The organism is Pseudomonas sp. SR18 (genome assembly GCF_023701505.1).
GTDB classification, from domain to species: domain Bacteria; phylum Pseudomonadota; class Gammaproteobacteria; order Pseudomonadales; family Pseudomonadaceae; genus Aquipseudomonas; species Aquipseudomonas cyclaminis.
In genome coordinates this window covers 228492-285216 of record NZ_JAMQAU010000004.1, presented here as the reverse complement: position 1 = coordinate 285216, position 56725 = coordinate 228492, and the positions used below count along the sequence as shown (strand labels likewise).

Genomic DNA, 56725 nt, shown 5'->3' with positions numbered 1-56725 from the left:
ACGTTGAATCGTTTGCAGGCCAAGCAACAACAGCGTGCCGCTGAACTGCAAGCCCAGGATGAGTTGGTTGAGGCGTCCACGGGGACCGACCTGGAGCGCAAGCTGCGCGACGCAGGCATCACGCCGAACGAAGGCAGCGCCAATGCGATTCTGGAGCGTCTGAAGCAAAAGTCGACCGAGTAGGCGAAGGGCTAGCACGGTACCTGAGGCGAGGGAGCAGTGATCTTCCTTAACGAACGGGCATTTATTCTCAACCCTTCTTTATTTACGTCGAGGTCAGGATGGATGCCCTGAAGGGGTTCAAGACAATCGCAGGCGTGGCCCTTTTGATGGTCGCGCTGCAGTTGTTCAATGTGGTGACCGGATACAGCCTCATGGCGTTCGGCCTGGTCCCGAGAACGCTGCAGGGGCTGTTCGGCATCCTCGCCTCACCGTTTTTGCACGGCTCGTTTGCCCACCTGAGCGCCAACCTGATTGCCTTTTTGGTATTGGGCACCCTGGTGATTCTCGAAGGGCTCAGTCGGTTCGTAACCGTCAGTATGATCATCATTGTGCTGGGCGGCTCGCTGGTCTGGCTGTTCGGTTTTGCGGGTATCCACGTAGGGGCCAGCGGTTGGGTATTTGGGTTGTGGGCGTACCTGTTGTCTCGCGCCTGGTTTCACAGGAGCTGGAGCAACCTGATAACGGCCAGTGTCGTGGCGCTACTGTACGGCGGCCTGATCCTTGGATTTCTTCCTCGTCAGGGTGTTTCCTTTGAAGGGCATCTCTTTGGTGCATTTGCCGGATTTATTGCAGCCAGGGTACTTCTCTCCAAACCGCGCAGCAGGTTTAATGCCGCCTGACCGCACTTGAGCATCCAGACGTCGAGGCGATGGCGTCATCAGGAATCAAGTACCCAGGGAGCCAGGGACTAAATGTCGATTTTTCTTTTGTTGCGCATGTACGCCTCCTCTCTCTTTCACCGCTTCGGCTGGGCGGGTCTGGTGGTTGCCTTGGGTTTACACCTGAGCACGGCTTATCTGGGCCTGGTGTACCTGGGCGAACAGCACCTCACGGCGCCCGCCACCTTTGTTTACTTCTATCTCACCACCACGCTGACCGTCGGCTACGGCGATCTCGCACCGCAGACCTCGGCGGGGCGCGTGTTCGTGGCCACCTGGGTGATGCTCGGCGGCATTGCGCTGCTGACGGCAGCCATCGGCAAAACCACCAGCAGTGTTATCGATGCATGGAGAAAAGGCATGAAGGGCAAAGGCGATTTCACCGGAAAGGTCGGCCATACCGTGCTGATTGGCTGGGAGGGCGCGTCCAGCGAGCGCGTCATTGAGCTGTTGCTGCAAGACGAAACCTCAAACGACAACCTGATCGTCATTTGCGACTGCACCCTCGAAGAAAACCCGATGCCGGGCAAAGCCGCGTTCATCCGCGGTGAAAGCCTGTCCTCCACCGCGTTATTGCAGCGTGCCGGCGTGCCCGGTGCCGAGCGTGTGCTGGTACGAACCCCGTCTGACGATCTGACCCTGGCCACGGTGCTGGCGGTGAATCAACTCAGTCCTGTCGGGCATGTCGTCGCCCATTTCAATGAAAGTGAAATTGCCGCGCTGGCCAGCTCCTATGCGCCGAGCCTGGAATGCACATCCAGCATGGCCATCGAAATGTTGGTGCGTGCGTCTCAGGACCCAGGCTCCTCGGTGGTCATCAATGAGTTGCTGTGTGTAGGGCAGGGAGCCACCCAATACCTGATGAAGTTGCCCGACGCGTTTGAAGCCACCTTCGGCGATCTGTATAGCCAACTGAAAGAGCAGCACAACGCTACCCTCATCGGCTATCGCGCCAAAGGCGCCCAGCAACCGTCGATCAACCCGCCCAACGCCACACGCGTTGAAGGCGGTGAACTCTTCTACATCGCCTCCACCCGCCTCAAGGAAATCTCCAATGGGATGGTTTAAACAGTTGATGGGGCTTGAGGCCCCGCAAGCGACGACACAATCGAAAGGCGCCGCCGCCGAACCCCTGCCGACCACCGGGCCGCTAGGCCTGGCACCGGGCAAAGGCGTGATATTCGACACAACCCTGAAGTTGTTGCTCGACGGGAAAACCACGGTGGTTATCCCTGGCTCCCAGGAAATCTGGAGTAACGGCACCGTTGACCTTGGGCAGTCGACCTGGCTGTCGCGTTATTACATGAATGACGAAGATTACTGGCTGCAGGTGCACACCACGGGCGAGATCGCCGGGCAGGTCGAGTCCGTGATCCTGTTCAACTACCGGAGTTACGTCACGCTCAGCAGCGAAGCTGAATTGCGTCGGCTGGCGGGGTCCCAGAGCCTGATCGGGTTGCCGACCTACACCCACAACGGCGTCGAATACGCACGCGTGTGGGGCAGCGAGGATGGCCAGACGGAATTGGTGGCCATGAGCGAGCACGTAATAAACCCCGAGGACTCCTACAGCGTCGAGCACCGCTCGATGCTATACGCCCGTGACACCGGCCTGACCGATCGACGTGAGTTCCTGCTGTTTTCCGTCGAAGAAGACGCCGAAGGCACCGTCAGCCTGAGCATCTCGCTAGGCATTTCGCTGTACACAACCGACTTGAATGCGCTCTAAAAAAGGAAGAAGTCCATGTTAGAAGCTCTCTCCATCTCCCTGAACAAAGCCGCCGTGCTTGGTTTTGTCACCTACCTTCTGGGCGCGGCGGTGCTGTTCGCGCTGTTCCAGTTCATCTACACCCGCATCACGCCGCACAAGGAGTTTGAACTGATCCGGGCGGGCAACGTGTCTGCGGCGGTCGCCCTGGGCGGTGCCATCGTCGGTTTTGCCATTCCGGCCAGCAACGTGATTGCCTACTCGATCAGCATCCTCGACTTCGTCGTCTGGGCAGTGATCGCTGCTGTCGTCCAACTGTTGGCGTTCCTGCTGACCAGCCTGGTGCTCAAGGGCACCTCCGAGCGCATCAAGAGAGGTGAACTCGCAGCGGGTATCTACGTCGCCGCCGTGGCCATCAGCGTCGGCATGTTGAACGCCGCGTGCATGACGCCTACCCAGAACTGATTGCCCACGGAGCTCCCGATGAAACGAAGCAAGTACGTCCAGCTTTCGCTGGCAGCGTCGGTCGCGATGGCGATATCCGGCTGCGGGCCGACCGAAAAAACCTACGATTTGCAGAAGAAGTACAACTTCCAGTCGGTTCAGCAGTGCGCCGATGAAAAACTCCCGGTGGACGTCTGCTCGGACGCCTACATGACGGCCATGGCTGAGCATCGCCGCATTGCGCCGGTGTACGCCAGCCAGGCCGATTGCGATGCCGATTTTGTCGCCGGCTGGTGCCAACTGGACTCCAATGGCCAGTTCATTCCCAAGCTGGGCGGTTTCGAACTGACCGCCGAAGGCCAGGTGACCCAGTCCCAGGTCGATGCCGCCAATGCCCAAGCGGGCGGCTCCCAGGCGAACAGCGGCGGCTCCGGCTTCTCCACCAGCAGCCTGCTGACCGGACTGCTGATCGGCAACATGCTGAGCAACAACCGCAACAGCTACCGCTCCGAGCCGGTGTACCGCTATCGCGATGATCGCGGCGAATACGGCAACTCGACGCTTAATCAGCGTGCGTCCAATGGCGCGACGTTTGGCCGCTCCAACCAGGTCCGCTACGGCAGCAGCAACTACACCAACACGCTGCGCAGTTCCAGCAAGTCCAGCTCCGTTGCGTCGGCCACCTCCCGTGGCGGCTTCGGCAGCAAGGCCAGCGCACGCAGCGGCTGGGGCGGCGGCGGGTCGAGCAGTTAAGGAAGGCGGGCCATGAAGAAGATCCATTGTGCAGAACGTCATGACTGGAAACAGACCGCCGACAGCCTCGGCTTCCTGTTCCACACCATTGACGACGAACCCTACTGGGACGAAAGCGCGTACTACCAGTTCACGCTCAAGCAAATCGAGCACGACCTCGAAGACCCGACCACCGAGATCCACGACATGTGCATGGACCTCGTCGCCCGCGTGGTCCAGAGCGAAGAACTGCTCGAACGCCTGAGCATTCCCGCGCCCTTCTTCGACATGATCAAAACCTCATGGCTCGAAGGCCACCCGCACCTGTACGGGCGCATGGACTTCTCCTACAACGGCACCGGACCTGCCAAGCTGCTGGAACTCAACTACGACACACCGACCAGCCTCTACGAGGCCGCCGCGTTCCAGTGGGGCTGGCTCGAGCAATGCATCGAACGCGGCCTGCTGCCCAAGCATGCCGACCAGTTCAACAGCATCGACACCAAACTGCACCAGGCTTTCGCCCAACTGCAGGTCAACCAGCCGTTCTACTTCGCCTCGATGAAAGGTTCGACCGAAGACAAAGGCACCACCGACTACCTGCGCCTCGTCGCGGAAAAAGTCGGCATCGAATCACGCCATATCGACATCGAAGACATCGGCCTGACCAGCGAAGGCCGCTTCGTCGACCTGGAGGATCGCTGGATTCCGCACCTGTTCAAGCTGCACGCCTGGGAGTTCATTTTCCACGAACCTTTCGGCGCCGCCATTGCCGAGAGTGACACGCAGTTTTTCGAGCCAGCGTGGAAATCGATCCTCTCCAACAAAGGCATCCTGCCGCTGCTGTGGGAGTTCAACAAAGGCCACCCGAATTTGCTCGCGGCCCACCTGGATACCGACCCAGGTAAAGCCGTGCCGAAGGGCTGGGTGCGCAAGCCGTTCTTCTCGCGGGAAGGGGCAAATATCGAACTGCAAACGGCTGATGGGCTGATCGTGAAAGAGGATGGGCCCTACACGGATGCGCCGTTTATCCTTCAAGAGTTCGCACCGCTGCCGCGGTTTGGGGACAGCTATACGCTGATTGGGTCTTGGGTGATTGGTGATCAGGCGGCGGGGATCGGGGTGCGGGAGGACAATAGTTTGATTACCAAGGATTCGAGTCGGTTTTTGCCGCATTTGATATTGGATTGAGGTTGGAGCTTAAAGGGCCAGCAGGGCTGATCCCTTTCATTTGAAGGACGTTTCCGAGAGAATCCCAACCGCATTGCGTCAGCGGGAATGCGTGACTAGGCTGCGATCCGTCACTGCAAATTCAGTGATCGGGTTTAGTCGCCCGGATTCGATTGGCGCATAGGCAATTCATGAGTCAGGCATCTTCGCCTGCATCTTATGGTGGCTGTGCGCAGGGCACCTCCGGGTGCGCCGGGTTTCCAATCGACCGGTCGACTAACCTGCGTACAGCTGCCACCTTTCGTTTAGTCGCGCTTAGTGGCAGCTCCAAATTATCGATTGGAGGTTTGCTATGGATAACGTTGTTTCGGATTCGCCCTCACCGCCTGAGACTAACCCCTTTATTGTCAATGAAGAGCTGAGCTTTGAAGATGCTTGGGTGCGCGTGGCTGAATTGCTGCAGTGTGCGGTAGCGACTTCGCAAGTGCTCGGTGAGCCAATGGCTGCGCCGCAAAGGGCGGTGATGCATTTGGTGGAGATGGCGAAGATGGTGGCGTACCGTGCGGTGGAGTGTATGCAGACTAGCTAACGTTTAGGATTTTCGAGCATTAAAAAGCCGGCTTGTGGTTAGCTTTTAATCGATCTATGTTTTTGAAAAACAATGATTTAGGTGTTTTGGAAAGCGCTCTGATCCCCCCATTTGTTCCCCCACTTTTTTGTGGTTTTTGCACGGCATTTGACCGGCTTTTTTGTCACAAAACCCGTAGCGTCCTCGTTGGGCGTTTGTGCTGGCTACGTTTATCGTAACCGTCCGGCCAACACACCTTCCTGACGCCGTCGCATGAGGCGATGGTGTCCACCTAAATTTAAGTGGACACCATTTTTAGCCTTTTAAGCGGACGCCCATGCCACAAGAACGCCGTTCCTATTCCAAGTCCTTCAAGGCCCAGGTCATTGCCGAGTGCGCACAGGCTGACACCTCGATTGCCAATGTCGCCTTGACCCATAACCTCAACGCCAACCTTGTCCATAAATGGATTCGGGTGCATGCGCAGAAAAACCTGGCACTGCAAACCGCCTTTGTTCCGGTCAAGGCATTGTCGTCGACAGCGGTACCTCAAGTTCTTCCTGCCACGATTCGAATCGAAGTGCCTCATTCAAAAGGCGTAGTCGTGGTGAGCTGGCCGGCAGAAAATGCAGCGGCATGCTCCGCTTTCTTGCGAGACCTGCTGCGATGATTCGCATCGACTCCATCTGGCTCGCCACCGAGCCCATGGACATGCGGGCCGGCACTGAAACCGCGCTGGCGCGGGTCGTAGCGGTGTTCGGTGCGGCGAAGCCGCACTGTGCTTATCTGTTCGCCAACCGCCGCGCCAATCGTATAAAAGTGTTGGTGCATGACGGTGTAGGAATTTGGCTTGCCGCCCGGCGTTTGAATCAAGGACGCTTCTTCTGGCCTGGTGTGCGACACGGCTCCGAAGTTGAGTTGGATGCCGAGCAACTTCAGGCCCTGGTACTCGGCTTACCTTGGCAGCGCGTCGGTGCAGGCGGAATCATTTCAATGCTTTAACACCTGCCATGGCGTGCATACCAGCGCAATTGGCCCATCAGTCTATCGCCGCCATGAACCCTCTCTGGCAAAATCTGCGGCATGACTTCGCATCCGAATCTCGATCAATTAAACCCGGAAGAACTGCGTGCCTTGGCGACGCAGTTGATCCAGCGCGTCGAGACGATGGACAAGCAAATCACCCATCACAAGTCGGTCAACGAGAAGCTGGCCCACGAGATCGCGTTGCTCAAACGCTTCAAATTTTCCAAGCGCAGCGAACAGCTAAGTCCGGATCAAGCCAGCTTGCTCGACGACTTGATCGACACCGATATCGCCGCCATCGAAGCTGAGCTTGAAGCGCTGCAACCCGTGCCTCTCGAAGCCAAAATGCGCCAACAGCCCAAGCGCGCTGCGCTGCCACCGCAGTTTCCTCGCACGCTGATCCATCACGAACCGGAAAACAGCCACTGCCAATGCGGCTGCGCCCTCAAGCGTATCGGCGAAGATGCCAGCGAAAAGCTCGACTACACACCAGGCGTCTTCACTGTCGAGCGCCACATCCGTGGGAAATGGGCCTGTGAACAGTGCGAAACGCTGATCCAGGCGCCGGTACCGGCGCACGTCATCGACAAAGGCATACCGACGGCGGGCCTGCTGGCCCACGTCATGGTGGCCAAGTTTGCCGACCATCTGCCGCTGTATCGGCAGGAGAAAATCTTCGGCCGCGCCGGACTGCCTATCGCTCGCTCGACCTTGGCGCAATGGGTGGGCAACTGCGGCGTGCAATTACAGCCGCTGGTTGATGCGCTGCGCGAAGCCGTGCTGACGCACGGCGTCGTCCACGCCGACGAGACCCCGGTACAGATGCTGACGCCTGGCGCGAAGAAAACTCATCGCGCTTACGTCTGGGCCTATGCCACCAGCCAGTTCTCCGAACTGGCGGCGGTCGTTTACGACTTCAGCCCGAGCCGCGCTGGCGAACATGCCCGAGCCTTCCTTGGCCACTGGAACGGAAAGCTGGTCTGCGACGACTTCGCTGGCTACAAGGCAGGCTTTGAACTGGGCGTCACGGAGATCGGCTGCATGGCCCATGCACGCCGAAAGTTCTTCGACTTGCACGCGACCAACAAGAGCCAGATCGCCGAAAAAGCGCTGCACTACATCGCGGCCTTGTACGAAGTTGAGCGAGAGGTTCGCGAGCTGGAACCAGGTGCCCGGCAGGGAATACGGCAGGAAAAATCGGCACCGATCACCGATGCGCTTCATACATGGATGATTGCCCAGAGGCAGCTTGTGCCTGAGGGATCGGCCATCGCCAAAGCCTTAGATTACAGCCTCAAACGCTGGATAGCGCTGACGCGCTATCTCGATGACGGGGCCGTACCCATTGACAATAATTGGTGCGAGAACCAAATCCGGCCGTGGGCTCTTGGCCGCTCGAACTGGCTGTTCGCGGGCTCGTTACGCAGCGGTAAACGTGCGGCGGCGATCATGAGTTTGATCCAGTCGGCGCGGCTCAACGGGCATGATCCGTATGCTTACTTGAAGGATGTTCTTACACGCCTGCCGACGCAGCGTGCGAGTGAGATTACCGAACTGCTGCCGCACAGGTGGGCGCCCGCTTAATCACGCAAGGTGTGTTGGGCAGACGCTTACCGTTTATCAATTATGGGTGCAGGTTGATTATCTGTGCACCAGTATTTGGCTGGGAGATCATCATCCGTTTAGGTGAAGGAAATGCCGAATTGAAGGGGTTAAGGTGCAACAGGGACCTTATTGGAGCTGGAGGTCGGCTTTTTGGCCTTGATCGTAGGCCGTTTTGACTTGGCCTTTTTCATCGGAGACTTGGGCGTCAATTTCTCGATGATTTCCTTACGGACGTTCATTCCAGTGCGTCTAAGCCTATCGCAGGCGGCCATCAAACTGACCTTACTGAAAAACGGAATGCCGATAGTACCGTCAACATACCTGTGACGCATGATCCCATAAACAACGGTGTACTCGCCCCGATCCACCTCTCGCTTGCGCCCGTCCGGCAGGGTTCCGACGAAGGCAGATCCGCCTTTCGTCGCCGCGACCGTATCCTTTAGCTTTCGGCGAAACTCGCTGTCGGCAACAAAAGCCTCGGCGCTGACGACACCCTGCATCCACAAGTGACTGATCGGCCCAGATGACTCCCCATCTTTAAGATGAATGAAGTGTTTATCGTTTGAATAGAAGTCGCAGGGCTCCAGGTTGGCGGCGACAACGCCTTCCGGATTGATTTTTGTACGATCAAGCTTGATCAGATCTGACCGATTTTTTAACAGGTCTTCGATTAGCTCTTCTTCGTTCAGGCAGTGGGTCGGCCCGATGACTACGATGTCCTCAATACTGTCAAAGTGCTCATCGACCCTGTCCTTGAATTTTTTTGAAATTTTGTACCATTTGCCTGCGAACAATACGTAGTTTGTAGGCGTTGGTGTTGGCAGGGTTGCCTCCCAATTGAGGCAATCATAAACCTTCCATCCGGGCTCAATAGCTCCGGTCTTCAGGTTTTCAGTGCGGATTTTGTGAGAAGTTTTTATCTCCTGAATCGTGTGTGTGCAACCCAGTCGATTAAGCTCGGCGGCGTAATCCTCGATCGAAAGCTTAGTGAATTCAGGCTTGCGGCTGTTGAAGCCCGAATATTGGAGGGCGGCCCCCTCAACGTAGTTTTGGATCTCCGGAGGGGACATATGCAGTAGGCTGATTGAGCCGCTCCGGATGGCTTGAATTTCCTGGAAGAGAAGTCTGTCCAAGCGTCTAAGGCGAGATGGGTTAGTCTCAACTTTGACGTTGTCAAACCAAGCATAGTCTTTCTTATATGCCTTCGATTTGAAGGCATTCAGGATCTCGACGCACTTGCTGTGGAACTGCGACGGCGTGAGGGGAGTGTCCAGGCTGAGGGCATCTTTTCCTGCAACGAATTTGGCGAAAGCGTCGTCTTCGGGCTTGCCTCCTGCAACCCTTGCGAGATCTCGCAGGGTGTCTACCCCGAATTGGCTAAAGTCGGAAAGTTTACTGGCTTGAACCCGCCGCTGAAACGTGACCGCATCCGGAGTCGCGAGGTCGAGACTCAGAAGACTCCCTCGTCTTACAGTATTTAAGGCAACCTTCAGCCCGAATTGATGCACGAAAGCATCCTCGTTCAGCGCGATATGTGCATATCCAAAGCACAGCGCCATCCACCTCTGATTAACGCTCAAGAACAAAATCGCCGCTGAACCACTCGAATGCAGCGCGTCGAAAGGATCGCTGACAAAGCCCTGAAGGAGGCTCAGCCACTCAGGTACAGTGTCGTAGACCTGGCCATAGTAGACGATGCCTTCACCGTCGCCATCCCAGTCCTGATCTTTCAGCGCTCGCGCGCCACCTGGCCCATAGGTGGCGCTGATTGCATCTGCCGGTATTTTTGTAGGCTTGAGTAGCCTGACGGTGATCGAGTTAACAGCGTTCCGTGCCATCTTGGATCTCTACTGAAGCGTCAATGCCAATATCTTGCGGTGGATCAGATTCTGATGGCCGTGATGGCGAATTGCAATTCAGTTTCATGTGTGTCACGTGATCACTGAGACCGACAAATCTTGATTTCCCATCGGTAGATGCCCACGTCGCAAAACCGTGGCGCATTAGCATCCCTTTGTCGATGACGTGCGCCTTCAAAGGGCTCAATCCGTAAGCGTCCGTCCAACATATTTGCGTGGTTAAACAGGCGCCACCTCTGGGGGAGCTGAACGATCAGTTTTTTAGAGGGTAGAAGACGACCTGAAACCAAGCTTTCTAATAAGTGTAGGGGGATTTACTGACCAATCGTCGAGGAAATGGGGATTTGTTCGGCGTCAAGGCACTTTGCCTTTACCTTGCTCCGAGTGCTGGATATTGTGACATCCATCAAACTCCAGGCAGACCGCTGTTTCCCAAGGATGGCATCTCGAGCGCACCGAAAAATCGGCAGCGCCCCTACAAAGCCTCTCTTGTTATCGCGGCCAGCCGAAGCTGAGCATCGGTTTACCGTGCCCAGAAAAACTCATTAGGCAGTTGCCCCAAAAAATTAGCGGTGATCGACGTGAACTCAGGCCCTGAAGCATTGGCTATCCAGCGGTATGAACTTGTTCTGCAATGGATACTGGAACTGGTCCCCGCAGACGGGACGGCCGTTGGCAACAAGTCACTCAGGGACCGGATCGATCGGCGAGCTGAGCTTCAGAATTTTGCCGTCTCTGAGGAAGAGTACTGGAGCCTGCGCGACGAGCTCATTACCCAGGGACTGCTCAATAAAGGCGGCGGCCGGGGAGGGTCGGTTTATCGGTTCGATACCGAGTCCAAGGGACGTTCAAAGTCCATTGATCCAGCGCCTCTTACCGATTGGGATGACCTTGATACCCCCCCAAGCGAGATACCGGAAAGTCTAGAGAAGCTGAGAAGCAGGCTTCTCGACCTCAGCGCCCGCAATCGGCTGCTGAACTTTTCACATGCGCGCTCCAAACGTTTCGTACGGATTATTGATGAGTTGCCGGATCACCTGTTCGATACCTTGGCAGATGAAAAATCCATGCGATTTGCTGCTGTTCCTGAACCAACGGAAAGGCAGCTACTTACCCACGGCTTTTTGAAGCTGGACGAAAAGACAGGCGCAGTTGTTGAGTTAAAGAAACAGCCTACGGCAGAAGTCTGGGCGCAGATCCTTGGTATAGCGACCAGCTATGAGCTACCACTGCCCCCTGAAAGCGGGCAAACAGGTAAGCATTCTGACGACGCGATTCAGACGCTCTATTACCCCGTGGAGATGGAGTCGCGGCTACAGATTCTGTATACCCAGTCGCGATCGGCTCTCGAGGAAACGGGTGCGAACATTCTTTATCTTGCGCTCGGGTTCCTGGAGTGGGATGACTCAGTCGCAGGTAAAGACAGCACCCGCCTAGCGCCGCTGATGCTGGTGCCAGTGAATCTGGAGAAAGGCAAGCTCAATCCTCAAACCGCGACGTTCGAATACCGCGTACATCCTACTGGCGAAGACATTCTTACCAACCTTTCATTACGGGAAAAGCTTCGCGTCGATTTTGGTATCGCGTTACCGCGGATAACCGACGACAGCACGCCCGAGGAATACTTCGAGCGCATTGTTGAAACGGTGCTGAAGGTTAAACCTGACTGGAAGGTTCATCGTTACGCATCGCTTGGCTTGTTCGAGTTTGGCAAGTTGATGATGTATCTCGACCTTGATCCAGGCCGTTGGAAAGACCAATCATTGCTGGATCATGGTCTGGTTAAACGGCTTACGGGAATGGACGGTTTGCCGGCCGATTCGTCAGGAAAACAAGGCGCATTTTGTGTCGAGCATTCAATCGACGACATTGATCAGGTTCACCTGCAGTTTCCTCTAATAGATGACGCTGACAGTTCTCAGCACAGCGCATTGATAGACGTGATTCGCGGGGATGACCTTGTGATCGAGGGGCCGCCCGGTACCGGTAAGTCTCAGACCATCACCAACATGATTGCTGCGGCGCTGGCCCAAGGCAAAAAAGTGTTGTTCGTTGCGGAGAAGCGCGCAGCGCTTGAGGTGGTCAAGACTCGACTGACAAGAGCAGGTTTGGGCGATTTTTGTCTGGAGTTGCATAGCCATAAGAGTCAAAAGAGCGCTGTTATCGACAGCATCCGGCAGCGGATTCAGAACAGCGGTGGCTTTCGCTCGCCCAAGCAGCTGACGGATCTGATTGCCAACTATGAGCGATTGAAGCAGCAACTCAACAAGCACGTGCATCACTTGCATGCCCAGTTCGAAGAGTCGGGGATGAGTGTTCACGAGGTGCTAATGCAAGCAACCCGTTTGCGTGAGGCATTGTCGATTAAACCTGCCGATCTGCATCCGCAGTCGGAGGCGCGAATCGATAAAACGCATTTGCAGGAGCAGGCCGGCTTTTATGCACACATCTATCGCAAGACGGCTGAGGAAGCTGGTCACACTGGCAAACTTGAAACGCATCCGTGGTTTGGTAGCACAAAAACTCGCGTGACTGGTGCTGAGCGCTCCGCACTTCTAGAAAATCTCTCTCTGGCTCAGCAGGCGCTGAATCGTCTCGCTGCTCTTCGTCCTCAATTAGCAGAACAGCTGCAGGTATCTGTTCTGGAAACCTACAGCCCAGATCAGCTGCGAGGCTTAGCAGCTTCAATTCCGGTACTTGCATTACCTAAAGGTGATGAGGACTGGGATCTGTTGGGACGACTGGATATCGAGTCCTGTGAGGCACTGAAACTGTGGCTGCAAGGTATGGACTCCTTGTTGGACGAGCAAGGCGTACTAGCTCGATCGTTGCGCGCGGATGTTATTGGCTCTGGGCAAGCGATAGCCTCTATCAAAAAAGCCTGTGCGGCCATACGTCTGCATAACGGCGATGAGGCCCTATCCCTCAATGCCTTGCTGGATGTGATCGAAGAGGCTGAGGAGTTACTGGAACTGGCCCCACGCGTTCAAATGCTAATTCGGCTGTTAGCGGAAGGGGCTGCGGTTCAAGGCTTGCGAAGCGATTTTATCGGTATTGAGCAAGTGGTGCTCTTTCTGCAAATGCTCGCGGCGATGCCTGAGGATTTGGCATTTCTTCGCCATAAACGCTTCGAAGACGAGACCTTGGACGGATTGCTCGTAGAGTTGGACAACGACATTCCGGTCATCAGGCAGTTGCAGGAGCAGGCTGCGCACCATTTCACTCTAGATCGATTGCCTGGTCATACACGACTCGAAGACTTGAATCGGGTTCTGGCAGATAAATCACTATTTCGCTGGTTCAAGGGGCAATGGCGTTCTGCTAAAGCCGAGATCTTGGCTATGGCGCGACCAGGGCTCAAGTTGAACCAGCTTCTGGTGGTCTTGCCAGATGTCATCGCTTATCTGAAAAAACACAGTCAACTCAATGAAAGCAAAGTGCTCACCGAAAAGCTGGGTGAGCACTTCCAAGGGCTTGATACTCCGATCGACGCACTCAAGCGCTTGCGGGGTTGGTACAAGTTCCTGCGTACAGAATGCGGACGTGGATTCGGTGCAAAAGTATGGGTTGCGGAGTACCTGCTTAAGGTAGATGGGGCGCTACTGGCCGGCATTTCGAGCGATAGCGCAGAGCTCGAGCCCTATCTGTTGGATGTTCTGGAGCATCGACTGGACCTGGAAGAACTGTTGCCTTTTGACAGTCATGATTTGCGTTCGGAAGATTTGCTCGCCCCAGAGGGCCTGTATGCTCGCCTTATCAACGACATCGGAACCGCGCTACGTTCTTTGTTACCCGTAATCAGCGAAGAGAAGCCCACGATGGGGCAATTGCTGCAGCTGATTCAGGCGGTGGAAAGTTGGCAGGCCCGCTCGGCAGCACTGCAAAGCGACTCGGTGCTACAAACCTGTTTGCTGGGTGAAGAGCTTCCTCGGATAGACAATCTTTCAGCTGCCCGACCTCGCTTGACGACTTGGCGGCATACCGTTGCCTTCGTTCAGCCCATTTTGGCGTTGCCGATTCGGGATATTCTCATTCCGCAGTTGACCGCGTGCACGCCCAAAGAAGCCGAGGCACTAATTCTTCATTGGCATCAAGAAGGTGCGTCGCTCGCGCTTGCTGTAAAGGCCTGGGAGCAGTCATTGGAAGCGTTTTTCCAAGGTGCTGCGGTTATTACCGGTCAGTGGTGGCAGTCAATTGAGAAAGCAGATTTTGAGCCCATGGCCAGTCGTCTGGCCTGGGCCGCTCAGAACCCCGATCTGCTCGACCATTGGTTCGAGTACCGCCGTTTGCGTTCGCACTTGGTTGAGCTGGGGTTCGAGACTGTCGTCGAAGCAATCGAAACGCAGAACCTGGTTTCTGAGCGCTGCATCGATGCCTGTCTGCTCGGGCTTCTTGACAGCTGGGCCGTGCAAATCCTTGAGTTTGATCCTGCGCTGGGGCAGTTTTCGGGCAAAGAGCAGGAGGCCATTCGCGCTCGGTTCGCTGATATCGATGAGCAGCTCAAGCATCTTCAACGTGAACAAGTTTCGTCACGTATCAGTCAGAACAAAATTCCTGTCGGAAATAGTCAAGGTGCGGTCAGAGACTTTACGCAATTGGCCTTGCTGCAGCGCGAGGCTGAGAAAAAGACACGGCATGTCCCGATCCGTAGCCTGATGAACCGTGCAGCTGAAGCGCTGCAAGGCCTCAAACCCTGCTTCATGATGTCGCCAATGGCTGTCGCTCAATACTTGCCGGCAGGGCACGTCGAGTTCGATTTGGTCGTAATGGATGAAGCATCCCAAATGCGCCCGGAAGAAGCATTGGGTAGCATCGCACGGGGTAAACAGCTAGTGGTCGTGGGTGACCCGAAACAGCTGCCGCCGACGAACTTCTTTTCCCGCAATGGTGGCGATTCGGATACCGATGAAGCTGATGTTTCATTGGCCGAGGACTCGGAAAGCATTTTGGAAGCCGCCATGCCGCTGTTCAAACTGCGACGTCTGCGTTGGCACTACCGTTCCCGTCACGAGAGCCTGATTGCCTTCTCCAACAAAGCGTTCTATGAAAGCAATCTGGTGGTGTACCCATCACCGCACCGTGAGTCCGCAGAGTTCGGCGTCAAGTTTGTCAGAGTGCCCCGCGGGCGTTTTGTCGAACAACGCAACATTGAAGAGGCCGAGGTTGTCGCCAAGGCCATTGAGCACCACGTAATTCACCGCCCTGATGAGTCGCTGGGCGTGGTGGCTATGAACGTCAAACAGGCTGATCAGATCGAGCGGATGCTTGAACAGCTGGCCAAACAAAGCCCGCAACTGCAAGTCGCATTGGACCGTAATCAAAGTCAGGATGAGCCACTGTTCATCAAGAACCTGGAAAACGTCCAGGGCGATGAGCGAGATGTTATTTACATCTCCGGTACCTACGGCCCTATGGAGGTAGGCGGTACCGTCCCTCAGCGTTTTGGCCCGATTAACGGTGCCAGCGGATGGCGACGTTTGAACGTGCTGTATACCCGCTCCAAGAAGCGCATGCAGGTGTTCTCCTCGTTTAGCTCGACCGACGTAGTGGTGACCGGTACTTCCAGCAGAGGCGTGCAGGCACTGCGTGACTTTCTGCATTTCGCTGAGTCCGGTCGCATGCCGCACATCAAAGAGTCTGAACGTGCTCCCGACAGTGATTTCGAGGTGGCTGTCATTGAGATGCTGTCTCGTCATGGCTATCAATGCGAGCCCCAGGTTGGTGTTGCTGGTTTCTTCATTGATCTGGCGGTACGTGATCCAGGGCAGCCCGGTCGCTACCTGATGGGGATTGAATGCGACGGTGCGGCATATCATTCGGCCAAGTCAGCGCGTGACCGTGATCGTCTGCGTCAAAGCGTGTTGGAGCAATTGGGCTGGAATATTCGCCGCATTTGGTCGGTGGACTGGTTCCGTAATGCCCGTGTGCAAATCGAACCCATCCTTCAGGAGCTTGCGCGGTTGCGAACCGAGCCAGCTGTAGAGGTCGAGGGGATGAGTACGGAATCTGAAGAGGTTTCGATCCAGCAAGTGGCAGATGAGCAGAGCGAGCACGCTGAGCGTATTACCCTTGAGGGTAACTACAGCCTGCGAGAGAAGTTGGTCTGGCTTGAAGAGAATGTGATCCGGCCGAATTTGCCAGAGATTCCTGTTAACCAGCGGCTATTGAGGCCAGCGATGTTGGAAGCATTGCTTGAGTTTCTTCCTGCAGACCGTATCGAATTTCAGCAGATGATTCCTGGGTATTTGCGTAATGGTACCCATGGTGCGGAAGGGCGGTATATCGACGATGTATTGCTTGTGATTGGCGAGCAGTGAGTCAGCGCCTAACAGTGGATGTTCAAGCTGTATCAAGGAATGTTAATGGGATTCTATATTCGTAAGAGCGTCAGAGTAGGGCTGTTTCGTTTCAATCTGTCCCAGCAGGGTGTGGGCGTTTCGGTGGGATTGAAAGGCCTACGCATCGGGACCGGACCTCGAGGCAATTACGTTCATATGGGGCGGGGAGGCCTGTACTACCGGGCTACCGTACCAAGGACCAACGATAAGCCGCCTTTTTTGCCTCACGTTGAAACTACGGTAATACCTGAGGGCACTCACGCCCCTTTAGTCGAGATCGAGTCCGCGGATGCTTCGCAAATCGTGGATTCATCCTCACGTGATTTGCTCGATGAAATGAATGCGAAGCAGGCAAGATGGCGGCTTTGGCCATGGGTTGGTGTCCTAGGAATCCTCGTAGTATTTCTTGGCCTGCGTAATGGTTGGTCCATTGGGACTATGTGGGGTGCGCTTATCCTCGGTTCAGTCCTAACAATTGCCTCTGCAGTACGCGATACGATGGCTAAGACGGTTGTACTGTTTTACGATTTTGACGCCGAGATGGAAGAAGCTTACGAAGCACTGCACAGCAGTGGCCAGCAGGTTTCGGCAGCAGATGCGGCCTGGCATATTGAGGCCGAAGGCGCCGTTCATGATCGTAAGTATCACGCTGGTGCGAGCAATCTTGTACGTCGGAAAAAAACGACTATTGCTCGGTCTTCACCACCTTATGTAAAAACCAATATAGAAACTATCTCCATGGTTGTTGGGCGCCAAACGCTGCATTTCTTCCCTGATCGTGTATTGATTTATGACGAGAAAAGTGTGGGCGCGGTTAGCTATCGAGAGCTGCAGTTGCAGGTCAATGCGAAGCGGTTTATTGAAAGTGCTTCGCTTCCCAGGGATGCCACGGTAGTCGACAGGACGTGGCAATTTGTTAACAAGAAGGGCGGCCCTGATCGTAGATTCAAAAACAATCGTGAACTCCCTGTTTGTCTTTACGATGAATTGAAGTTGTCTAGCACCACGGGTCTGAATGAGGTCGTACAAATCTCGCGAAATGGTGTGGGAGAGGCTTTTGCCAAGGCGATTCTCGACCTTGCACGGGTTATGCCTTCTGAGCGAGTAAGCTGAGGCAACCTAGTTCCTCGTATTCGTACCCGAGTTTCACGCATGTATGGAATGTTGATTTGGTCAGTAGCTCGCTAACTAATTCAGCATCTACCTGTGACGATCACCACCCTAAAAATAGCCGTGGCGCATCCAAATGTGGGTAAGCCTGTGAGAACACCGCAGTCCGCTCCTCCATGCGGGTCCATCCAAGCGGGGCTGCAAAGCCGCCCTGCTTGGATGGACCTCACTTAAAAAATCTAAAGCCCACGCAACTGTCTGTGGAAAACCACTGATTTCCACCGGTGGATAATTTCATCCACAGCCGCAGAGCTCTCGAAAATTCGAGCCTTGACCCGAATTATCCACAGGCGTAGAAAAGATCGGGCAAAGCGCTGTCGTTGACAGCAACCCAGGTAGCCCGAACCTTCAAGGCTACGCCACACCGTGGTGGTTCACCCCAAGTGCGATTAGCGTCCGGCGGCTCGCACGGTCACAGCGATGTGATGGATGCCTACTTCCACCCGAGTGCCCACTGCGGCAACTCATACCCTTTTATAGCTGCCCTGCAGCAATCTATTCGCTTGGCCATTTCCTTGCGCCAACCTGCGCCCGTCTCTTTCTTCCGGAAAGAGACGGGCGCTCGTACCGCTGCTGCAGCCCAACTCTTACACGGCTTTGCGGCATTCCCCCTCGTGACAATCGGCGTGACAAACACCGAAGTCGCCAGCAACAGCGATGCAGATGATGGTACCGCAGCCCACGGAATGGACTGCACCTGACTGACAGTCAGGCATGCCCCGGTCATCGCTTCACTGCCTTCACCCGACTCAGGATCTCGCGGCGCAGGTCTCGTCACCCAGCGCAGCCTCCACCCGCCCACGTCTTCGGAAGTGTTCAGGAGGCCAGATCATGAGATGCCCAAGCTCCCGGTCGTAAAGAGCCGTCAGTCCCGCGTTAGTGGACAACCCCCACAGGTCGCAGGGGCCTTGATCCCTGATAACACTCAACATTTTTTGGCGGGGTGACGTGGGGAAAATTTTAAAAGTTTTGGCTTCGAGAAGAGTTTGATCATGACATTGGTAGGTAGGCGGGATGGGCGCAATTTTGGCTATGGTCGGCAACTGAGCTATGCCGGGCCGCAGGCATTGCGCGATCTATTTGGCGGCGGGCATTACGGCACGGTCAAAGCACACAGTAATCGCTGGCAGGCGTTTGTACGCTGGTGTCGGTCGGAGGAAGGGCCGGGGTTTAACGATGCTCGGTTAATTGATCGGCAGGCGTTACTGGATTACGCCGGCCATCTCCGAAACCAAGTTGAACAAGGTTCCTTGGCCATCGCGACCGCACAAAACCGGCTGTCCAGCGTAAACCGAACCCTCGCCGTGCTTCGCGGTGATCAGTCTGTGAAGGTGTCGAGTCTGAGCAAGGCTTTAGGACTGCAGCGCACAATCGTCCGCACAGCATCCCCGCAAGGCCAGGATCGTGAACAGGTTAAGCGGATCGTCGAGGTGCTCTGCGGCTTACGCTGTTTTTCGGAGTCACGCTGAAGCGTTGGTCCATACCATCTAAATCCCCCAGATCAAAAAATGAACTGAGGGAATTCAGCATGTTGGTATTAACGGGGATAGTCCTTCGACAAGGCTGCGTAATTAGCATGAATCCAAGCTTGAACTTTAGCGCGTCCCTGCGTTGTACCCGGAAGCTTTTCATGAATCATCCATTCCACGATTAGGAGGCTTTTGAGCGTGTTGTTGTTATCTTTCCAGCCAATTGAGTTGATCATGTCGACCACCTCATATTTTTCTTTTCTGCTGAAACGGTCAGCATCTTCGACAGTCTTTTTTGGATCGTCCCCTTTCACAGCCGTTTCGCTATAGTCGGTGTAGTAGAGATTGCTGGGTTTGATCTTGATTAGCATGTTTGAGGTGGTCATTTGCAATGCGCCGAGGTATGCCCGCGAATTGGGGCAGTATTGAACTGATGGCACTGGATCCAATTTTCAAGTGGGCTGACGCTTGGGCTTGTTACAAAATGCTTCGGTGACTGCATTGTTTATCGCGCGCAACGTGCATTTACGATTGCCGTCACGCACTGTCACCCTCTTCCAATCTACGTTATGCAGCAGTCCACAATCCTGCTCACTCTGAGCCTTCTGGCCTGTATTAAGTCTTCTCGGAGGTGGCGTACCGCGCCCACAGCTCCATCAGCTCACGACGCTTATCGAAGAAGTCAGAACGGGAATACGCGCTTTCGGTCTCCCCGCGCTCATCATGAGCCAGCGCTAGTTCACAAATTTCTCTGGGAATGCTGGTCTGCTCGCCTGCCCAGTCGCGGAAGGTCGAACGAAACCCGTGGCGAGTGATGCTTTCATAGCCGAGCCCATGCAGGAGGTTACGAATCCCGTTGGCATGCATCACGCCGCTGCGGCCGCGCCCCGGAAACACGTAAGGGCTCTCGCGGGCGAGCTTGGGAAGACCCTTCAACATTGAGATGACCTCGGGTGCGAGCGGGATCGCGAAAGCCTGGCGTGTTTTCATTCGTTCGTCGGGTAAAGACCAGCGACCAGTCTCAAGGTCGAATTCGTCCCAGCGTGCGAATCGGACCATATGCGAACGGGCGCCAGTTAGGATCAACAATTGAGCCGCGACTGAAACGTGGCTGGGATCCTTGTGCAATATATCCATAAGCTTCGGTAGGTCCTGCCATTTCAATGCAGGATGGTGCTGGCGTTTGCGAGCTTTTTTCTTCTCGTGACGACTGAGCAGATTTTCCAGATGACCGCGCCAGCGAGCCGGATTCTCGCCTGTCCGAAGTCCTTGCGCTCTAGCAGCATCGAGGATCTGTTCGATTTGCCCACGAACCTCGTCAGCCGTCCGCGTTTTGGTTGACCATAGTGGCTGCAGGGTCTTGATCAGATGTTTGGTCTCGATCTGATCAGCTGACAGCTTCCCTATTGTAGGGAAAGCATAGAGCTCGAGTTTTCTCAACCAGCCCTTGCGCCATTTCTTCGACCAGCTCGATCCATGGGCATCTCGGTAGTCGGTTGCCAATTTCTCGAAGGTAATCAGCTGCGCCAGTTCCCGGCGTGTGGCTTCCCGCTGAGCGGCTTGTTCAGCCTGTCGTTTCGCGAGTGGATCAGTGCCGTTGAGGATATGGACTTTATTTTCATAGGCGGCTGCGCGGGCTTTTTTCAGGTCGAGTTGAGGGTAGCTCCCCAGACCCATCTCCCTGCGTTTGCCATTCAATTGAAAACGGAGTACCCAGGTTTTTCGTCCTGAAGGTTTCAACAAAAGACGAAGCCCATCACCGTCTTCGTACGTCCCAGCCTCGACCAAATTTTTGACTTGATTGGCGGTCAGTTTGCCCATTTTTTCGCCCTCTGTTCCCCCACTTGTTCCCCCACTTACGGGTGGAACGCCTCGGATCAAAACGGAAGTCACAGGAACGAAAATAGGCTGAAACCCTTGATCTAGCAAGGCTCTCGCGGTTTTCAGTAGATGAGAGTAGTTTTCAAAAAGACATTAAAAAGCCGGCTTGTGGCCGGCTTCTCGGGGACTGCCTCAGCTTGTTTTTGACAAACCTCAGCAGCCTTCAAATCGCTCAGCCCACATTGCGTCGGGCTGAATAGTAGGGGCATCCGCGGGAACTCCTCCGCTTCGCCGAGCAAGGTGAATAGCCGTAAAGCCACCCCCTGCCAAATGTGCGGCGCATCATACCCACATTCACGTCAATTGCCCACCTCCGGTTCCGATTTAGAGCCTTCCCAGCCCAAAAGATGCTCATCCAGCGGCACCGGCGGGCGGCGGTTGTTGAGGGTGGACCACCAGAATACCCAGCCGACGATTTTGAAGTTCTGCTCGAACCGTTCTTCATGGTTCAGGTATTCATCCGGGTGTTCGCCGGCGTTGTGGCTACGCATGCGCAGGCCGCCGCCGGGGCGGTTGTAGAGGTATTTGATGCGCAGCATGCCGTCGTGTTCGACGGCGTAGATTTCGCCGTCGATGATCTGGGTGCGGCCTTTGTCGATGGCGAGGGTGGAGCCTTGTTGGATGATGTCGATCATGCTGTTGTCGACCATGTAGGCGCCTACCGCGCGGTCGGGGTTTACGTTGAGGGTTTCGAGGGTGTACAGGGCGACACGGATGCGTTGGGTTGAGGTGAAGGTGGGGTGGAGGGGAATCTCCACGTCGATTTTTTCCGGTGGGCAGGCGGGGCCTGTGAGGTATTTGCCGCTTCCTTCGCGGGTGGTGGGCAGTCCTTTGCGTGTTTCCGGGCCTTCGAGCAGGAAGTTGGCCGGAGGGTGTTTGGGGCCTTCACCGTTGCGCAGCCAACGGCTGGAGACGCAGAGCAGTTCTGCGATCTCGTTGAGTCGGCCCATGGGTACGCCGCGCTTGAACCAGTTGTTCACGTGTTGAGGCGTGACACCGCGGTTCTTGGCGAAGTCTGAAGCGGAAAGATGAACTTCCCGCAATAGCGCTTTTAAACGATCACCTGATGTATTCATAAACGCAGAGTTTACTGGCCGAAAAAACTAATCAAATAAACCATGCGTTGAATTGCACGTGTAGGTTTTTACTTAGTTGTAGTCGGATCTTTCGGTAGGAGCACTTAGTTGAACGCTGCGTACTAACTGTTGAACTTGTTGTTTAATTTTTCCCACAAAAAAAGCCCCGAATGATCGGAGCTTTTTTGATTGCCGGGGCAATGATGAGTCAGTGTCAGCCTTTGTAGGCAGCGACCGACTTCATGATCTCGGCGCGGGCGGCGTCTGCGTTGCCCCAACCGTCGATCTTCACCCATTTGCCTTTTTCGAGGTCTTTGTAGTTCTCGAAGAAGTGCTTGATCTGTTCCAGCAGCAGTGGCGGCAGGTCAGTGTATTCCTTCACGTCCACGTACAGCTGGGACAGCTTGTCGTGGGGTACCGCGATAACTTTGGCATCGCCGCCGCCGTCGTCGGTCATGTTCAGGATGCCGACTGGGCGAGCGCGGATAACCGAACCTGGGGTAACCGGGTAAGGGGTTACGACCAGCACGTCGAGGGGGTCACCGTCGTCAGCCAGGGTGTTCGGGATAAAACCGTAGTTGGCCGGGTAGAACATCGGGGTGGCCATGAAACGGTCAACGAACAGGCAGTCGCTGTCTTTGTCGATTTCGTATTTGATCGGCGCGTGGTTGGCCGGAATTTCGATGGCGACGTAGATGTCGTTCGGCAGGTCTTTGCCAGCCGGAATCTTGCTGTAGCTCATTGGGCGTTGCCCCCGTAGTTGGCCATATGACATGGCCGGATTGGCCTAAAAGTGGCGGCGATTATAGGCATATTCTGACGGCGATGCCATGCGCCAGACGTCGTACGGTCATTCGTCTTGCGGCTGATAACGCGGGTCGTGGGCTTGCAGCCGGGTCAGGCGGGCCAAGGGATCCTGGCGGTAAAAGCGGCTGAGTTGGGCGTATACCTGTGGATAGGTGCTGACCAGTAAATCCGGGGCGCTGAAAAAATATTCACTGGTGACGGCAAAGAATTCCGCCGGATTTTCCGCGGCGTAGGGGTCGATCTCGGTCTCGGCATCCGGGTTGGCGTCCAGTTGGCGATTCAGGTCGTCGTAAGCGCCCTGCATCACGCAGGCCCACTCCTGCACGCGCATGTCGCTGTGCAGGGGCGGCAGGCCATTGGCGTCGCCGTTGAGCATGTCGAGTTTGTGCGCCAGTTCGTGGATTACCAGGTTGTAGCCTTCCCACTGGCCGCTGGCGAGCACGCCGGGCCAGGCGAGGATCACCGGGCCTTGTTGCCAGGCTTCGCCGCTGTGTTCGCCGTCCCACTCGTGTTCGATGCCGCTGCTGTCACGATGGCGCTGGGGGCTGAGGAAATCGTCGGGGTACAGCACGATTTCGTGGAAGCCCTGGTACCAGTCGAGGTCGCCGAGGTTCATCAGCGGCAATTGCGCCTGGGCGGCCAGCAGCAGGCGTTGTTCCTGGTGCAGTTCGACGCCGGGCAGGGCGGTCAGGTGTTTTTCGGCGAGGAACACCACGCAGGCTTCGCGCAGCCACTGGTCCTGCTTGGCGCTGATGCCGTCGAGGAAGGTCAGGTGGTGGCGCACCCGCTGCCAGGTGTCATCGGCAATCGGGTGCTTGGCCAGCAGGCGCCGGCGACGCCAGGCGCTGAGGGACCACATCGCAGGTCAGTGCGGCTTGGCTTCGGAGGAGGTGCGGCCAAAACGGCTGCGGAACACCCCGATGATCATCGGCACCAGGGACAGCAGGATGATGAACACCACCAGCAGCGACAGGTTTTTCTTGATAAATGGTACGTTGCCGAAGAAGTAGCCCAGGGTCACCAGGCCGCCGACCCAGAGGATGGTGCCCAGTACGCTGAAACCGAAAAAGCGCGGGTAGGGCATTCTCGCGATGCCGGCGACGAACGGCGCAAAGGTGCGCAGGATCGGCAGGAAGCGCGCCAGGGTTACGGTTTTGCCGCCGTGTCTGTCGTAGAAGTCGTGGGTTTTTTGCAGGTAATCGCGGCGGAAGATCTTCGAGTTCGGGTTGCTGAACAAGCGTTCTCCGGCAGTTCGCCCGATCACGTAGTTGGTGCTGTCGCCGAGGATCGCCGCCAGCATCAACAGGCCGCCCAGTAAGACCGGGTCCATGCCGCCACCTGCAGCGATGGCGCCGGCGATAAACAACAGGGAATCACCCGGCAGGAACGGCATGACCACCAGGCCGGTTTCGCAAAAAATCACCAGAAACAGAATGGCGTAGATCCACGGACCGTAATTGGTTACCAGCAGGTCGAGGTAGACGTCGAGATGCAGGATAAGGTCGAGCGGGTTGAAATCCATGGATGGCACCTGTGTGAATAGCCCGGCTCAGCAGGCTTGTGCGGAAGCTCGGGTTAATAAGGCTACAAGTGTATGCCGCATTTCTTACAACCCTGAAGGGTCCGCATTATACGGATTGAGAGGTGAAAAGCCTGTTGGTTTTGTAGCGGGGGATGTCGCAAAGCCAAATGTGGGAGGGGGCTTGCCCACGATGAGGGCGTGTCAGTTATAAATAGTCTGACTGGTACGCCGCTATCGGGGGCAAGCCCCCTCCCACAATGGGTTTGCAGTGTTTGGGGGCTCAGTCTTCGCTGATCGGCAAGGTGTAGTTCTTGAACTCCGTGTCCTCGCGAAACCCGATCGACTCGTAGGTCTTCTGTGCCACTTCATTGTCACTGCTGGTCGACACCCGCAGCCGCACCGCATGCGTCTCCTTGGCCATCTTCTTCGCCGTGCGCATCAGGTTGTCCGCCACCAGTTGGCGGCGTGCGTCCTCGGCCACATAGATGTCGTTGAGTATCCACACCCGCTTGAGCGACAGCGACGAAAAGCTTGGATACAACTGGCAGAACCCAAGCAATTTTTTGTCATCATCATCGGCCAGCGCCAGGTAGATCACCGATTCCTTGCGGCGCAGGCGCTTTTCCAGGAAGGCCCGCGACGAATCTGGAAAGGGCAGCGCCCCGTAAAACTCGCGGTATTTGACGAACAGCGGGGTCAACAGGTCCAGGTGTTCCAGGGTCGCTTGAGTAATCCGCATGCCAGGCCTCAACTTCCAAATGGGGTATGACCACACGCGCGGCCGTGACTTGATGCTGCCTAAAGACGCCAAAAAGCGCAATCGTGCCGGGATCAGTCCTCGGGTGGGCTGAGCAGGAAATTGCCTTTCATCAGGTCCGGGTCGTCGGATTCGATGGTCTGCACCTGCGCCTCATCCTTGAGGTTGACCCCCGACAGCTGCCGGCGACAGGCCTCTCGCATCAAGTACAGCAGGCGATGGGCCGCCATGCCATAACTCAAGCCTTCCAAGCGCACATTGGAGATGCAATTGCGATACGCATCCGTGAGGCCGACCTTGGGGTTGTAAGTGAAGTACAGCCCCAAACTGTCCGGCGAACTGAGCCCTGGCCGTTCGCCGATCAGGATCACCACCATTTTGGCGCCGAGCAATTGGCCAATCTCATCCGCCACGGCAACGCGGCCCTGTTCCACCAGAATGACGGGCGACAAGGACCACCCTTCGGCGTGGGTCTGTTCCTCCATGCGTGTCAGAAACGGCAGCGTGTGTTTATGCACCGCCAACGCCGAAAGACCATCCGCCACCACCACCGCCAGGTCCACGCCGCCAGGGTTGGCCGCCGCATGGTCGCGCAGGGCCTGGGCTGACTCATCGCTTAAACGTCGCCCCAGGTCCGGGCGTTGCAGGTAGCTGTGCCGGTCACTGGCGGCACTGTGCAGTAACAGGCTGTCGCGTCCGCGTTCGGCCAGTTGGCTGCTGATGCCTGCATGATCGAAGGGCAGGTGCACCGCGTCCCGCGCCTGGGCGTGGGCGAACTGAAAATCGAGCTGGGCGTTAGTGGGAATGCTGGTGCCAGTACGCCCGAGGGCGATGCGCGCCGGGGTCAGGCGGCGCAGTTCCAGCCACGGGTTGTCAGGCAATTCTGGTTGCACGGTCGGCTCCTTCATCCCAATTGCGCCAAGGCTTGGCGAAACGCCGGTGGCAGGCTGTTGCCGAAGCGTACCTTGCCGTCGGCCTGCGTGAAGATGCCCATTTTCGCCAGCCATTGTTCAAACTCCGGCGCCGGTTTTAAACCCAGTGTCTGGCGGGCGTACAGCGCATCGTGGAACGAGGTGGTCTGGTAGTTGAGCATGATGTCGTCGGAGCCGGGGATGCCCATGATGAAGTTGATCCCGGCCACGCCGAGCAGGGTCAGCAGGGTGTCCATGTCGTCCTGGTCGGCTTCGGCGTGGTTGGTGTAGCAGATGTCGCAACCCATCGGCACGCCCAGCAATTTGCCGCAGAAGTGATCTTCGAGGCCGGCGCGGATGATCTGCTTGCCGTTGTACAGGTACTCGGGGCCGATAAACCCGACCACGGTGTTGACCAGAAATGGTTTGAAATGCCGTGCCACGGCATAGGCCCGGGTTTCGCAGGTTTGCTGGTCGACGCCAAAGTGCGCGTTGGCCGACAAGGCGCTGCCCTGGCCGGTTTCGAAATACATCAGGTTCTGGCCCAAGGTGCCACGGTTCAGGCTCAAGCCCGCGTCGTAGCCTTCCTGCAGCACGTTCAGGTTGATGCCGAAACTGGCATTGGCCGCCTCTGTCCCCGCAATGGACTGAAATACCAAATCCAACGGCACGCCCCGGTTGATCGCTTCAATAGAGGTGGTGACGTGGGTCAGCACACAGGCCTGGGTGGGGATTTCGTAGCGCTGGATGATCGCGTCGAGCATCTCCAGCATGGCGCAGATCGAGGCGATGCTGTCGGTGGCCGGGTTGATGCCGATCATGGCGTCGCCGTTGCCATACAGCAGGCCGTCGAGAATGCTGGCGGCGATGCCGGCCGGTTCATCCGTCGGGTGGTTGGGTTGCAGGCGGGTCGACAGGCGCCCGCGCAGGCCCATGGTGCCGCGAAACTGGGTGACTACGCGGATCTTTTGCGCCACCAGTACCAAGTCCTGCACGCGCATGATCTTGGATACGGCCGCGGCCATTTCCGGTGTCAGCCCCGGCGCCAATGCGCGTAGGGAATGTTCGTCGGCCGCATCACTGAGCAGCCAATCGCGCAGCCCGCCGACGGTCAGGTGGCTGACCGCCGCAAACGCCGGTTTATCGTGGGTGTCGATGATCAGCCGGGTGACTTCATCGCTTTCATAGGGGATCAGCGCTTCTTCCAGGAAGTGCTTGAGCGGGATGTTCGCCAGCGCCATTTGCGCCGCGACGCGCTCGCCGTCGTTCTGCGCGGCGACGCCAGCGAGGAAGTCCCCGGAGCGTGCCGGGCTGGCCTTGGCCATCACGTCCTTGAGGCTGTCGAAGCGGTAGGTCTGTGCACCGACCGCGTGGGAAAAGCTTGCCATACAGTGTCTCCTTGACGACGCGAGCAGTTGCCCGCGTCGAGGTTTACGGCAGTTAGTGCAAGGCGGCCTCTGCGGCCTGGATCGCCGCGAATTCCTCTTCGGGCGTGCCTGCTACCAAGTGATGCCGGCTGTAGAAAGCAAAGTAAGCAATTAATACTCCATAGATGATCGCGGCGCCAATCACCACCCGCGGATCCACCAAAAAGCCCGCCACTACGGCCACGCAAGCCAATACCAGCGCGACACCGGAGGTAAAGATGCCTCCCGGTGTGCGGTAAGGACGTTCCATTTTGGGGCGACGAATGCGCAGGGTGATGTGCGCGGCCATCATCAGCACGTAGGAAATCGTCGCGCCAAACACGGCCACCAGGATCAGCAGATCACCTTGGCCGGTCAGCGACAGGCCAAAGCCGATGATGCCGGGGATTACCAAGGCCAGTACCGGCGCCTTGCTTTTGTTGGTCTGGGACAGTTTGCGCGGCAGGTAACCGGCGCGGGACAAGGCGAAGATCTGCCGTGAATAGGCATAGATAATCGAGAAAAAGCTCGCGATCAGGCCCGCCAGGCCCACCAGGTTGACGAAGCTGCCCATCCAGGTCGAACCGCCGTAGGACAACGCCAGCGCTTCAACCAGCGGGTTACCGGATTTGATCAGCGCATAGGTCCCGGCGCCACCGGGGGCAATCACCAGGATCAACAGGGCAAAACTGGTCAGCACCACAATGGCGCCAATCAGGCCGCGAGGCAGGTCGCGCTTGGGGTTCTTGGTTTCTTCGGCGGCCAGTGGCACACCTTCAACCGCCAGGAAAAACCAGATCGCATAGGGGATCGCGGCCCACACACCGACGTAGCCGAAGGGCAGGAAGGTGCTGGCGCCCTTGGCCTCGGTCACGGGAATGTCCAGCAGGTTGGCGACGTTGAAGTGCGGCACCATGGCCACCAGGAACACGCCCAGGGCAATCGCGGCGACGGCGGTGATCACGAACATCAGCTTTAAAGCCTCGCCAACCCCGAAAATATGGATGCCGATAAAGATGATGTAGAACGCCAGGTAGATCATCCAGCCGCCAATGCCGAACAGTGACTCGCAATAGGCGCCGATAAACACGGCGATGGCGGCGGGAGCAATGGCGTATTCGATCAGGATCGCGGTGCCTGTCAGGAACCCGCCCCAGGGGCCAAATGCACTGCGGGCGAAGCCGTAGCCACCGCCAGCGGTAGGAATCATGGAAGACAGTTCGGCCAGGGAAAAACACATGCACAGGTACATGGTGGCCATCAGCAATGTAGCGAGGAACATCCCGCCCCAACCCCCTTGGGCCAGGCCGAAGTTCCAGCCGGCGTAGTCGCCGGAGATCACGTAGGCAACGCCAAGGCCAACTAACAGCACCCAGCCGGCGGCGCCTTTTTTCAGTTCGCGTTGTTGGAAGTAATCGGTGCCGACTTTTTCGAAGTCGACGGAAGAGCCAGTGGGTTCGTTAGGCATGGGAAAGTACCTTTCATTGTTATTGTTTTTAACTCGGCTTATTTATGCCGAATGCACATCGCAAGTACTTATGAAGATCTAAAACTCTGGGAGGGGGTAAAGTCCCCTCCCACAGTTGATCGCATTTCAAAGGTGGGAGGGGCGGTAGTTAGAAGAAGCCCAACGGATTAATGTCGTAGCTCACCAGCAAGTTTTTGGTCTGCTGGTAATGATCCAACATCATCTTGTGGGTTTCGCGACCCACGCCGGACTTCTTGTAACCGCCAAACGCGGCATGCGCCGGGTACAGGTGGTAGCAGTTGGTCCACACGCGGCCCGCCTTGATCGCCCGGCCCATGCGATAGGCGCGGTTGATGTCGCGGGTCCACACGCCGGCGCCGAGGCCGAACTCGGTGTCGTTGGCAATCGCCAGGGCTTCAGCTTCGTCCTTGAAGGTGGTGATGCTCACCACTGGGCCGAAGATTTCCTCCTGGAACACGCGCATGTCGTTGGTGCCCTTGAGCAGGGTCGGCTGGATGTAATAGCCGCCCGCCATGTCGCCGGTGAGTTGCTCGACCTTGCCGCCGGTCAGCAGTTGCGCGCCCTCACCCTTGGCGATTTCCAGGTAGGACAGGATCTTGTCGAACTGCTGTTCGGACGCCTGGGCGCCGACCATGGTGTCGGTGTCCAGCGGGTCGCCGCGTTTGATCTGCTCGATTTTCTTCATCACCACCTTCATGAAGTCGTCGTAGATCGACTCTTCCACCAGCGCACGGGATGGGCAGGTGCATACCTCGCCTTGGTTGAAGAATGCCAGCACCAAGCCTTCGGCGGCTTTCTCGATGAACGACGGTTCGGCTTTCATGATGTCGGCGAAGAAGATGTTCGGCGACTTGCCGCCCAACTCGACGGTGGACGGAATAATGTTCTCGGCCGCCGCATGCATGATGTGCGAACCCACCGGGGTCGAGCCGGTAAAGGCGATCTTGGCGATACGCTTGCTGGTGGCCAGGGCCTCGCCGGCTTCTTTGCCGAAGCCTTGCACCACGTTAAGCACGCCCGGCGGCAGCAGGTCGCCGATTACTTCCATCAGTACGGTGATGCCCAGCGGCGTTTGCTCGGCGGGCTTGAGCACCACGCAGTTACCGGCGGCCAGGGCCGGCGCGAGTTTCCACGCAGCCATCAGGATCGGGAAGTTCCACGGGATGATCTGGCCGACTACGCCCAGAGGCTCATGGAAGTGGTAGGACGCGGTGTGTTCGTTGATCTCGGCGCTGGTGCCTTCCTGGGCGCGAATACAGCCGGCGAAGTAGCGGAAGTGGTCGGCGGCCAGTGGAATGTCGGCGTTGAGGGTTTCACGCACGGCCTTGCCGTTGTCCCAGGTTTCGGTGATGGCCAGCAGTTCGAGGTTCTGTTCGATGCGGTCGGCGATTTTCAGCAGCACCAGCGAGCGGTCCTGAGCCGAGGTCTTGCCCCAGGCGTCAGCGGCGGCGTGGGCGGCGTCGAGTGCCTTGTCGATGTCTTTGGCAGTAGAGCGCGGGAACTCGGCGATAGGCTTGCCGTTGACCGGCGAGGTGTTGGTGAAATAGTTGCCGTCGACCGGCGCAACGAATTCGCCACCAATGTAGTTGCCGTACTTGGCCTTGAACGAAACGATCGCGCCTTCAGTACCGGGGTGTGCGTAACGCATGGTGGGTATCTCCTGGCTTTTATGTTTATTGGAGTGCAGCGCTCAAGCGCTTGATAAAGCGTAGAGCAAAGGTTGGGCCACTGCTTTGAGGGCCAGGTAAATCAAGGGGTTGGGGTTTGTTGCAAGGCGTTGCTGTCACACGACTGGTACAGCGCATGTGACAGTTTGTGCCATAAACGGTACAGCCTGTGACCGGTGGGTCGGCACGGGATTGCATCTGTCGCAGGGCTGGGGGATGCTGGGCGTTCTCACGCAGGGAGAATAATAAGAACATGCACAACGATCATTTCAGCCGCCATGCCCAGCAAGTCATCACCGTGGCGCGTGGCCGCGACCCGTCCAGCGATCCGTCCATCGCCCGTTCCTGGCTGCGGTGCCTGGAGGATTACCACCTCGACCCTGCGCAAACCATCGCCCCCACCGTGCTCGAACACGGCCGTTTGCTGGAAAGCCGCGAGCGCCTGCAACAAGTCCTGCACATCGCCGGCACGGAGATGAACAGCCTGCACCAGCAACTCTCCGGCGCCGGCCACGCGGTGCTTCTCACCGATGCGCGCGGGGTGATCCTCAACTGTGTCACAGCGCCGTCCGAGCGCAAGATTTTCGAGCGTGCCGGGTTGTGGCTCGGTGCTGATTGGAGCGAGGCCTGCGAAGGCACCAATGGCATCGGCACCTGCCTGGTGGAGCGCCAGTCCCTGACCATTCATCGCGACGAGCACTTCCGTGGCCGTCATACCGGGCTGACCTGCTCGGCAAGCCCGGTGTTCGACCCCCATGGCGAACTGCTGGCAGTGCTGGACGTGTCGTCGGCCCGGGAAGCGGTGTCGCGCCAGAGTCAGTTCCACACCATGGCGCTGGTGAATCTGTCGGCGAAGATGATCGAGAGTTGTTACTTCCTGCGTCACTTTGAACATCACTGGTTGCTGCGCTTTCATTTGCAGGCCGAGTCGGTGGGCCTGTTCAGCGAAGGGTTGTTGGCGTTCGATGGCGAAGGGCGCATTTGTGCGCTCAACCAGAGCGCACTGAACCTGTTGGGGCAGGTGCGTGGCGATTTGCTGGGGAAGCCTGTGGAAGCGTTTTTCGACTGCTCCCTGGATCAGTTGCTCGGTCGCGCCAGCGCCAATGCGACCGCCAGTTGGCCGCTGCGTACCCGTGACGGGCGGCGCTTGTTTGCCGCGTTGCGTGGGCTGCCGCGCAGTGCGTCGGTACCCATCAGCAAGCCGGAGCCTGCCCGTCTGGCCGGCATCTGCCTGGGGGACCCCGCGTTGCAAAACGATTTCCGCAAGGCCCTGCGGGTATTCGAGCGTGATGTGCCGCTGTTGATTAACGGGGAAACCGGCAGCGGCAAAGAAGCCTTTGCCAAAGCTGTGCATCACGCCAGCCAGCGTGCCGACAAAGCCTTCGTCGCCCTCAACTGCGCCGCCATCCCGGAAAGCCTGATCGAGAGTGAGCTGTTCGGATATCGCGGCGGCAGTTTCACCGGGGCACGCAAAGAAGGGATGCAGGGCAAGTTGCAGCAGGCGGATGGCGGCACCCTGTTCCTCGATGAAATCGGCGATATGCCTCTGGCGCTGCAAACCCGTCTATTAAGGGTGCTGGAGGATCGCATGGTGGTACCCATCGGTGGTGAGCCCGAGGCGGTGAACGTCAGAATCGTCAGCGCAACGCACCGCAATTTGCTGGCGCGAGTGCAGGACGGCAGTTTCCGTGAGGACTTGTATTACCGGCTCAACGGCCTGGAAGTGGGTTTGCCGGCGTTGCGCGAGCGCAGCGATAAATCCCAGTTGCTGGATTTCCTGCTGGCTGAAGAGGCGGACGGGCAAACCGTACAACTCGATCCGGCAGCGCGTTCGGCGCTGCTGACCTTTGCCTGGCCCGGTAATGTGCGACAACTGCGCACGGTTCTGCGCACGCTGGCGGCGCTGTGTGACAACGGGCGCGTGGGGCTGGAAGACTTGCCCGCGTCGATCCGCCAGGCCCGGCCGCAACCGGTGACGGGGGCCAAGCCCGCAGAGTTACCTCTGGAAGACGCCGAGCGACTCGCCTTGCTCACCGCCCTGGAGCAACAACGCTGGCACATGAGCCACACGGCGGAGCAATTGGGTGTCAGCCGTAACACACTCTATAGAAAGCTGCGCCGGCACGGCATCGCACGGGTGTCCCTATCCGGGTGACTGTGGTCAGGTCCTACAGCTAAAGAGTGCGATTTTCGCCCCCCTGCGCTAACCTGCCTCGATGTTTACGAGGTCGACTATGCACATTCATATTCTTGGTATCTGCGGCACTTTCATGGGCTCGATGGCGGTTTTGGCCAAAGAATTGGGTCATCACGTGACAGGCTCCGATGCCAACGTTTACCCGCCCATGAGTACGCAACTCGAAGCCCAGGGCATTGAGCTGACCCAAGGTTACGACCCCGCGCAATTTGACCCGGTGCCTGACCTGGTGGTGATCGGCAATGCCATGTCCCGTGGCAACCCCGCGGTCGAATACGTACTCAATAAAGGCTTGCCTTACGTGTCCGGCCCGCAATGGCTGGCCGACCACGTCCTGCAAGGCCGCTGGGTACTGGCCGTGGCCGGCACTCACGGCAAGACCACCACCAGCAGCATGCTGGCCTGGGTGCTGGAGCACGCGGGCATGAGCCCCGGCTTCCTGATCGGCGGTGTGCCACAGAACTTCTCGGTGTCGGCGCGCTTGGGCGATACGCCGTTCTTTGTGATTGAAGCGGACGAATACGACAGCGCGTTTTTCGACAAGCGCTCCAAGTTTGTCCACTACCGTCCGCGTACGGCGATCCTGAACAATCTTGAGTTCGATCACGCGGATATTTTCCCCGATCTACCGGCGATTGAGCGTCAATTTCATCACCTGGTGCGCACCATTCCGAGCGAAGGCCTGGTGATTCACCCCACCACCGAGCCAGCCTTGCAGCGCGTGATCGAGATGGGCTGCTGGACGCCGGTGCAAACCACCGGCGCCGGCGGGCAGTGGCAGGTCAAGTTGCTCAGCGAAGACGGTTCCAGGTTTGAAGTGCTGTTCGAAGGCGAAGCCCAGGGCATCGTCGAATGGGATATGACCGGCCAGCACAACGTCGCTAACGCCTTGGTGACGTTGGCGGCGGCGCGGCATGTGGGCGTGGTGCCGTCCATGGGCATTGCTGCGTTGAGCGCGTTCAAGAGCGTGAAGCGGCGCATGGAAAAAGTCGCCGATGTGAACGGGATTACCATCTACGATGACTTTGCCCACCACCCTACGGCGATCGCCACTACGCTGGATGGCCTGCGCAAGCGTGTGGGAGATGCTCCGATCATTGCGATCATCGAACCGCGCTCCAACTCCATGAAGCTCGGCGCGCACCGCGATGGCTTGCCCGAAAGCGTCAACGACGCCGATCAGGCTGTGTGGTATGCGCCGCCCAACCTCGGCTGGGACCTGCCGGGCATTGCAGCGTTATGCACCGTGCCGTCGACGGTTTGCGACAGCATTGAAGGCATTATCGAGTACGTCAAACAGCAGGCCAAACCGGGCACCCACGTGGTGGTCATGAGCAACGGCGGCTTTGGCGGCCTGCATGGCAAGCTGGCCGAGGCGCTCAAATGAGCGGCCCGGAACGCATTACCCTGGCGATGACCGGCGCCTCGGGTGCGCCCTATGGTCTGCGCCTGCTCGATTGCCTGGTGCGCGAGGACCGCGAGGTGCACTTTCTGATCTCCAAGGCCGCACAACTGGTGATGGCCACCGAGACCGACGTGGCACTGCCGGCCAAGGTGCAGATGATGCAGGCCTTCCTCACCGAGTACACCGGTGCGGCGGCGGGGCAGATCAAGGTCTACGGCAAAGAAGACTGGATGTCGCCGGTGGCCTCGGGCTCCGGCGCGCCGGCGGCGATGGTGGTGGTGCCGTGCTCCACTGGCACCTTGTCGGCGATTGCCACCGGGGCCTGCAATAACCTGATCGAGCGCGCGGCAGACGTGACCTTGAAAGAGCGTCGCCAGTTGATCCTGGTGCCACGCGAGGCGCCGTATTCGAGCATTCATCTGGAGCACATGCTCAAGCTGTCTAACATGGGCGTGACCATCTTGCCCGCGTCGCCAGGCTTTTATCACCAGCCGCAAACCATTGATGATCTGGTGGACTTTGTGGTCGCGCGGATTCTCAACCTGCTCAACATCCCCCAGGACATGCTGCCGCGTTGGGGCGAGCACCATTTGAGCAGTGATGAATAAGGCGCTGCTGCTGGTGTTGGCGTTGCACCTGACCGGCTGCGCCACGGCCCGCACCCTGGACGCCGCGCAACCGGGCGCGCCGGTGGTGTATGCCGGCACGCGGTTGGACCTGTATGCGATGAATGGCGGCTGCTGCGCCAAGGACCGGTTTGGTGCCGAGGCGCCGAGCTATCCCGGCGTCGACCTGCCGGCGAGTGCGTTGCTCGACACCTTGTTGCTGCCGTTGTCGGTGTTGACAGTGCTGGGCGTGGGGTTTAATGCCACGGGCGGGCTGTAGCCTGGATCTTAAAAACACCACAGGCCAATGTGGGAGCTCTTACTTACCCAGTTTGCGCAGATCGTCCGACTCCACCACCCGCACCCCATCCTGCTCTTCCAGCGCCAGGCGCCACATGGCTCGGGCCAGCTCGCACACTTCGATCCCTCTGTACTTGCCTGGAATCAACCGTGACAACGGCCCGGCCAGTTGCTCGGCCAAACGCGGTTCCAGCCGTTCTCCCAATAACAGCGAAGGCCTCACGATGGTCAGTTGCGGCCAGTCTTGGGCCTTGAGCGCCTGTTCCATTTCCCCTTTGACACGGTTGTAGAAAATCGAGGATTTGGGGTCGGCGCCAATCGCGCTGATCACGATCAGGTGCCGTGCGCCCAGTTCCCGCGCGCGCTTGGCGAAGGCGACGACCAGATCCAGGTCAACCGCACGGAAGGCCTCTTCCGAGCCGGCTTTTTTGATCGTGGTGCCCAGGCAGCAGAAGGCGATATCCACCCGGCCGCTCAGTTGCGGCAGGAACACCGCCGGGTCGCCCACTGGGTTTTCCAGGTGCGGATGTTCGGCCAGCGGCTTGCGGCTCGGCGCGAGCACGCGGGTTACGGTGGGTTCGTTGAGCAGGCGGTCGAGCAGGTGTTCGCCAGTGAGGCCGGAGGCCCCCGCGAGCAAGATATGCTGAGGTGTCAGGTACATAGTGTTTCCCCCTTGTTACACGTTACAGCTTAGTTGCCTTTGGCTTCCTTGCTATTCATTGAGACGCTTTCGAGCGCCTTTCGTGCCTGCTGTTTGCGTAAAAGTTGCCAATGGGCGATCACGCCTTTGGGGGCCCAGATCTGCGGTTCGGACGCTTCGAAATTGTCGGCCTGTTCGCGTTCGCTCACATGCAGCTGCGCCAGTTTGAAGGCTTGCTGCAAGTCGTCGGTCTGGTTGAAGGCTTGGGCGAAGAGGGCGTCGCCAAAGTAGGTGAAGTCGGCCTCTTCGGAGCAGCCGAAGGACACGCGGTCGGCGCGGGAAGCCGTCATGATCAGGGTGCGATCATCTTTGAGCGCGGGGATAAAGCCGCCGGAATAGCAGGCGGAAATCACGACGATCTTGTCGCGGTTTTTCAGCGGTGCAAGCACGGCGGCCAGCTCATCGGCCGGCAAGTCGGCCAGCTCCATGCGTGGCTGGTCCAGCACCAGTTCATGTTCGTGGGTGCCGTGGCTGGTCATGTAGATAAACACCAGGTCTTCCGGGCCGGTGCGCTCGGCCAGGGTTTGCACGGCGCGGCGCAGGCTTTCGCGGGTGGCCAGGGGGCGGTCGGCGATATGGTCGCGGTGGTTGACCAGGCGGATCTGCCCGCGTGCGCCGAAGCGCGTGGCGAGCATGTTGCTGACGTAATCGGCTTCGCGCAGGAACACGCTTTGTTTGCCGTCGCCGGCCACGGCCAGGGTATACAGCTCCACGGCAGGTGTTGAGGCGGGCACGGCGGCGAGCGCAGCATCGAGCAAGCGGCCTTGGACCAACACGCCGATTTCCAGCGGGTCGGGCAGCAACGTGCCGTCGGCGTCACGCACGCGCATGCCGTTGACCCAGGTCCCGGCCTGCACGGTGCCGTCGGAGAGTACCAGGGTGCCGCGACCTTGATAGTTGTCGCTGTCGAAGCCGCCGATATAGAAGCTGCCGTCGGTGAGGTTCAGGCGGCCTTCGCCGGTAAAGCGCCAATCGCTGAACTGGCCGACGTAATGGCTGCCGTCTACGCCGATCAGCTCGCCCTTGCCGCTGAGCGCGCCTTCCTTGAACTGGCCGATCCACACGTCGCCGTCGGCGTTTTCATAGCGGCCCTTGCCGTTGAGCTGGTTCTGCTTGAATTGGCCGACATAGATGTCGCCGTCGGCGCTGTTGAAGGTGCCGTTGCCCTCCAACTGGCCATCGACGAAGTGCCCGCTGAACTGGTTGCCGCTGTCGTCGTTGCGCTGGCCTTCGCCGTTAGGCTTGCCGTGTGCGAACTGGCCCTGGTACTGGCTGCCGTCGGCCAGCTCCAGGCGGCCGAGGCCGGAATATTGATCGTCTTTGAATTCGCCACGGTAGGTCATCTGCCCCTCTTTGAGGGTGCCTTCGCCGTTGCGCCGGCCGGCGCGGAAACCGCCGACATACTGGCTGGCTGCGGTGGTCAGGCTGCCCTGGCCGTCGAACAGGCCTTGCTGGAACTGGCCCTTATAGACTTCGCCGTTGCTGCCGTGCCATTCGCCCTGGCCGTGCCACTGGCCCTTGTCGAATGCGCCGGCGTACCAGCTGCCGTTGGGGTAGTCCACACGGCCCTGGCCTTGCAGCAAACCGTTGACCACATCGCCCCGGTAGCGGCCGCCGTCGGGCAGGCGCGCATCGGGCGGCAACAGCGATTCGCCGTCTCCGCAAGCGGTGAGCAACAGGGCAAGGGCAAGGGGGGCGAGTGGGCGCATAGCGGGATCCGGATAATTGAGCGCCGAGTATGCCGCAGCTGCGAGGTTCATACATAAATTTACATGCCCTGTGGTGAGTTTCAGTCCCTCACCACAGGGAAGCGCTTACACGAAGCAGAGTGACAGCGACTCAGCGATGTACGCCGGTTTTTCCTGACCTTCGATTTCCAGCGTGGCGGTGGCCTTGAACAGCCACTGGCCGGGTTTTTTTTCGGTGACGTCAGTGAGGGTGACGTTCAGGCGCACCTTGGAATTGACCTTCACCGGCTGGATAAAACGCACGCTGTCCAGGCCATAGTTGACCGCCATTTTCAGGCCTTCGGGCATGATCAGGATGTCTTCCATCAACTTGGGCATCAGCGACAGAGACAGGAAACCGTGGGCAATGGTGCTGCCGAACGGCGTTTGCGCCGCCTTGACCGGGTCGACGTGGATGAACTGATGATCGCCAGTGGCCTCTGCGAACAGGTTGATACGTGCCTGGTCGATGGTGAGCCATTCGGAACGTCCCAGTTCCTTGCCGACATAATCTTTGAGCTGCGCTACAGGTACATAGGGCATTGCGTCTCTCCTTGGTTCATCGATGCAGTTTTTATGGATTACAGAGAACCAATGTAGATCATCACGGGCAACCAGCCCGGTCAACCCACCATGCTTTTGGCGAATGCCGATGCATAGGGCCGGCATGCTTATAATGCGGGCGGGTTCAGAGGGGGAGAGGACAGATGCTGTTACGTGGTCTGACATGGCTGGTGCTGTTTCAGTTGGTTGGCACGGCGATCAATCATTTGCTGCTGCCGGTACTGCCGGGGCCGATCATTGGCCTGTTGCTGATGCTGGGTTTCCTGATCTGGCGTGGCGAGGTGGGCGAGCCGCTGAGCCTCGCGGCTGGCAGCCTGTTGCGCTATTTGCCATTGCTGCTGGTGCCGCCGGCAGTCGGGGTGATGGTCTACGCCAAGGACATCGCGGCTGATTTCTGGGCCATTGTCGGCGCGCTGGTGCTGTCACTGGTGATCGCCATGGCTTTTGTGGGCGTGCTGATGCAACAGATGGTCAAGCGCAAGGAGAAGGATCAATGATCTTCGACTGGCATGGCGCGTGGACGGCCGTCATTCATCATCCGCTGTTTGGTATCGGTATTACCCTGGGCGCCTATCAACTGGTGCTCGCGGGGTTCGAGAAAACCCGCTGGATCTTCCTGCAACCGGTGCTGGTCTCAATGCTGCTGGTGATCGGCGTGTTGCTGACCTGCGGCCTGAGCTACGCCGAGTACCGCAAGAGCACCGAAATCATGGGTATTCTGCTGGGGCCTGCCACGGTGGCGCTGGCGGTGCCGCTGTATCTCAATCTGCGGCGCATTCGCCAATTGTTCTGGCCGATTTTTACTACGCTGGTAATAGGCGGCGTTCTGGCTACCGGCCTGTGTGTGCTGCTCGGTTGGTGGTTCGGCGCTGAACACATGATGCTGATGACCATGGCGCCCAAGTCGGTAACCTCGCCGATTGCCATGCTAGTGGCCGAACAGATTGGCGGCGTGGCGGCGCTGGCGGCGGTGTTTGTGCTGATCACGGGTGTCGTGGGGGCGATGGTGGGGCCGGCGCTGCTGTCGCGCCTGGGCGTGCACAGCCCCGAGGCGCGCGGCATGGCGTTGGGCATGACCGCCCACGCCGTTGGCACCTCGGTGGCCCTGCAGGAAAGCGAAGAGTGCGGCGCCTTTGCGGCGCTGGCCATGAGTCTGATGGGCGTGGCCACGGCGGTGTTCCTGCCGTTGGCTGTGTCAGTGATTGTTTAAACCAGGTTTAAGGAAACCTTTATGAGTCTGGCGCTGTTCCCGCTCAATACCGTGCTGTTCCCCGGTTGCACCCTCGACCTGCAAATATTTGAGGCGCGCTATCTGGACATGATCAGTCGTTGCATGAAAAAGGGTGAAGGCTTCGGCGTGGTGTGCATCCTTGACGGCAAGGAAGTGGGCATGGCCCCCGACGGCTATGCGCTGATCGGCTGCGAAGCGCTGATTCGCGACTTCAAGCAACAGGACAATGGCTTGCTGGGGATTCGTGTCGAAGGTGGGCGCCGTTTCCGCGTGCGTGACGCTAACGTGCAGAAGGACCAACTGCTGGTGGCCGACGTGCAATGGCTGGGCGAAGAGCCGGACCGGCCATTGAAAGACGAGGATGCCGATCTGTTGGCGTTGCTTGAAGCGTTGGCCGAGCATCCCATGGTCGCCTCGCTGGACATGGACGCCCACGCCGATGGCCAGCAAGCCTTGGGCAATCAGTTGGCTTATCTGCTGCCCTTCACCGAGGCTGACAAGATCGACCTGCTGCAACTCGACGATCCGCAACAGCGGCTGGATGTAATCCAGATGCTGCTCGATGAGCTACAGGGTGAGTTGTTTACCTGAGTTTCGGAATTCACTGGCCAGACTCTCGGAATTTTCCTTCGTTGCGCCTTGGGGCCGACTGAAATAGTCCCTGATCACACACCTTGATCTGGGGATGGGAATGATTCGGCTAACGCAATCGGAAATGGCCACTTGGGACGCCTTTTTTGTCAGCATCACCACGCAACTGATCCGCAAGGATGAAAAGCGCGGCGCTGAATTTATCGCCACGCGCGCCGCAGAGATCGCCGATGAAATGCTCTTGGAGCGGCGCGAGCGTTATACCGAACGCCGCGTCGCGCCAGTCGACTGGATTGGCCCCGCCAAGGGTCAGTAGGCGTACCTGAGCAGTGCGTGGGACGTGCCAGTAAAGGCGATAAACCCAAGAACTGCCACCACGGCCGGTAGCACCAGCCACCAGGCTTTGGCCGGCATCGGCGGCAACGGGCTGCGGTATTGGCTGACCGTCAGGCTGAATGCGCATACGGTCATCGCCAGCAGCGTGCCGGCCAGGATGTCGCTGGGCCAATGAGCGCCCAGGTACACCCGAGACAACGCGATAAATGCGGCGGGAATGCAGCCCAGCAATATCCAGGTCAGGCGCAGCCGTGTCGGTTGGCCGCGTCCGGCCAGCACTGCCAGTGCCAGGAAAAACGCAAAGGCGCCGGAGGCGTGGCCACTGGGCATGCTGAAGCTGGTGAGGGGGTCTGTCAGGATTTCCGGGCGACCACGGGCGAAAAACAACTTGGTCCCGGTGTTGATCACGGCGGCCCCGGCCAGCGTGGCGCCGACAAACAGTGCGTGGCGCCATTGTCGTGCCAGTAACAGCAGGCCGGTGAACACAGCGCTGGCGACGAACATCTTCTTGAACTCACCCAACTGGGTGACCATCACCATGGTTTCATCCAGCCAGGCGCTGCGATGCTCCTGCACCAGCGCGCTCAGACCCTGGTCGAAATCGTTGAGGTGGTGATAGCCGATAAACAGCGCAAGCAAAAGAATCAGACTGGCGCAGCCTGTCCACAGGGTGGCGCGACGATGGCCGCGCAGGCTGCTGTTCAAGGTCAGTCCCAGCAGCACCGCCAGGCAGGCCGTGACAACACCTGCCTCCGGCCAGAAACCTTCCGGCAGCGGCAGGCGGAACGCGGCGCCAGTGGCCCAGCCCGGCAGCAAGTAAGCCACCGTCCAGCCAGCAGCGGCAAGAATGCTCACCAGGGCAAAGCGCGGGAACGGCATGTCGCACATGCCAGCCACCATCGGCAGCATCGGGCGCAGGGGGCCGATGAAACGTCCGACCAGGAGGCTGGCGATGCCGTACTTGTGAAAGTAGGTCTCTGCACCATTCATCCATTCGGGGTGGTGGCGCAGGCCGGGCAGGCGCCGGATGTTCTGGTGGAAATGTCGGCCCAGGAAGTAGGAAACCCCATCGCCCAATAAGCCACCGAGAAAGCCCAGCAGCAGGGTTTCACTCAACGACAGCGCACCGCTGCCGGCCAGCGCCGCAATAGCAAACAGCAACACCGTGCCCGGCACGATCAGCCCGGCGATGGCCAGGCATTCCACGCACGCGACGATAAACACCGCCGCCGCCAGCCATTGCGGGTTGACGGTCAGCCAGCCAGTAATGCTATCGAGCCATTGGCCCATAAAACCTCACTCCCTCTGTGAAATACATAACCCTTAGTCACTGGAAATCAATTGTGGGAGGAGGCTTGCCCCCTCCCACATTGGATCTGCTGTGCTTTCGGTTCTTATGTTCATTCAAATCAAAAAATAATCCCGGCCTTCGACCTGGCCCCGGCGTAGCGGGTTCCGTGTGCAATACGGCGCATAGCCAGCATCGACAAAGCGGTACATCAGGTGTTCATCGCGCCCACTGGGGATGCCCAGGCGGGTTGTCTGGATGATCTGGGTCGGAACCTGGCCCACGTCTTCGACGTAGAGCAGTTCCTCGTCAAAGCGCTTGGCGTCCCACATCGGCACTTTCAGGCCCAGGGCTTTGCACAGCAGGGTCTGGCCGGCACACAGTTTCTGCGTGGGGCGCGGGCTGCCGTCGGCATTCGGGTTGTTCAATAACATCTGCGCCAGGCTGGCCGGGCCGGAGATTTCGTCCACCCACGGATAAGCCGATTTGATCAGCACGGCATTGCCCGGCCCATGTGCGCTGAAGTTCAAGGAATCGCCGCCACGGGCGTAGTACATGTAGATATGGCCACCATCCAGAAACAAAGCCTTACGCTTTTCTGTGTAGCCCAGTGAGGCGTGGCTGCCTTTTTCGGCCACGTAATAGGCTTCGGTTTCAATAATTCGCGCCGAAAGCCAGATTTCGCCGACGCGATGGCGTATGACTTTTCCGAGCAAGTCGCGCGCAAGCAGTTGCGCATCTCGGTCGAAGAAGCAGTCGGGCAGGGCGCTGGAGGGGAGTTGGGGCATGGCGGTCAGGGGTTAATACGGCTAAATGTGACCGAATAATAACAACTCCCACCTTAATTACCGCTGAACCCCAGGTTTTTACAGTTCATTTCGACCATCCGCCCGTCACCGCTGTCAGTCGGGCGGCGTCACAGCTATAATCTGCCGCTTTCCTCTTTGCCAAGACTCCCTGACCATGACTGAGTCCGTTCTTGACTACATGACCCGCCTGGGTCGCGCTGCCCGTCAGGCCTCGCGGTTGATCGCCCGTGCGAGCACTGCGCAGAAGAACCGTGCCCTGCTGGCTGCCGCCGATGCTCTGGATGCTTCGCGCTCCGAACTCGCCGCCGCCAACGACCTGGACCTGGCCAACGGCCGCGCCAATGGCCTGGAGCCGGCCCTGCTGGACCGCCTGGCGCTGACCCCGGCACGTATCGATGACATGATCGAAGGCTTGCGTCAGGTGGCCAAGCTGCCTGACCCCATCGGTGAAATCCGCGATATGCGTTACCTGCCGTCCGGCATCCAGGTCGGCAAGATGCGCGTGCCGCTGGGCGTGATCGGCATCATCTATGAGTCGCGCCCGAATGTGACCATCGACGCCGCGAGCCTGTGCCTCAAGTCCGGCAATGCCACCATCCTGCGTGGCGGTTCCGAGGCAATCAATTCCAACCGCGCCATCGCGACGTGCATCCAGCAAGGCCTGGCCGTGGCCGAACTGCCGGCTGAAGTGGTGCAAGTGGTGGAAACCACCGACCGCGCCGCTGTTGGCGCGCTGATCACCATGCCGGAATTTGTCGACGTGATCGTGCCGCGCGGTGGCAAGAGCCTGATCGAACGTGTCAGCCGTGATGCCAAGGTGCCGGTGATCAAGCACCTGGACGGCGTGTGCCACGTGTTCATCGACGTTGCTGCCGATATCGACAAGGCCATCCGCATCGCCGACAACGCCAAGACCCACCGTTACGCCCCGTGCAACACCATGGAAACCCTGCTGGTGCACGTCGGCATTGCCGATCGCGTGCTGCCGCCGCTGGCTGCCATCTACCGCGACAAGGGCGTGGAACTGCGCGGCTGCGAACGCACCCGTGCACTGCTGGGCGCGGACGTGATCGAAGCGACCGAGCTGGATTGGTACACGGAATACACGGCGCCGATCCTGTCGATCAAGATTGTCGATGACCTGGACGAGGCCATTGAACACATCAATCAATACGGCTCCAAGCACACTGACGCCATTGTCTCCGAGCATTTCAGCGATGCGCGGCGTTTCCTCAACGAAGTGGATTCCGCTTCGGTGATGATCAACGCCTCGACGCGTTTTGCCGACGGCTTCGAATACGGCCTGGGCGCGGAGATCGGCATCTCCACCGACAAGCTCCATGCACGCGGCCCGGTTGGCCTGGAAGGGCTGACCAGCGAGAAGTACGTGGTGTTCGGCGACGGTCATGTGCGCACTTGATGGTTAAACGCATCGGGCTGCTCGGCGGTACTTTCGACCCCGTGCACATCGGCCATTTGCGCAGCGCCCTGGAAGTCGCGGATGCCCTCGCGCTGGACGAACTGCGCGTGATGCCCAACGCGCGGCCGCCCCATCGCGATACGCCGCAGGTGTCGCCGCAACAACGTCTGGAAATGGTGCGCCTGGCGGTAGAGGGCGTATCGCCGCTGGTGGTGGACGACCGCGAACTCAAACGCGATAAACCGTCCTACACTGTCGACACCCTGGAACTGATGCGCGCCGAGTTGGCCGCAGATGACCAGTTGTTTCTGCTTTTGGGCTGGGACGCATTTTGCGGCCTGCCCTCTTGGCACCGCTGGGAGGAACTCCTCCAGCATTGCCACATCCTGGTTTTGCAACGCCCGGATGCCGACAGCGAACCGCCGGATGCCTTGCGCAACCTGCTGGCCGCGCGGTCGGTAAGTGACCCCTTGGCCCTGACCGGGCCGAACGGGAATATTGCATTCGTCTGGCAGACCCCGCTTGCGGTGTCCGCCACCCAGATCCGTCAACTGCTGGCCAGCGGGAAGTCGGTACGTTTCCTGGTGCCTGACGCGGTCCTGGCCTACATCGATGCGCACGGGCTTTACCGTGCGTCGAACTGAAAAGGCGCGCTTGAACGCACGAACAATCGTGCAGCGAGCGCCCGAACATACGAGCAAAACGAGTTTTTTATGACGAACAAAGACGTAAGCAAAGTAAAACGCAAAGGCACGTTCAAAAGCGCCCCGCTGCCGGTTGAAGCCCACGTTGGCCCGGAACTGGCTGGCGAAGAGCTGGTAAAAGTCGCCGTTGCCGCCCTGGAAGACGTGAAGGCCCAGGACATCCAGGTCCTGGACGTGCGCGACAAGCAGAGCATCACCGACTTCATGATCATCGCCACCGGTACCTCCAACCGCCAGATCGGCGCGATGCTGGACAAGGTTCGCGAAGCCGTCAAAGCCCAAGGCGTCAAGCCACTGGGTGAAGAAGGCAAGGGCGACAGCGACTGGGTGCTGCTGGACATGGACGATGTGATCGTTCACATGATGACCTCCAACGCCCGTCAGTTCTACGACCTGGAGCGTCTGTGGAAAGGCGCCGAGCAGAGCCGTGCCGCTGATGGCAAGCACCACAGCCCGGAAGTGGGCCACGCGCACTTCGACAAGCTCAACAAAGACCAGGAATAAGGAACGGCTGTGCGCCTGCGTCTGATCGCTGTCGGTTCACGCATGCCCAAGTGGGTGGAAGAAGGCTGGCACGAGTATGCCAAGCGTCTGCCCGCTGAGCTGTCGCTGGAACTGGTGGAAATACCGCTCAACACCCGGGGCAAGAATGCCGACGTGGCGCGCTTTATCCGCCAGGAAGGCGAAGCCATGTTGGCCAAGGTCGGCCCCAATGAGCGCATCGTCACCCTCGAAGTGCACGGCAAACCCTGGAGCACCGAGCAACTGGCGGTGGAACTGGATCGCTGGCGCCTGGACTCGCGCACCGTCAACTTCATGGTCGGTGGCCCGGAAGGGCTGGCGCCGGAAGTCTGCGCGCGGGCGGACCAGCGCTGGTCGCTGTCGGCGCTGACGTTGCCGCACCCGTTGGTAAGGATTCTGATCGGTGAACAGCTGTATCGCGCCTGGACAGTCCTGTCCGGGCACCCTTACCACAAATAATCTGCGCCCCTCCCGATGACCCAGCCGATCCGCATCAAGGACCACGAGAAAGACGCACGTCTTGTACGCGCTCGGGTCGTGTTTGGTGCGATTCTGGTCGTCGGGCTGATGTGTGTGCTGATCGCCCGCCTGTATTTCCTGCAGGTGATCCAGTACGAGTATCACTCCACGCTGTCGGAAAACAACCGGGTGCATGTGCAGCCGATTCCGCCTACCCGTGGGCTGATTTTCGATCGCAATGGCGTGGTGGTCGCGGACAACCGGCCCAGCTTCAGCCTGAGCATGACCCGCGAGCGTTCCGGTGACTGGCAGCAAGTCCTCGATGTCATCGTCGAAGTCTTGCAGTTGACGCCGGAAGACCGGGTGGTCTTCGAAAAACGCATGAGGCAGGGACGTCGGCCATTCGAGCCGGTGCCGATCCTGTTCGAGCTGACCGAAGAGCAGATCGCCCGTATCGCGGTGAACCAGTTCCGTTTGCCGGGTGTGGAAGTGGTGGCACAGTTGGTGCGTCATTACCCACAGGGTGCGCACTTTGCGCATTCGGTCGGCTACATGGGACGGATCAACGAGAAAGAGCTCAAGAGCCTCGACCCGGTCAACTACAGCGGCACCCACCATATCGGCAAGACCGGCATCGAGCGTTTCTACGAGCCGGAACTGCACGGCCAGGTGGGTTACGAAGAAGTCGAGACCAACGCCCGTGGCCGCGTGTTGCGCGTGCTCAAACGCACCGATCCGATTCCCGGCAAAGACATTGTGTTGAGCCTGGACATCAAGCTGCAGGAAGCGGCGGAGATGGCATTGGGCGGGCGGCGCGGCGCCGTGGTGGCGCTGGACCCGAAAACCGGCGAAGTCCTGGCCATGGTCAGCCAGCCGAGTTTCGACCCTAACCTGTTTGTCACCGGGATCAGCTTCAAGGCCTACGCCGAGTTGCGTGACTCCATCGACCGACCGCTGTTCAACCGCGTACTGCGCGGCCTGTACCCACCGGGTTCGACTATCAAGCCCGCGGTAGCGATTGCGGGCCTGGACGCGGGTGTGGTCACGGCCTCCAGCCGTGTGTTCGACCCGGGCTACTACATGCTGCCCAACTACGATCACAAATACCGTAACTGGAACCGTACCGGTGACGGCTATGTCGACCTGGACACCGCGATCATGCGGTCCAACGACACCTATTTCTACGACCTGGCCCACAAGCTGGGGATCGACCGCTTGTCTGACTATATGGGCAAGTTCGGCCTGGGTCAGAAGGTTTCCCTGGATATGTTCGAAGAATCTCCTGGCCTGATGCCATCGCGGGAGTGGAAGCGTGCGACCCGTCGTCAGGCGTGGTTCCCGGGTGAAACCCTGATCCTCGGTATCGGCCAGGGCTATATGCAGGCCACGCCCTTGCAGTTGGCCCAGGCCACGGCGCTGGTGGCCAACAAAGGCATCTGGAACCGTCCGCACCTGGCCAAGACCATCGAAGGCGAGAAGCCGGTGGATGACAACCCGATCCCGGACATCGTGCTGCGCGACCCGTCGGACTGGACCAAGGTCAACCACGGCATGCAGCAGGTGATGCACGGCGCCCGTGGCACTGCGCGCAAGGCCGCCGTCGGCTCGCAGTACCGCATTGCCGGCAAGAGCGGTACGGCCCAGGTGGTCGCGATCAAGCAGGGCGAAAAATACGACCGCTCCAAGGTCCAGGAACGCCACCGCGACCACGCCTTGTTTGTCGGCTTTGCTCCGGCAGACGACCCGAAAATCGTCGTGGCCGTGATGGTGGAGAACGGCGAGTCCGGCTCCGGTGTTGCAGCGCCTGTAGTGCGTCAGGTGATGGACGCCTGGTTGCTGGCCGACGACGGCAGGCTCAAGCCCGAATATGGCGGCCCCCCTTCAAACACCGAGGTTACGGCCAGTGAAGAGTAATTTTGACCGCATCCTCTCCAGCGAGGATGTGATGCGTCGCCGTGCGACGTTGCTGCAGCGCATGCACATTGATGGCCCGTTGCTGATCCTGCTGCTGACCCTGGCCGCCGGCAGCCTGTTCGTGTTGTATTCGGCCAGCGGCAAGAACTGGGACTTGCTGATCAAGCAGGCGTCGTCGTTTGGCCTGGGCCTGCTGTCCATGGTGGTAATTGCCCAGTTGGAGCCGCGTTTCATGGCGCGTTGGGTGCCGCTCGGCTACGTCGCCGGGGTATTGCTGCTGGTGGTGGTGGATGTGATGGGCCACAACGCCATGGGCGCGACCCGCTGGATCAACATTCCGGGGGTGATTCGCTTCCAGCCGTCGGAATTCATGAAGATCCTGATGCCTGCCACCATCGCCTGGTACCTGTCCAAGCGCACTTTGCCGCCGCAGCTTAAACACGTGGGCATCAGCCTGATCCTGATCGGCGTACCGTTCATCCTGATCGTGCGCCAACCGGATCTCGGCACCTCGCTGCTGATCCTCGCCGGTGGTGCGTTCGTGCTGTTCATGGGTGGGTTGCGCTGGCGCTGGATCCTCAGCGTGCTGGCCGCGGCCGTACCGGTGGCAGTAGCGATGTGGTTCTTCTTTATGCACGATTACCAGAAGCAACGGATCCTCACGTTTCTCGACCCGGAAAGCGACCCGCTCGGCACCGGCTGGAACATCATCCAGTCCAAGGCCGCCATCGGTTCCGGCGGCGTGTTTGGCAAGGGTTGGTTGCTGGGCACCCAGTCGCACTTGGACTTTTTGCCGGAGAGCCACACCGACTTCATTATTGCGGTGATGGGCGAAGAGTTCGGCCTGGTGGGCATCTGCGCGCTGTTGCTGATCTATTTGCTGCTGATCGGGCGTGGCCTGGTGATCACCGCACAGGCGCAGACGCTGTTCGGCAAATTGCTCGCAGGCGCCTTGACCATGACTTTTTTTGTTTACGTTTTCGTCAACATCGGTATGGTCAGTGGCCTGCTGCCGGTGGTTGGGGTGCCGTTGCCGTTCATTAGCTACGGCGGAACTTCGCTGGTGACATTGCTGTCAGCGTTTGGGGTTTTGATGTCGATTCATACGCATCGCAAGTGGATCGCACAGGTTTGAATAAGGTGAAGATGTCAATGCAAGTAATGCGCGGCTGGGCGACTCGGCATGCGTCCTGGATGGGCCTGATTGGGCTGCTGGGTGCAACGCAGGAGGCGCAGGCCGGTGACTACGATGGTTCACCTCAGGTCGCCGAATTTGTCGGTGAGATGACCCGCGACTACGGTTTCGCCGGTGAACAGCTGATGGGCGTGTTCCGCGAAGCCCAGAAAAAGCAGGCGATCCTCGACGCCATCTCCCGCCCCGCCGAACGTGTGAAGCAGTGGAAGGAATATCGCCCGATGTTCCTCACCGACGCCCGCGTGGCACGTGGTGTGGATTTCTGGCGTCAGCACGAAGCCGTGCTGGCCCGCGCCGAGCAGGAATATGGCGTGCCGGCCCAGGTGATTGTCGCGATCATCGGCATTGAAACCTTTTACGGGCGTAATACCGGCAGCTATCGGGTGATCGACGCCTTGTCGACCCTGGGCTTCGATTACCCGCCCCGCGCCGACTTCTTCCGCAAGGAACTGCGCGAATTCCTGCTGCTGGCCCGTGAAGAGCAGGTCGATCCACTGACCCTCAAGGGCTCCTACGCCGGGGCGATGGGCTTGCCGCAGTTCATGCCGAGCAGTTTCCGCGCCTACGCCGTGGACTTCGACGGCGACGGCCACATCAACATCTGGAGCAATCCCGACGACGCCATCGGCAGCGTGGCCAGCTACTTCAAGCGCCACGGCTGGGTGGGTGGCGAGCCGGTGGTGATCCGCGCCGATGTCAGCGGAGAGCGTGCCGATGAAGGCCTCACCCAGGGCATCGAGCCGGCCAAGACGGTCGGGGAGTTGCGGGCGCTGGGCTGGTCGAGTCAGAATGCGCCACGCGATGACATGCCGGTCACGGCGTTCCGCCTGGAAGGCGAAAATGGCCCTGAATACTGGATGGGCCTGAAGAATTTCTACGCGATCACGCGTTATAACCGCAGTGTGATGTACGCCATGGCCGTGCATCAGCTGTCAGACATGCTGGTCCAAGCACGGGGCAACAAGTAATGCGGGCATCGCCGTTCAATCAACCGCTCAAGCTGGTGGCGTTCGCCGCGTTGTCCCTGCTGGTCGTCAGTTGTTCCACCAGCCGTGGCCCGGCAACCCAGAAGCCCGGCGGCACCGCCGTGCGTTCACAGCCGGGCCTGGACATCAACCGCGCCCACAAAGACGGCGCGCCGTGGTGGGATGTCGACGTGTCGAAGATCCCGGACGCCACGCCCACCCTGCACACCGGCCCGTACAAGGCCAACCCCTACACCGTGCTGGGTAAGTCCTACTTTCCGCTACAGGAATCCAAGACCTACGTGCAATCGGGCACGGCGTCCTGGTACGGCACCAAGTTCCATGGCCAGAACACGGCCAACGGCGAGGTCTATGACCTGTATGGCATGAGCGCAGCGCATAAAACCCTGCCGCTGCCCAGCTATGTACGGGTGACCAACCTGGATAACAATCGCACGGTGATCCTGCGGGTCAACGACCGTGGGCCGTTCTATTCGGACCGCATCATCGACTTGTCCTATGCCGCCGCGAAAAAACTCGGCTATGCCGAAACCGGCACCGCACGGGTCAAGGTCGAAGGCATCGACCCTGCGCAATACTGGGCTCAGCGTGGCAAGCCTGCGCCGTTGATGCTCAACGAGCCGCAGAGTGCGCAGCCGCAAGTGACGGCGTCCACCGGCAAGATCGAACAGTGGACACCGCCCCCGCAGCAGCACGCGCCGGACACGGTGGTCGTGCCCCATGCAGCGCCAGGCGCCGCGGTCGCCGGCGGGCAATACCTGCAGGTGGGCGCTTTCGCCAACCCGGATGCGGCAGAACTGTTAAGGTCCAAGCTCAGCGGCATGGTCAACGCACCGGTCTTTATCAGCTCCATCGTGCGTAACCAGCAGACCCTGCACCGCGTGCGCATGGGCCCGATCGGCTCCCCGAGCGAAGTCGCGCAAGTACAGAACAGCGTGCGCCTGGCCAACCTGGGGCAACCCAGCGTGGTCACCGCCGAGTAACAAAGGATTGATGGCCCAGGCCCGTACGCGGGTTTGGGCCGTGGTTGTTGGCTCGTTGAACAATAAAAACCCAGGGGCAAGGGGTGAGCGGGCAACCGAACACGTGACAGTCTGGTAGCGGGCTGTCTGAATAAGTTTTGCCCGCGAGGGCAAGTTTCCATAAGCAATTTCGAGAGACGGATGAACATCACCACCTTAGCCAAACGCACGTGCCTGCTTATCTCGCTGATCATCACCCCGGCCGCCTGGGCGGTTGAAATGGTGCCGGCTTCACCGCAACTGGCCGCCAAGGCATGGGTCCTGATGGACGCTGCCAGCGGCAACGTGCTGGTCGAGAGCAACGGTGACCAACGCCTGCCACCGGCCAGCCTGACCAAGCTGATGACCGCCTACATCGCGACCCTGGAAATCCGTCGCGGCCAGATCGGTGAGAACGACCCGGTGACCGTCAGCGAAAACGCCTGGCGGACCGGCGGCTCGCGCATGTTCATCAAGGTGGGCTCGCAAGTCACCGTGAGCGACCTGCTGCACGGCATCATCATCCAGTCCGGTAACGACGCCAGCGTAGCCTTGGCCGAGCACATCGCGGGCAGCGAAGACGCGTTCGCCGACATGATGAACAAAACCGTGGCCGACCTGGGCATGACCAACAGCCACTTCATGAACCCGACCGGCCTGCCGAACCCAGAGCACTATTCGTCGGCTCACGACATGGCGATCCTGGCGCGCGCGATCATTCGTGTCGACCCGGTGCACTACGCGATCTACTCCCAGAAGGAATTCTTCTGGAACAACATCAAGCAGCCTAACCGCAACCTGCTGCTGTGGCGTGACAAGACCGTCGATGGCCTGAAAACCGGTCACACCGACGAAGCCGGCTACTGCATGGTGTCGTCCGCCGTACGTGATGGCCAGCGCCTGATCGCCGTCGTGTTCGGTACCAACAGTGAGCAGGCCCGTGCGGCCGAGACGCAAAAACTGCTGACCTACGGTTTCCGCTTCTTCGAAACCCAGACCTTCTACCAGAAGGGTGCTGAACTGGCGACCGCACCGGTATGGAAGGGCGCGACTTCCCAGGTCAAGGCCGGCCTGGCTGAAGACCTGACCCTGACCATGCCTAAAGGCCAGCTGAAAAAGCTCGCTGCCAGCATGACCATGAACCCGCAATTGGTTGCCCCAATCGCCAAGGGCGACGTGATCGGTAAAGTCGAAGTGAAACTGGACGACAAGGTGGTGCACAGCGCCGACCTGATCGCGCTGGACGCTGTCGACGAAGGTGGTATCTTCCGTCGCGTGTGGGATAGCATCCGTCTATTCTTCTACGGCTTGTTCAACTGATTGTGTGCACCTGCAAAGCCCCGCGTTGATCCGACGCGGGGCTTTGCTGTCGCCACGGCTTACCGCTTACGAGGCCGTTACGCCATGACCGATAAAGAAGTAAAGGCGCCAAAGATCGAATTCCCAGTGACGGACTATCCCGTCAAGGTGATCAGCGATACCGGTGTAGGCAACAAAGACAAGATCATCGATATCGTGCGTAAACACGCGACGATCAACGATAACCGGGTGGACGAACGTTCCAGCACCAACGGTAAATACACCACGATCCAGTTGCACATCGTTGCGACTGATCAAGACCAGCTCTACAACATCAACAGTGAACTGCGGGCCACCGGCTTCGTGCACATGGTGCTGTGATGTCACAGGTCCTGGGCTTTCGCGAGCTCGGCCAGATGGCCTACGAGCCTGTCTGGCACGCCATGCAGCGGTTCACCAACGAGCGCGGCACCTCGGCCCCCGATGAGGTCTGGCTGGTGGAACACCCGCCGGTGTTCACCCAGGGCCAGGCCGGCAAGGCCGAGCATTTGCTGCTGCCGGGAGATATTCCGGTGGTGCAGGTCGACCGAGGTGGCCAAGTGACTTACCATGGCCCCGGTCAACTGGTCGCTTATCTCTTGCTGGATGTGCGCAAGCTGGGATTTGGCGTGCGCGATCTGGTCAGCCGTATAGAGGCTTGCCTGATCGAGCTGCTGGCCAGTTATGGCGTGACCGCTGCGGCCAAGGCTGATGCTCCTGGCGTGTATGTGGAGGGCGCGAAAATCGCCTCCCTGGGGCTGCGCATTCGTCACGGATGTTCCTTTCATGGCCTGGCCTTGAACGTGGACATGGACCTGGTGCCGTTCCGGCGGATCAACCCGTGCGGCTATGCCGGGTTGGCGATGACCCAGTTGAGCGAACACGCCACACCGATTAAATTTGCCGAGGTAAGTGCCCGGCTGCGCGCGCAGCTCGTCAAACACCTCGACTATGCTGAGCAGACGACCCTTACGGGCGGAATCGACTGATTATGACTACTGATGCAGTGCAAACCATGATCCCGACGCTGGACGTCACCGAACGTCCGGCCCCGGCCCCGCGTGCCAAGGTGGAAGCCGGCGTCAAGCTGCGCGGCGCCGAGAAGGTTGCACGCATCCCGGTGAAGATCATTCCGACTACCGAACTGCCGAAGAAACCCGACTGGATCCGCGTGCGCATCCCGGTTTCGCCGGAAGTCGACCGTATCAAGGCCCTGCTGCGCAAACACAAACTGCACAGCGTGTGCGAAGAAGCGTCCTGCCCGAACCTGGGCGAGTGCTTCTCTGGCGGCACCGCCACCTTCATGATCATGGGTGACATCTGCACCCGTCGTTGCCCGTTCTGCGACGTCGGCCACGGTCGTCCGAAGCCACTGGACGTCAACGAACCGGAAAGCCTGGCCATCGCCATCGCCGACCTGAAACTCAAATACGTAGTGATCACCTCGGTAGACCGCGACGACCTGCGTGACGGCGGCGCCCAGCACTTTGCCGACTGCATCCGCGAAATCCGCAAACTGTCGCCAAACGTGATGCTCGAAACCCTGGTTCCGGACTACCGTGGCCGGATGGACGTGGCGCTGGAAATCACCGCCGCCGAGCCGCCGGATGTGTTCAACCACAACCTGGAAACCGTGCCACGCCTGTACAAGGCTGCGCGTCCGGGTTCGGACTACCAGTGGTCGCTGACCCTGCTGCAGAAATTCAAGCAGATGATGCCCCACATCCCGACCAAGTCCGGCCTGATGCTGGGCTTGGGCGAAACCGACGAAGAAGTCATCGAAGTCATGAAGCGCATGCGCGAACACGACATCGACATGCTGACCCTGGGCCAGTACCTGCAACCGTCGCGCAGCCACTTGCCGGTACAACGTTTCGTGCACCCGGACGTCTTCGCCTGGTTCGCCGAGGAAGGCTACAAGATGGGCTTCAAGAACGTCGCCTCCGGCCCGCTGGTTCGTTCTTCGTACCACGCTGATGAGCAGGCCAAGCTGGTCAAGGCAAGCCTGGTCTCGTAATACAGATGTGGGAGGGGGCTTGCCCCCGATTGCGGTGTGTCAGTCGCTACCTGTGCTGGCTGATCAACCGCTATCGGGGGCAAACCCTCTCCCACATTTTTTTGCGCGTTAACTAGGGAGAGTTGTGTATGACTGCAGCCGTTCCAGCCCTTCGTTCCGAAGGCACCATCGCCCTGATCGCCCCCGCCGGCCCCGCCGCATTGGACGTTGAAAAGGCCGGGCAATGGATGCGCACGCGCGGCTACGACCTGCGAATTTTCCCCGGCGTCTATGAGCGCGACGGCTACCTCGCCGGTAGCGATAAAGTCCGCCTCAACGATCTGCACGCCGCCTTCGCCAATCCCGATATCGATGCCATCTTCTGCCTGCGCGGCGGCTATGGCACGCCACGATTGCTGGACGCGCTCGACTTCGACCTGATTCGCGCCAACCCCAAGCCGTTTGTAGGCTATAGCGACATCACCGCCCTGCATCTGGCGATCAACCGTTACGCTGGCTTCGTGACCTTCCACGGCCCGATGCTCAATGCCGACCTGCTCGGTAACAAGCAGCCACCGACCGAGTCCTCCCTGTTCAGCCTGCTGCGTGGTCAGCTCGGCGCTGGCAGCGTGCTTGCACACCCGGTGGCCTTCCCGCTGACCACCATCGCGCCTGGCATCGCCTGCGGGCGCTTGCTGGGGGGCAACCTGTCGATGATCGCGGCGGTGATGGGCACGCCTTTCGAGCTGGACGCTGAAGGCATCATCCTGTTTATCGAGGACGTCAACGAACCGATCTACCGTATCGACCGCTTGCTCACGCACCTGCGCCTGGCGGGCAAGCTGGCCCTGGTCGCCGGTGTGCTGGTCGGGGATGTGGCGGGGGTGGATAACGCTGCGCTGGAGCGCTTGCTGACGCAGACCTTCGAACCTTTGGGCATTCCAGTATTGTCCGGCTGGCGTAGCGGGCATTGCGATCCGAACCTGACGCTGCCGATGGGCGCATTGGTGCGGCTGGATGCGGGGGAAAAGCGGGTGGTGTTGGAGCAGGATGTGGTGTTCAAAACCTGAATCTGTGGGTGGCTGCTCAACCGCAATCGGTGGCAAGCACCCTCCCACACTTGAATGTATTCACAAATCAAAATGTGGGAGGGGGCTTGCCCCCGATTGCTTTAGTCGCCATACGCAGATCTAGCGGTTTTGCAGGGACTCCAGCAGCTTCACGGTCGGATACCCGTCCGCCGGCCAGCCCAGCGCCTGCTGCGCCGCACGAATCGCCTTGCGGGTGTTGGCGCCGATAATCCCATCCGGGTTGCCCGCGTCGTAGCCATTGGCATTCAACGCCGTCTGCAAATCCATACGCTGGGAGCGACTCAGCGGCAGCTCATCTTTTGGCCATTCGCCACGAATCACGCCACCGCCCCCAAACCGTTCCGACAGCAGGCCAACCGCCAGCGCATAGGACGACGAGTTGTTGTACTTGAGGATCGCGCGGAAGTTATCCAGCACCAGGAACGCCGGGCCGCGATAGCCCGCAGGCAGCAGCAGGGCGGCGGAGAGCTGGTCGACATTGGCCGGCATGCTCGCGCCTGGCGGTAACTGGACCCCCAGTTTCAGCCACTCGGCGACGGTCTTGCGGGTGCCGCCATCGGCCAAGGCGTAATCGAAGTTCGCCGGCAGTTGTTTGAGCTCGAACCCCCACGGCTGGCCTTTCTGCCAACCGGAGCTTTGCAGATAGTGCGCGGTGGAGGCGAGGGCGTCGGCCGGGCTGTTCCAAATATCGCGGCGACCGTCGCCGTCGAAGTCCACGGCGTGGGTGTTGTAGGTGGTCGGGATGAATTGGGTCTGGCCCATGGCGCCGGCCCAGGAGCCTTTCATCTGGTCGGCCTGGATATCGCCGTGCTGGATGATCTGCAGGGCCGCCAGCAATTGCGCCTGGGCAAAGGCCGGGCGCCGGCCTTCGTAGGCCAGGGTCGCCAGGGAGCGGATTACCGAGTTGTTGCCCTGGAACTGGCCGAAGTTACTCTCCATGCCCCACACCGAGACGAGCGCCTGGCGGTCGACGCCATAGCGTTGTTCGATGCTTTGCAGGATATCGGCGTACTTGATCAGCAGCGCCTGACCATTGCGCACGCGCAGTGGCGACAGAGCGCCGTCGATGTATTCCCACACCGGGCGGGAAAACTCCGGCTGGCTCCGGTCGGCACGGATCACCGCCATGTCCGGGGTGACATTGGCGAACGCATTGTCGAACACGGCGGCGGTAATGCCGGCCTGCAGGGCTTGTGCGCGGAAGCCGGCCTGCCATTCGGCGAAGGTCTGGGTCGGTTGGATGTCGAGGTTATCCACGGCCAGAGGGGCCACGACAGCGGGCGCTATCACGGGTGCGGTCTGGAGTTTGGGCAGGGGTTGAGCGTCGGCGGCGGTGGGTTTTTCCGCGCAGGCGACAAGCAGAATGAGGCTGGAGGCAGCGATCAATTGGCGAAGGTGCCAATGACGGGAAAGACGAGAGGGCATGCACAGGTCCAGGGATTACAAATCAGACACAGACCTTATCATGCCGGAGGGGCGCTTGCCTTCAGGCAGCCAGAAAGTAAGAAGCCTCCCAGCTATTAGACTGGAAGGCTTCGCGGCGGTAGCTGCCTTTGCCCTTGCCGGCGCGTTCCTGACGGGCTCGGAACAGTGGCTGGGCGATGATGGATTTGGCCTTGTTGGGGCCATGCTTGGATGGCTTTTTGCTCATGGTCTTGACTCTCTTGGGGGAGGGAAGCGGTGCAAATAATCTGCCGAAGTTCGGTCGCTGTAAAGCCCATCAATTGTAAGCGCAATCAAAAGCGTGGGAGGGGCTTGCCGCCTCCCATATTGGTTTTGCAGTGTTTTTAACAGAGGTGCTATTCGGCGGGAAGTGTCAGGCGTTGGCCGGCCATCAACAGCGACAAGCGACTGAGGCTC

At 59.0% G+C, this 56725-nt stretch carries 54 protein-coding genes and 1 pseudogene (2 of these 55 only partly in view); 35 read left to right on the top strand and 20 right to left on the bottom strand.

Translation table 11 applies throughout. The features are described from left to right. From NDJ82_RS08890 to tnpC, 11 genes are all read left to right on the top strand, one after another. Positions 1-183, top strand: partial view of a PspA/IM30 family protein gene (locus tag NDJ82_RS08890; protein WP_099584643.1) — the final stretch only. The gene continues 516 nt to the left of window position 1, outside the view; 183 of the gene's 699 nt are visible here — the last part of the coding sequence; its start codon lies beyond the left edge, outside the window; its stop codon occupies positions 181-183. A 98-nt stretch (positions 184-281) separates the two neighbouring features. After that, positions 282-842: a rhomboid family intramembrane serine protease gene (locus tag NDJ82_RS08885; protein WP_191959225.1), complete on the top strand. Its 561-nt coding sequence runs from the start codon at positions 282-284 to the stop codon at positions 840-842. Between the two features lie 72 nt (positions 843-914). Further along, positions 915-1949 (top strand): ion channel, encoded by a 1035-nt coding sequence (locus NDJ82_RS08880; RefSeq protein WP_250925328.1) that lies wholly within the window; start codon positions 915-917, stop codon positions 1947-1949. Beyond that, on the top strand, positions 1936-2610 hold the full coding sequence (locus NDJ82_RS08875; protein WP_250925327.1) for a DUF2491 family protein: 675 nt from the start codon (positions 1936-1938) through the stop codon (positions 2608-2610). Before NDJ82_RS08880 ends, NDJ82_RS08875 begins: the two co-directional genes overlap by 14 nt. Positions 2611-2625: 15 nt before the next feature. Further along, complete coding sequence (locus NDJ82_RS08870) at positions 2626-3054, top strand: DUF350 domain-containing protein (RefSeq protein WP_099584647.1); 429 nt, start codon at positions 2626-2628, stop codon at positions 3052-3054. 18 nt (positions 3055-3072) lie between these two features. Further along, entirely contained in the window at positions 3073-3786 is a 714-nt protein-coding gene (locus NDJ82_RS08865) for a DUF1190 domain-containing protein (RefSeq protein WP_191959227.1), read from the top strand. Between the two features lie 12 nt (positions 3787-3798). Continuing rightward, the gene (locus tag NDJ82_RS08860; RefSeq protein ID WP_158879369.1) at positions 3799-4956 is read left to right on the top strand and encodes a glutathionylspermidine synthase family protein; all 1158 of its coding nucleotides are present in this window, start codon (positions 3799-3801) and stop codon (positions 4954-4956) included. A 331-nt stretch (positions 4957-5287) separates the two neighbouring features. Beyond that, positions 5288-5524 (top strand): hypothetical protein, encoded by a 237-nt coding sequence (locus NDJ82_RS08855; protein ID WP_250925326.1) that lies wholly within the window; start codon positions 5288-5290, stop codon positions 5522-5524. A 316-nt stretch (positions 5525-5840) separates the two neighbouring features. After that, the gene (gene tnpA / locus NDJ82_RS08850; protein WP_065925101.1) at positions 5841-6173 is read left to right on the top strand and encodes an IS66-like element accessory protein TnpA; all 333 of its coding nucleotides are present in this window, start codon (positions 5841-5843) and stop codon (positions 6171-6173) included. Next, positions 6170-6505, top strand: a complete 336-nt coding sequence (gene tnpB, locus NDJ82_RS08845; RefSeq protein ID WP_250925277.1) for an IS66 family insertion sequence element accessory protein TnpB — start codon at positions 6170-6172, stop codon at positions 6503-6505. The genes tnpA and tnpB overlap by 4 nt, the downstream gene beginning before the upstream one ends. Before the next feature lie 81 nt (positions 6506-6586). Next, the gene (tnpC, locus tag NDJ82_RS08840) at positions 6587-8113 is read left to right on the top strand and encodes an IS66 family transposase (RefSeq protein ID WP_250925276.1); all 1527 of its coding nucleotides are present in this window, start codon (positions 6587-6589) and stop codon (positions 8111-8113) included. Positions 8114-8241: 128 nt separating this feature from the next. On the opposite strand, the gene NDJ82_RS08835 is transcribed toward tnpC, so the two are convergent. Beyond that, the gene (locus NDJ82_RS08835; RefSeq protein ID WP_250925325.1) at positions 8242-9972 is read right to left on the bottom strand and encodes a DUF6119 family protein; all 1731 of its coding nucleotides are present in this window, start codon (positions 9970-9972) and stop codon (positions 8242-8244) included. Between the two features lie 593 nt (positions 9973-10565). Here NDJ82_RS08835 and hhe point away from each other — a divergent pair. The 3 genes and pseudogenes from hhe to NDJ82_RS08820 all read left to right on the top strand — a co-directional run. After that, positions 10566-16310: a DUF4011 domain-containing anti-phage protein Hhe gene (gene hhe, locus NDJ82_RS08830; protein WP_250925324.1), complete on the top strand. Its 5745-nt coding sequence runs from the start codon at positions 10566-10568 to the stop codon at positions 16308-16310. A gap of 45 nt (positions 16311-16355) precedes the next feature. Beyond that, a complete protein-coding gene (locus NDJ82_RS08825) occupies positions 16356-17444 on the top strand; it encodes a DUF4236 domain-containing protein (RefSeq protein ID WP_077431196.1) in 1089 nt (362 codons plus the stop codon). Positions 17445-18493: 1049 nt separating this feature from the next. Continuing rightward, positions 18494-18940, top strand: a pseudogene (locus tag NDJ82_RS08820) (integrase domain-containing protein); the annotation flags it as partial. Between the two features lie 98 nt (positions 18941-19038). On the opposite strand, the gene NDJ82_RS08815 reads toward NDJ82_RS08820, so the two are convergent. From NDJ82_RS08815 to exaC, 11 genes are all read right to left on the bottom strand, one after another. Next, a complete protein-coding gene (locus NDJ82_RS08815) occupies positions 19039-19356 on the bottom strand; it encodes a hypothetical protein (protein ID WP_223556499.1) in 318 nt (105 codons plus the stop codon). 229 nt (positions 19357-19585) lie between these two features. After that, positions 19586-20791: a tyrosine-type recombinase/integrase gene (locus NDJ82_RS08810; protein WP_250925323.1), complete on the bottom strand. Its 1206-nt coding sequence runs from the start codon at positions 20789-20791 to the stop codon at positions 19586-19588. 359 nt (positions 20792-21150) lie between these two features. Next, positions 21151-21927, bottom strand: coding sequence for a LexA family transcriptional regulator (locus NDJ82_RS08805; RefSeq protein WP_158879371.1), 777 nt, complete (start codon positions 21925-21927; stop codon positions 21151-21153). Positions 21928-22141: 214 nt separating this feature from the next. Beyond that, complete coding sequence (gene ppa, locus NDJ82_RS08800; RefSeq protein ID WP_003176323.1) at positions 22142-22669, bottom strand: inorganic diphosphatase; 528 nt, start codon at positions 22667-22669, stop codon at positions 22142-22144. Between the two features lie 108 nt (positions 22670-22777). Further along, a complete protein-coding gene (locus NDJ82_RS08795) occupies positions 22778-23593 on the bottom strand; it encodes a M90 family metallopeptidase (protein ID WP_250925322.1) in 816 nt (271 codons plus the stop codon). A 6-nt stretch (positions 23594-23599) separates the two neighbouring features. Next, entirely contained in the window at positions 23600-24256 is a 657-nt protein-coding gene (locus NDJ82_RS08790; protein ID WP_112196854.1) for a DedA family protein, read from the bottom strand. A gap of 280 nt (positions 24257-24536) precedes the next feature. Beyond that, a complete protein-coding gene (locus NDJ82_RS08785; RefSeq protein WP_017528964.1) occupies positions 24537-24995 on the bottom strand; it encodes a GNAT family N-acetyltransferase in 459 nt (152 codons plus the stop codon). Positions 24996-25087: 92 nt separating this feature from the next. Then, positions 25088-25921 carry an ethanolamine ammonia-lyase subunit EutC gene (gene eutC / locus NDJ82_RS08780; RefSeq protein ID WP_158879373.1) on the bottom strand — a complete coding sequence of 278 codons (834 nt, stop codon included), beginning with the start codon at positions 25919-25921 and terminating at the stop codon, positions 25088-25090. After that, positions 25918-27312: an ethanolamine ammonia-lyase subunit EutB gene (locus NDJ82_RS08775; protein ID WP_099584655.1), complete on the bottom strand. Its 1395-nt coding sequence runs from the start codon at positions 27310-27312 to the stop codon at positions 25918-25920. Before NDJ82_RS08775 ends, eutC begins: the two co-directional genes overlap by 4 nt. A gap of 52 nt (positions 27313-27364) precedes the next feature. Continuing rightward, complete coding sequence (gene eat, locus NDJ82_RS08770) at positions 27365-28798, bottom strand: ethanolamine permease (RefSeq protein WP_112196852.1); 1434 nt, start codon at positions 28796-28798, stop codon at positions 27365-27367. Between the two features lie 148 nt (positions 28799-28946). Continuing rightward, a complete protein-coding gene (gene exaC / locus NDJ82_RS08765; protein WP_099584657.1) occupies positions 28947-30467 on the bottom strand; it encodes an acetaldehyde dehydrogenase ExaC in 1521 nt (506 codons plus the stop codon). A 272-nt stretch (positions 30468-30739) separates the two neighbouring features. On the opposite strand from exaC, the gene NDJ82_RS08760 reads away from it, so the two are divergent. From NDJ82_RS08760 to NDJ82_RS08745, 4 genes are all read left to right on the top strand, one after another. Then, positions 30740-32641: a sigma-54-dependent Fis family transcriptional regulator gene (locus NDJ82_RS08760; protein WP_158879374.1), complete on the top strand. Its 1902-nt coding sequence runs from the start codon at positions 30740-30742 to the stop codon at positions 32639-32641. A gap of 79 nt (positions 32642-32720) precedes the next feature. Next, the gene (mpl, locus tag NDJ82_RS08755; RefSeq protein ID WP_099584659.1) at positions 32721-34070 is read left to right on the top strand and encodes a UDP-N-acetylmuramate:L-alanyl-gamma-D-glutamyl-meso-diaminopimelate ligase; all 1350 of its coding nucleotides are present in this window, start codon (positions 32721-32723) and stop codon (positions 34068-34070) included. After that, on the top strand, positions 34067-34696 hold the full coding sequence (gene ubiX / locus NDJ82_RS08750; protein ID WP_099584660.1) for a flavin prenyltransferase UbiX: 630 nt from the start codon (positions 34067-34069) through the stop codon (positions 34694-34696). The genes mpl and ubiX overlap by 4 nt, the downstream gene beginning before the upstream one ends. Further along, positions 34689-34973, top strand: coding sequence for a YceK/YidQ family lipoprotein (locus tag NDJ82_RS08745; RefSeq protein WP_099584661.1), 285 nt, complete (start codon positions 34689-34691; stop codon positions 34971-34973). The genes ubiX and NDJ82_RS08745 overlap by 8 nt, the downstream gene beginning before the upstream one ends. A 39-nt stretch (positions 34974-35012) precedes the next feature. On the opposite strand, the gene NDJ82_RS08740 is transcribed toward NDJ82_RS08745, so the two are convergent. From NDJ82_RS08740 to NDJ82_RS08730, 3 genes are all read right to left on the bottom strand, one after another. Beyond that, positions 35013-35654 carry an oxidoreductase gene (locus NDJ82_RS08740; protein WP_250925321.1) on the bottom strand — a complete coding sequence of 214 codons (642 nt, stop codon included), beginning with the start codon at positions 35652-35654 and terminating at the stop codon, positions 35013-35015. 29 nt (positions 35655-35683) lie between these two features. Beyond that, positions 35684-37402, bottom strand: coding sequence for a C13 family peptidase (locus NDJ82_RS08735; RefSeq protein WP_099584663.1), 1719 nt, complete (start codon positions 37400-37402; stop codon positions 35684-35686). A gap of 105 nt (positions 37403-37507) precedes the next feature. After that, positions 37508-37963 carry a MaoC family dehydratase gene (locus NDJ82_RS08730; RefSeq protein WP_003194496.1) on the bottom strand — a complete coding sequence of 152 codons (456 nt, stop codon included), beginning with the start codon at positions 37961-37963 and terminating at the stop codon, positions 37508-37510. A 164-nt stretch (positions 37964-38127) separates the two neighbouring features. Between NDJ82_RS08730 and NDJ82_RS08725 the strand changes: the two genes are divergently transcribed. From NDJ82_RS08725 to NDJ82_RS08710, 4 genes are all read left to right on the top strand, one after another. Then, a complete protein-coding gene (locus tag NDJ82_RS08725; RefSeq protein ID WP_250925320.1) occupies positions 38128-38481 on the top strand; it encodes a CidA/LrgA family protein in 354 nt (117 codons plus the stop codon). Then, entirely contained in the window at positions 38478-39194 is a 717-nt protein-coding gene (locus tag NDJ82_RS08720; RefSeq protein ID WP_017735619.1) for an LrgB family protein, read from the top strand. Before NDJ82_RS08725 ends, NDJ82_RS08720 begins: the two co-directional genes overlap by 4 nt. Before the next feature lie 21 nt (positions 39195-39215). After that, positions 39216-39806, top strand: a complete 591-nt coding sequence (locus NDJ82_RS08715) for an LON peptidase substrate-binding domain-containing protein (protein ID WP_250925319.1) — start codon at positions 39216-39218, stop codon at positions 39804-39806. Positions 39807-39906: 100 nt separating this feature from the next. Then, complete coding sequence (locus NDJ82_RS08710; RefSeq protein ID WP_099584827.1) at positions 39907-40122, top strand: hypothetical protein; 216 nt, start codon at positions 39907-39909, stop codon at positions 40120-40122. Here the strand turns inward: NDJ82_RS08710 and NDJ82_RS08705 are convergent. Beyond that, a complete protein-coding gene (locus tag NDJ82_RS08705; RefSeq protein WP_112196846.1) occupies positions 40116-41432 on the bottom strand; it encodes a bifunctional DedA family/phosphatase PAP2 family protein in 1317 nt (438 codons plus the stop codon). The genes NDJ82_RS08710 and NDJ82_RS08705 overlap by 7 nt on opposite strands. Positions 41433-41546: 114 nt before the next feature. After that, positions 41547-42218, bottom strand: coding sequence for a DNA-3-methyladenine glycosylase (locus tag NDJ82_RS08700; protein ID WP_191947563.1), 672 nt, complete (start codon positions 42216-42218; stop codon positions 41547-41549). A gap of 175 nt (positions 42219-42393) precedes the next feature. Here NDJ82_RS08700 and NDJ82_RS08695 point away from each other — a divergent pair, with 175 nt between their 5' ends. The 13 genes from NDJ82_RS08695 (at position 42394) to NDJ82_RS08635 (ending at position 54844) form a co-directional block, all read left to right on the top strand. Then, a complete protein-coding gene (locus NDJ82_RS08695; protein ID WP_099584668.1) occupies positions 42394-43659 on the top strand; it encodes a glutamate-5-semialdehyde dehydrogenase in 1266 nt (421 codons plus the stop codon). Then, the gene (gene nadD / locus NDJ82_RS08690; RefSeq protein WP_099584669.1) at positions 43659-44303 is read left to right on the top strand and encodes a nicotinate-nucleotide adenylyltransferase; all 645 of its coding nucleotides are present in this window, start codon (positions 43659-43661) and stop codon (positions 44301-44303) included. The genes NDJ82_RS08695 and nadD overlap by 1 nt, the downstream gene beginning before the upstream one ends. Positions 44304-44372: 69 nt before the next feature. Continuing rightward, a complete protein-coding gene (rsfS, locus tag NDJ82_RS08685) occupies positions 44373-44867 on the top strand; it encodes a ribosome silencing factor (protein ID WP_003176298.1) in 495 nt (164 codons plus the stop codon). A gap of 9 nt (positions 44868-44876) precedes the next feature. After that, complete coding sequence (gene rlmH, locus NDJ82_RS08680; protein ID WP_003176297.1) at positions 44877-45344, top strand: 23S rRNA (pseudouridine(1915)-N(3))-methyltransferase RlmH; 468 nt, start codon at positions 44877-44879, stop codon at positions 45342-45344. Positions 45345-45359: 15 nt separating this feature from the next. Beyond that, a complete protein-coding gene (mrdA, locus tag NDJ82_RS08675) occupies positions 45360-47258 on the top strand; it encodes a penicillin-binding protein 2 (RefSeq protein ID WP_250925318.1) in 1899 nt (632 codons plus the stop codon). A gap of 31 nt (positions 47259-47289) precedes the next feature. Next, positions 47290-48393: a rod shape-determining protein RodA gene (gene rodA, locus NDJ82_RS08670; protein WP_042570827.1), complete on the top strand. Its 1104-nt coding sequence runs from the start codon at positions 47290-47292 to the stop codon at positions 48391-48393. Between the two features lie 17 nt (positions 48394-48410). Further along, positions 48411-49421, top strand: coding sequence for a lytic murein transglycosylase B (gene mltB, locus NDJ82_RS08665; RefSeq protein WP_032884595.1), 1011 nt, complete (start codon positions 48411-48413; stop codon positions 49419-49421). Next, entirely contained in the window at positions 49421-50422 is a 1002-nt protein-coding gene (locus NDJ82_RS08660) for a septal ring lytic transglycosylase RlpA family protein (RefSeq protein ID WP_099584671.1), read from the top strand. Before mltB ends, NDJ82_RS08660 begins: the two co-directional genes overlap by 1 nt. 180 nt (positions 50423-50602) lie before the next feature. Then, complete coding sequence (locus NDJ82_RS08655) at positions 50603-51760, top strand: D-alanyl-D-alanine carboxypeptidase family protein (RefSeq protein ID WP_099584672.1); 1158 nt, start codon at positions 50603-50605, stop codon at positions 51758-51760. 84 nt (positions 51761-51844) lie between these two features. Continuing rightward, the gene (locus NDJ82_RS08650) at positions 51845-52120 is read left to right on the top strand and encodes a DUF493 domain-containing protein (RefSeq protein ID WP_099584673.1); all 276 of its coding nucleotides are present in this window, start codon (positions 51845-51847) and stop codon (positions 52118-52120) included. Beyond that, positions 52120-52767, top strand: coding sequence for a lipoyl(octanoyl) transferase LipB (lipB, locus tag NDJ82_RS08645; RefSeq protein ID WP_250925317.1), 648 nt, complete (start codon positions 52120-52122; stop codon positions 52765-52767). Before NDJ82_RS08650 ends, lipB begins: the two co-directional genes overlap by 1 nt. Positions 52768-52793: 26 nt before the next feature. After that, positions 52794-53795: a lipoyl synthase gene (gene lipA, locus NDJ82_RS08640; protein WP_160385010.1), complete on the top strand. Its 1002-nt coding sequence runs from the start codon at positions 52794-52796 to the stop codon at positions 53793-53795. A gap of 128 nt (positions 53796-53923) precedes the next feature. Beyond that, entirely contained in the window at positions 53924-54844 is a 921-nt protein-coding gene (locus NDJ82_RS08635) for a S66 peptidase family protein (protein WP_250925316.1), read from the top strand. Positions 54845-54964: 120 nt separating this feature from the next. On the opposite strand, the gene NDJ82_RS08630 is transcribed toward NDJ82_RS08635, so the two are convergent. The 3 genes from NDJ82_RS08630 to holA all read right to left on the bottom strand — a co-directional run. After that, positions 54965-56290, bottom strand: coding sequence for a lytic murein transglycosylase (locus NDJ82_RS08630; RefSeq protein ID WP_250925315.1), 1326 nt, complete (start codon positions 56288-56290; stop codon positions 54965-54967). 61 nt (positions 56291-56351) lie between these two features. Continuing rightward, on the bottom strand, positions 56352-56516 hold the full coding sequence (arfA, locus tag NDJ82_RS08625) for an alternative ribosome rescue factor ArfA (protein ID WP_099584677.1): 165 nt from the start codon (positions 56514-56516) through the stop codon (positions 56352-56354). A gap of 148 nt (positions 56517-56664) precedes the next feature. Further along, positions 56665-56725: the 3' end of a DNA polymerase III subunit delta gene (holA, locus tag NDJ82_RS08620; RefSeq protein ID WP_099584678.1), read on the bottom strand. It continues 977 nt past the right edge of the window; 61 of the gene's 1038 nt are visible here — the last part of the coding sequence; its start codon lies beyond the right edge, outside the window; it ends in the stop codon at positions 56665-56667.

Bases quoted from the DNA above. Each gene is read 5' to 3' on its own strand.
- NDJ82_RS08655 (WP_099584672.1), top strand. From the start codon at position 50,603: ATGAACATCACCACCTTAGCCAAACGCACGTGCCTGCTTATCTCGCTG.
- mrdA (WP_250925318.1), top strand. From the start codon at position 45,360: ATGACCCAGCCGATCCGCATCAAGGACCACGAGAAAGACGCACGTCTT.
- NDJ82_RS08825 (WP_077431196.1), top strand. From the start codon at position 16,356: ATGGGATTCTATATTCGTAAGAGCGTCAGAGTAGGGCTGTTTCGTTTC.
- nadD (WP_099584669.1), top strand. From the start codon at position 43,659: ATGGTTAAACGCATCGGGCTGCTCGGCGGTACTTTCGACCCCGTGCAC.
- NDJ82_RS08720 (WP_017735619.1), top strand. From the start codon at position 38,478: ATGATCTTCGACTGGCATGGCGCGTGGACGGCCGTCATTCATCATCCG.
- exaC (WP_099584657.1), bottom strand. From the start codon at position 30,467: ATGCGTTACGCACACCCCGGTACTGAAGGCGCGATCGTTTCGTTCAAG.
- tnpB (WP_250925277.1), top strand. From the start codon at position 6,170: ATGATTCGCATCGACTCCATCTGGCTCGCCACCGAGCCCATGGACATG.
- NDJ82_RS08870 (WP_099584647.1), top strand. From the start codon at position 2,626: ATGTTAGAAGCTCTCTCCATCTCCCTGAACAAAGCCGCCGTGCTTGGT.
- NDJ82_RS08710 (WP_099584827.1), top strand. From the start codon at position 39,907: ATGATTCGGCTAACGCAATCGGAAATGGCCACTTGGGACGCCTTTTTT.
- NDJ82_RS08785 (WP_017528964.1), bottom strand. From the start codon at position 24,995: ATGCGGATTACTCAAGCGACCCTGGAACACCTGGACCTGTTGACCCCG.
- ubiX (WP_099584660.1), top strand. From the start codon at position 34,067: ATGAGCGGCCCGGAACGCATTACCCTGGCGATGACCGGCGCCTCGGGT.
- arfA (WP_099584677.1), bottom strand. From the start codon at position 56,516: ATGAGCAAAAAGCCATCCAAGCATGGCCCCAACAAGGCCAAATCCATC.
- lipA (WP_160385010.1), top strand. From the start codon at position 52,794: ATGATCCCGACGCTGGACGTCACCGAACGTCCGGCCCCGGCCCCGCGT.
- mltB (WP_032884595.1), top strand. From the start codon at position 48,411: ATGCAAGTAATGCGCGGCTGGGCGACTCGGCATGCGTCCTGGATGGGC.
- NDJ82_RS08835 (WP_250925325.1), bottom strand. From the start codon at position 9,972: ATGGCACGGAACGCTGTTAACTCGATCACCGTCAGGCTACTCAAGCCT.
- NDJ82_RS08875 (WP_250925327.1), top strand. From the start codon at position 1,936: ATGGGATGGTTTAAACAGTTGATGGGGCTTGAGGCCCCGCAAGCGACG.
- NDJ82_RS08795 (WP_250925322.1), bottom strand. From the start codon at position 23,593: ATGTGGTCCCTCAGCGCCTGGCGTCGCCGGCGCCTGCTGGCCAAGCAC.
- NDJ82_RS08745 (WP_099584661.1), top strand. From the start codon at position 34,689: ATGAATAAGGCGCTGCTGCTGGTGTTGGCGTTGCACCTGACCGGCTGC.
- NDJ82_RS08740 (WP_250925321.1), bottom strand. From the start codon at position 35,654: ATGTACCTGACACCTCAGCATATCTTGCTCGCGGGGGCCTCCGGCCTC.
- NDJ82_RS08715 (WP_250925319.1), top strand. From the start codon at position 39,216: ATGAGTCTGGCGCTGTTCCCGCTCAATACCGTGCTGTTCCCCGGTTGC.
- ppa (WP_003176323.1), bottom strand. From the start codon at position 22,669: ATGAGCTACAGCAAGATTCCGGCTGGCAAAGACCTGCCGAACGACATC.
- NDJ82_RS08855 (WP_250925326.1), top strand. From the start codon at position 5,288: ATGGATAACGTTGTTTCGGATTCGCCCTCACCGCCTGAGACTAACCCC.
- NDJ82_RS08885 (WP_191959225.1), top strand. From the start codon at position 282: ATGGATGCCCTGAAGGGGTTCAAGACAATCGCAGGCGTGGCCCTTTTG.
- tnpC (WP_250925276.1), top strand. From the start codon at position 6,587: ATGACTTCGCATCCGAATCTCGATCAATTAAACCCGGAAGAACTGCGT.
- NDJ82_RS08815 (WP_223556499.1), bottom strand. From the start codon at position 19,356: ATGACCACCTCAAACATGCTAATCAAGATCAAACCCAGCAATCTCTAC.
- tnpA (WP_065925101.1), top strand. From the start codon at position 5,841: ATGCCACAAGAACGCCGTTCCTATTCCAAGTCCTTCAAGGCCCAGGTC.
- rodA (WP_042570827.1), top strand. From the start codon at position 47,290: ATGCGTCGCCGTGCGACGTTGCTGCAGCGCATGCACATTGATGGCCCG.
- NDJ82_RS08730 (WP_003194496.1), bottom strand. From the start codon at position 37,963: ATGCCCTATGTACCTGTAGCGCAGCTCAAAGATTATGTCGGCAAGGAA.
- NDJ82_RS08705 (WP_112196846.1), bottom strand. From the start codon at position 41,432: ATGGGCCAATGGCTCGATAGCATTACTGGCTGGCTGACCGTCAACCCG.
- rsfS (WP_003176298.1), top strand. From the start codon at position 44,373: ATGACGAACAAAGACGTAAGCAAAGTAAAACGCAAAGGCACGTTCAAA.
- NDJ82_RS08760 (WP_158879374.1), top strand. From the start codon at position 30,740: ATGCACAACGATCATTTCAGCCGCCATGCCCAGCAAGTCATCACCGTG.
- NDJ82_RS08775 (WP_099584655.1), bottom strand. From the start codon at position 27,312: ATGGCAAGCTTTTCCCACGCGGTCGGTGCACAGACCTACCGCTTCGAC.
- lipB (WP_250925317.1), top strand. From the start codon at position 52,120: ATGTCACAGGTCCTGGGCTTTCGCGAGCTCGGCCAGATGGCCTACGAG.
- eat (WP_112196852.1), bottom strand. From the start codon at position 28,798: ATGCCTAACGAACCCACTGGCTCTTCCGTCGACTTCGAAAAAGTCGGC.
- NDJ82_RS08790 (WP_112196854.1), bottom strand. From the start codon at position 24,256: ATGGATTTCAACCCGCTCGACCTTATCCTGCATCTCGACGTCTACCTC.
- NDJ82_RS08860 (WP_158879369.1), top strand. From the start codon at position 3,799: ATGAAGAAGATCCATTGTGCAGAACGTCATGACTGGAAACAGACCGCC.
- NDJ82_RS08810 (WP_250925323.1), bottom strand. From the start codon at position 20,791: ATGGGCAAACTGACCGCCAATCAAGTCAAAAATTTGGTCGAGGCTGGG.
- NDJ82_RS08700 (WP_191947563.1), bottom strand. From the start codon at position 42,218: ATGCCCCAACTCCCCTCCAGCGCCCTGCCCGACTGCTTCTTCGACCGA.
- NDJ82_RS08635 (WP_250925316.1), top strand. From the start codon at position 53,924: ATGACTGCAGCCGTTCCAGCCCTTCGTTCCGAAGGCACCATCGCCCTG.
- mpl (WP_099584659.1), top strand. From the start codon at position 32,721: ATGCACATTCATATTCTTGGTATCTGCGGCACTTTCATGGGCTCGATG.
- NDJ82_RS08725 (WP_250925320.1), top strand. From the start codon at position 38,128: ATGCTGTTACGTGGTCTGACATGGCTGGTGCTGTTTCAGTTGGTTGGC.
- NDJ82_RS08630 (WP_250925315.1), bottom strand. From the start codon at position 56,290: ATGCCCTCTCGTCTTTCCCGTCATTGGCACCTTCGCCAATTGATCGCT.
- NDJ82_RS08865 (WP_191959227.1), top strand. From the start codon at position 3,073: ATGAAACGAAGCAAGTACGTCCAGCTTTCGCTGGCAGCGTCGGTCGCG.
- NDJ82_RS08650 (WP_099584673.1), top strand. From the start codon at position 51,845: ATGACCGATAAAGAAGTAAAGGCGCCAAAGATCGAATTCCCAGTGACG.
- NDJ82_RS08880 (WP_250925328.1), top strand. From the start codon at position 915: ATGTCGATTTTTCTTTTGTTGCGCATGTACGCCTCCTCTCTCTTTCAC.
- NDJ82_RS08735 (WP_099584663.1), bottom strand. From the start codon at position 37,402: ATGCGCCCACTCGCCCCCCTTGCCCTTGCCCTGTTGCTCACCGCTTGC.
- NDJ82_RS08660 (WP_099584671.1), top strand. From the start codon at position 49,421: ATGCGGGCATCGCCGTTCAATCAACCGCTCAAGCTGGTGGCGTTCGCC.
- NDJ82_RS08695 (WP_099584668.1), top strand. From the start codon at position 42,394: ATGACTGAGTCCGTTCTTGACTACATGACCCGCCTGGGTCGCGCTGCC.
- NDJ82_RS08805 (WP_158879371.1), bottom strand. From the start codon at position 21,927: ATGAATACATCAGGTGATCGTTTAAAAGCGCTATTGCGGGAAGTTCAT.
- eutC (WP_158879373.1), bottom strand. From the start codon at position 25,921: ATGAAGGAGCCGACCGTGCAACCAGAATTGCCTGACAACCCGTGGCTG.